This window comes from Arthrobacter sp. TS-15 (assembly GCF_006964045.1).
GTDB lineage: Bacteria > Actinomycetota > Actinomycetes > Actinomycetales > Micrococcaceae > Arthrobacter.
On sequence record NZ_SDXQ01000017.1, the window covers coordinates 1 to 57,671 of the forward strand.

At 63.5% G+C, this 57,671-nt stretch carries 47 protein-coding genes (1 of these 47 running past the window's edge); 21 read left to right on the forward strand and 26 right to left on the reverse strand.

Features of this window, described 5'->3' with window-relative positions:
* Window positions 1–150: 150 nt before the first annotated feature.
* Window positions 151–1,179 carry a patatin-like phospholipase family protein gene (locus EU811_RS06550; RefSeq protein ID WP_142937680.1) on the reverse strand — a complete coding sequence of 343 codons (1,029 nt, stop codon included), beginning with the start codon at window positions 1,177–1,179 and terminating at the stop codon, window positions 151–153.
* 200 nt (window positions 1,180–1,379) lie between these two features.
* Here EU811_RS06550 and EU811_RS06555 point away from each other — a divergent pair, with 200 nt between their 5' ends.
* The 5 genes from EU811_RS06555 to EU811_RS06575 all read left to right on the forward strand — a co-directional run bounded on the left by EU811_RS06555 (window position 1,380) and on the right by EU811_RS06575 (window position 7,853).
* Window positions 1,380–1,943: a GNAT family N-acetyltransferase gene (locus EU811_RS06555; RefSeq protein ID WP_142937681.1), complete on the forward strand. Its 564-nt coding sequence runs from the start codon at window positions 1,380–1,382 to the stop codon at window positions 1,941–1,943.
* A 229-nt stretch (window positions 1,944–2,172) separates the two neighbouring features.
* Entirely contained in the window at window positions 2,173–2,460 is a 288-nt protein-coding gene (locus tag EU811_RS06560) for an HU family DNA-binding protein (protein ID WP_011776355.1), read from the forward strand.
* Window positions 2,461–2,584: 124 nt separating this feature from the next.
* Window positions 2,585–4,876: a cytochrome c oxidase assembly protein gene (locus EU811_RS06565; RefSeq protein WP_446698041.1), complete on the forward strand. Its 2,292-nt coding sequence runs from the start codon at window positions 2,585–2,587 to the stop codon at window positions 4,874–4,876.
* Window positions 4,876–6,849 (forward strand): NHL domain-containing thioredoxin family protein, encoded by a 1,974-nt coding sequence (locus EU811_RS06570; RefSeq protein WP_142937682.1) that lies wholly within the window; start codon window positions 4,876–4,878, stop codon window positions 6,847–6,849. The genes EU811_RS06565 and EU811_RS06570 overlap by 1 nt, the downstream gene beginning before the upstream one ends.
* Window positions 6,850–7,013: 164 nt before the next feature.
* Window positions 7,014–7,853, forward strand: a complete 840-nt coding sequence (locus tag EU811_RS06575) for a type IV toxin-antitoxin system AbiEi family antitoxin domain-containing protein (protein WP_142937683.1) — start codon at window positions 7,014–7,016, stop codon at window positions 7,851–7,853.
* Window positions 7,854–8,012: 159 nt separating this feature from the next.
* Here EU811_RS06575 and EU811_RS06580 read toward each other — a convergent pair whose 3' ends face one another.
* The 4 genes from EU811_RS06580 to EU811_RS06595 all read right to left on the reverse strand — a co-directional run bounded on the left by EU811_RS06580 (window position 8,013) and on the right by EU811_RS06595 (window position 13,431).
* Window positions 8,013–9,041 (reverse strand): hypothetical protein, encoded by a 1,029-nt coding sequence (locus EU811_RS06580; RefSeq protein ID WP_142937684.1) that lies wholly within the window; start codon window positions 9,039–9,041, stop codon window positions 8,013–8,015.
* Between the two features lie 115 nt (window positions 9,042–9,156).
* Window positions 9,157–10,875: a helicase HerA-like domain-containing protein gene (locus EU811_RS06585; protein ID WP_187697091.1), complete on the reverse strand. Its 1,719-nt coding sequence runs from the start codon at window positions 10,873–10,875 to the stop codon at window positions 9,157–9,159.
* A 9-nt stretch (window positions 10,876–10,884) separates the two neighbouring features.
* Window positions 10,885–11,403: a GNAT family N-acetyltransferase gene (locus EU811_RS06590; protein WP_142937686.1), complete on the reverse strand. Its 519-nt coding sequence runs from the start codon at window positions 11,401–11,403 to the stop codon at window positions 10,885–10,887.
* A 57-nt stretch (window positions 11,404–11,460) separates the two neighbouring features.
* Complete coding sequence (locus EU811_RS06595; protein ID WP_142937687.1) at window positions 11,461–13,431, reverse strand: FAD/NAD(P)-binding protein; 1,971 nt, start codon at window positions 13,429–13,431, stop codon at window positions 11,461–11,463.
* Window positions 13,432–13,719: 288 nt separating this feature from the next.
* Between EU811_RS06595 and EU811_RS06600 the strand changes: the two genes are divergently transcribed.
* The 8 genes from EU811_RS06600 to EU811_RS23765 are packed head-to-tail and all read left to right on the forward strand — an operon-like array spanning window position 13,720 to window position 21,147.
* Window positions 13,720–14,685 carry an amino acid ABC transporter permease gene (locus tag EU811_RS06600; RefSeq protein WP_187697092.1) on the forward strand — a complete coding sequence of 322 codons (966 nt, stop codon included), beginning with the start codon at window positions 13,720–13,722 and terminating at the stop codon, window positions 14,683–14,685.
* Window positions 14,682–15,593, forward strand: a complete 912-nt coding sequence (locus EU811_RS06605) for an amino acid ABC transporter ATP-binding protein (protein ID WP_208096874.1) — start codon at window positions 14,682–14,684, stop codon at window positions 15,591–15,593. The genes EU811_RS06600 and EU811_RS06605 overlap by 4 nt, the downstream gene beginning before the upstream one ends.
* A gap of 9 nt (window positions 15,594–15,602) precedes the next feature.
* Window positions 15,603–16,595, forward strand: a complete 993-nt coding sequence (locus tag EU811_RS06610) for an ABC transporter substrate-binding protein (protein ID WP_142937689.1) — start codon at window positions 15,603–15,605, stop codon at window positions 16,593–16,595.
* The gene (locus tag EU811_RS06615; RefSeq protein ID WP_142937690.1) at window positions 16,592–17,758 is read left to right on the forward strand and encodes an LLM class flavin-dependent oxidoreductase; all 1,167 of its coding nucleotides are present in this window, start codon (window positions 16,592–16,594) and stop codon (window positions 17,756–17,758) included. Before EU811_RS06610 ends, EU811_RS06615 begins: the two co-directional genes overlap by 4 nt.
* Window positions 17,742–18,569 carry a DUF1684 domain-containing protein gene (locus EU811_RS06620; RefSeq protein ID WP_142937691.1) on the forward strand — a complete coding sequence of 276 codons (828 nt, stop codon included), beginning with the start codon at window positions 17,742–17,744 and terminating at the stop codon, window positions 18,567–18,569. The genes EU811_RS06615 and EU811_RS06620 overlap by 17 nt, the downstream gene beginning before the upstream one ends.
* Entirely contained in the window at window positions 18,566–19,633 is a 1,068-nt protein-coding gene (locus EU811_RS06625; RefSeq protein ID WP_142937692.1) for an LLM class flavin-dependent oxidoreductase, read from the forward strand. Before EU811_RS06620 ends, EU811_RS06625 begins: the two co-directional genes overlap by 4 nt.
* 9 nt (window positions 19,634–19,642) lie before the next feature.
* The gene (locus tag EU811_RS06630) at window positions 19,643–20,986 is read left to right on the forward strand and encodes an NtaA/DmoA family FMN-dependent monooxygenase (protein ID WP_142937693.1); all 1,344 of its coding nucleotides are present in this window, start codon (window positions 19,643–19,645) and stop codon (window positions 20,984–20,986) included.
* Complete coding sequence (locus EU811_RS23765; RefSeq protein ID WP_165450165.1) at window positions 20,986–21,147, forward strand: hypothetical protein; 162 nt, start codon at window positions 20,986–20,988, stop codon at window positions 21,145–21,147. Before EU811_RS06630 ends, EU811_RS23765 begins: the two co-directional genes overlap by 1 nt.
* Before the next feature lie 14 nt (window positions 21,148–21,161).
* Here EU811_RS23765 and EU811_RS06635 read toward each other — a convergent pair whose 3' ends face one another.
* Together EU811_RS06635 and EU811_RS06640 are read right to left on the reverse strand one after the other, a co-directional pair.
* On the reverse strand, window positions 21,162–22,367 hold the full coding sequence (locus EU811_RS06635; RefSeq protein WP_142937694.1) for an FG-GAP repeat domain-containing protein: 1,206 nt from the start codon (window positions 22,365–22,367) through the stop codon (window positions 21,162–21,164).
* 100 nt (window positions 22,368–22,467) lie between these two features.
* On the reverse strand, window positions 22,468–22,911 hold the full coding sequence (locus EU811_RS06640; RefSeq protein ID WP_165450166.1) for a GNAT family N-acetyltransferase: 444 nt from the start codon (window positions 22,909–22,911) through the stop codon (window positions 22,468–22,470).
* 78 nt (window positions 22,912–22,989) lie between these two features.
* Between EU811_RS06640 and EU811_RS06645 the strand changes: the two genes are divergently transcribed.
* Window positions 22,990–23,919 (forward strand): threonine/serine dehydratase, encoded by a 930-nt coding sequence (locus EU811_RS06645; protein ID WP_142937695.1) that lies wholly within the window; start codon window positions 22,990–22,992, stop codon window positions 23,917–23,919.
* A gap of 97 nt (window positions 23,920–24,016) precedes the next feature.
* Here the strand turns inward: EU811_RS06645 and EU811_RS06650 are convergent, their stop codons facing one another.
* Entirely contained in the window at window positions 24,017–25,009 is a 993-nt protein-coding gene (locus tag EU811_RS06650) for an ABC transporter substrate-binding protein (protein WP_142937696.1), read from the reverse strand.
* 280 nt (window positions 25,010–25,289) lie between these two features.
* Here EU811_RS06650 and EU811_RS06655 point away from each other — a divergent pair, with 280 nt between their 5' ends.
* The gene (locus tag EU811_RS06655; protein WP_142937697.1) at window positions 25,290–26,279 is read left to right on the forward strand and encodes an LLM class flavin-dependent oxidoreductase; all 990 of its coding nucleotides are present in this window, start codon (window positions 25,290–25,292) and stop codon (window positions 26,277–26,279) included.
* Between the two features lie 10 nt (window positions 26,280–26,289).
* Here the strand turns inward: EU811_RS06655 and EU811_RS06660 are convergent, their stop codons facing one another.
* From EU811_RS06660 to EU811_RS06680, 5 genes are all read right to left on the reverse strand, one after another.
* Complete coding sequence (locus tag EU811_RS06660) at window positions 26,290–27,726, reverse strand: amidase (RefSeq protein ID WP_142937698.1); 1,437 nt, start codon at window positions 27,724–27,726, stop codon at window positions 26,290–26,292.
* Complete coding sequence (locus EU811_RS06665; protein ID WP_142937699.1) at window positions 27,723–28,955, reverse strand: M20 family metallo-hydrolase; 1,233 nt, start codon at window positions 28,953–28,955, stop codon at window positions 27,723–27,725. The genes EU811_RS06660 and EU811_RS06665 overlap by 4 nt, the downstream gene beginning before the upstream one ends.
* 44 nt (window positions 28,956–28,999) lie before the next feature.
* Window positions 29,000–30,343: an MFS transporter gene (locus EU811_RS06670; RefSeq protein ID WP_142937700.1), complete on the reverse strand. Its 1,344-nt coding sequence runs from the start codon at window positions 30,341–30,343 to the stop codon at window positions 29,000–29,002.
* Window positions 30,344–30,682: 339 nt separating this feature from the next.
* A complete protein-coding gene (locus tag EU811_RS06675; RefSeq protein WP_142937701.1) occupies window positions 30,683–31,600 on the reverse strand; it encodes a LysR family transcriptional regulator in 918 nt (305 codons plus the stop codon).
* Window positions 31,601–31,629: 29 nt separating this feature from the next.
* On the reverse strand, window positions 31,630–33,270 hold the full coding sequence (locus EU811_RS06680) for a PucR family transcriptional regulator (RefSeq protein WP_142937702.1): 1,641 nt from the start codon (window positions 33,268–33,270) through the stop codon (window positions 31,630–31,632).
* A 113-nt stretch (window positions 33,271–33,383) separates the two neighbouring features.
* On the opposite strand from EU811_RS06680, the gene EU811_RS06685 reads away from it, so the two are divergent.
* From EU811_RS06685 to EU811_RS06695, 3 genes are all read left to right on the forward strand, one after another.
* Window positions 33,384–34,871: a CoA-acylating methylmalonate-semialdehyde dehydrogenase gene (locus tag EU811_RS06685; protein WP_142937704.1), complete on the forward strand. Its 1,488-nt coding sequence runs from the start codon at window positions 33,384–33,386 to the stop codon at window positions 34,869–34,871.
* Between the two features lie 43 nt (window positions 34,872–34,914).
* The gene (locus tag EU811_RS06690; RefSeq protein WP_142937705.1) at window positions 34,915–36,276 is read left to right on the forward strand and encodes an aspartate aminotransferase family protein; all 1,362 of its coding nucleotides are present in this window, start codon (window positions 34,915–34,917) and stop codon (window positions 36,274–36,276) included.
* A 165-nt stretch (window positions 36,277–36,441) separates the two neighbouring features.
* Window positions 36,442–39,078: a trehalase-like domain-containing protein gene (locus EU811_RS06695; protein ID WP_142937706.1), complete on the forward strand. Its 2,637-nt coding sequence runs from the start codon at window positions 36,442–36,444 to the stop codon at window positions 39,076–39,078.
* A gap of 20 nt (window positions 39,079–39,098) precedes the next feature.
* On the opposite strand, the gene EU811_RS06700 is transcribed toward EU811_RS06695, so the two are convergent.
* From EU811_RS06700 to EU811_RS06725, 6 genes are all read right to left on the reverse strand, one after another.
* Complete coding sequence (locus EU811_RS06700) at window positions 39,099–40,025, reverse strand: AEC family transporter (RefSeq protein ID WP_142937708.1); 927 nt, start codon at window positions 40,023–40,025, stop codon at window positions 39,099–39,101.
* 160 nt (window positions 40,026–40,185) lie between these two features.
* Window positions 40,186–40,617 carry an aspartate 1-decarboxylase gene (panD, locus tag EU811_RS06705; protein WP_178995752.1) on the reverse strand — a complete coding sequence of 144 codons (432 nt, stop codon included), beginning with the start codon at window positions 40,615–40,617 and terminating at the stop codon, window positions 40,186–40,188.
* A gap of 155 nt (window positions 40,618–40,772) precedes the next feature.
* Window positions 40,773–42,284: a rhamnulokinase gene (locus EU811_RS06710; RefSeq protein ID WP_142937709.1), complete on the reverse strand. Its 1,512-nt coding sequence runs from the start codon at window positions 42,282–42,284 to the stop codon at window positions 40,773–40,775.
* Between the two features lie 8 nt (window positions 42,285–42,292).
* Window positions 42,293–44,332, reverse strand: coding sequence for a bifunctional aldolase/short-chain dehydrogenase (locus tag EU811_RS06715; protein WP_162520266.1), 2,040 nt, complete (start codon window positions 44,330–44,332; stop codon window positions 42,293–42,295).
* A 2-nt stretch (window positions 44,333–44,334) separates the two neighbouring features.
* A complete protein-coding gene (gene rhaI, locus EU811_RS06720; RefSeq protein WP_142937712.1) occupies window positions 44,335–45,501 on the reverse strand; it encodes an L-rhamnose isomerase in 1,167 nt (388 codons plus the stop codon).
* Complete coding sequence (locus EU811_RS06725) at window positions 45,498–45,905, reverse strand: L-rhamnose mutarotase (protein ID WP_142937714.1); 408 nt, start codon at window positions 45,903–45,905, stop codon at window positions 45,498–45,500. The genes rhaI and EU811_RS06725 overlap by 4 nt, the downstream gene beginning before the upstream one ends.
* A 126-nt stretch (window positions 45,906–46,031) precedes the next feature.
* Here EU811_RS06725 and EU811_RS06730 point away from each other — a divergent pair, with 126 nt between their 5' ends.
* The gene (locus tag EU811_RS06730; protein ID WP_142937715.1) at window positions 46,032–47,042 is read left to right on the forward strand and encodes a LacI family DNA-binding transcriptional regulator; all 1,011 of its coding nucleotides are present in this window, start codon (window positions 46,032–46,034) and stop codon (window positions 47,040–47,042) included.
* Window positions 47,043–47,153: 111 nt separating this feature from the next.
* Here EU811_RS06730 and EU811_RS06735 read toward each other — a convergent pair whose 3' ends face one another.
* From EU811_RS06735 to xylA, 7 genes are all read right to left on the reverse strand, one after another.
* Entirely contained in the window at window positions 47,154–48,065 is a 912-nt protein-coding gene (locus EU811_RS06735; protein ID WP_142937716.1) for an aldose 1-epimerase family protein, read from the reverse strand.
* Window positions 48,062–49,597, reverse strand: coding sequence for an L-arabinose isomerase (gene araA, locus EU811_RS06740; RefSeq protein WP_142937717.1), 1,536 nt, complete (start codon window positions 49,595–49,597; stop codon window positions 48,062–48,064). Before araA ends, EU811_RS06735 begins: the two co-directional genes overlap by 4 nt.
* A 72-nt stretch (window positions 49,598–49,669) precedes the next feature.
* The gene (locus EU811_RS06745; protein ID WP_142937718.1) at window positions 49,670–50,377 is read right to left on the reverse strand and encodes an L-ribulose-5-phosphate 4-epimerase; all 708 of its coding nucleotides are present in this window, start codon (window positions 50,375–50,377) and stop codon (window positions 49,670–49,672) included.
* Window positions 50,374–52,104 carry a ribulokinase gene (araB, locus tag EU811_RS06750; protein WP_142937719.1) on the reverse strand — a complete coding sequence of 577 codons (1,731 nt, stop codon included), beginning with the start codon at window positions 52,102–52,104 and terminating at the stop codon, window positions 50,374–50,376. Before araB ends, EU811_RS06745 begins: the two co-directional genes overlap by 4 nt.
* A gap of 227 nt (window positions 52,105–52,331) precedes the next feature.
* A complete protein-coding gene (locus EU811_RS06755) occupies window positions 52,332–53,315 on the reverse strand; it encodes a LacI family DNA-binding transcriptional regulator (protein WP_142937769.1) in 984 nt (327 codons plus the stop codon).
* Between the two features lie 67 nt (window positions 53,316–53,382).
* Window positions 53,383–54,813: a xylulokinase gene (locus tag EU811_RS06760; protein WP_142937720.1), complete on the reverse strand. Its 1,431-nt coding sequence runs from the start codon at window positions 54,811–54,813 to the stop codon at window positions 53,383–53,385.
* Between the two features lie 90 nt (window positions 54,814–54,903).
* Window positions 54,904–56,091, reverse strand: a complete 1,188-nt coding sequence (gene xylA, locus EU811_RS06765) for a xylose isomerase (RefSeq protein ID WP_142937721.1) — start codon at window positions 56,089–56,091, stop codon at window positions 54,904–54,906.
* 82 nt (window positions 56,092–56,173) lie between these two features.
* Between xylA and EU811_RS06770 the strand changes: the two genes are divergently transcribed.
* Together EU811_RS06770 and EU811_RS06775 are read left to right on the forward strand one after the other, a co-directional pair.
* The gene (locus EU811_RS06770) at window positions 56,174–57,442 is read left to right on the forward strand and encodes an ROK family transcriptional regulator (RefSeq protein ID WP_142937722.1); all 1,269 of its coding nucleotides are present in this window, start codon (window positions 56,174–56,176) and stop codon (window positions 57,440–57,442) included.
* Window positions 57,443–57,552: 110 nt separating this feature from the next.
* On the forward strand, window positions 57,553–57,671 hold the 5' end (the start) of the coding sequence (locus EU811_RS06775) for a YihY/virulence factor BrkB family protein (protein WP_142937723.1). The gene runs 961 nt beyond the window's last position; 119 of the gene's 1,080 nt are visible here — the first part of the coding sequence; its start codon is at window positions 57,553–57,555; the stop codon falls past the right edge of the window.

The window sequence follows — 57,671 nt, forward strand, 5'->3', positions numbered from 1 at the left end:
GACACCGCCGGACAACCATTCACGGAGGAGCCCCGACCACACGGTCGGGGCTCCCCGCATTTAACAACCAAGCCACCCACGAACACGGCCGGGAACGCAGCCGCGACTGACGGTTGAAGAACCCCCAGTCGCGGCTGACATACCGACGGGTTAGCGCCAGAATGCGCTGAGCGGGCCGGCCAAGGCTTTGCCCTGATCGAAGCCGGCCTGGGCAGCTGCCTGCCGGAGCGAGAGATCCATCGCGTTGACGCCGAACAGGTGCTCAGCCCCGCTGTCAGGGAAGAGCGTTTCAACCCGGCTGCCGCTGCGGCGGAGTTCATCTACTTGTGCGGATAAGTGCATGCCCCATTCCAGGGGAGTCCGTGTCCTCCCTCCAAAGGGTGACAGCACCAGCACACGGCTGTATCCGGCCCCGAGGTCGGCGTTATCGGCATTGGACCGGTAACCGCCGTCGATATAGCGCTTGCTGCCGATGCCATAAGCGAACCCACTGGCACAGCTGGCGGCCACAGCGTCAACCAACTCCACTCCGCTATGGCGGTCGAACACCACGGGTTCCCCGGTGCGGGCGTCAACGGCCGTGAGGAGCATTAATCGTTCCGGCCATTCCTGATGGGGTAGTCGGGCAGCAACGGTTTGGCGCCAGCGTGCACTGGGGCCTTCCATCGCTTCGGCCATGTCCAGAGCCGCGGCACCCATGCGGCGTCTCATATCGGCCATGTCCGTGGAGTCCTCCAGGATTTTGGCGGTTCGTTCCATATGGTCGGTCACAGCCCGAGCTCCGTTCCTCCCGCCGGCGTGCTTGGCAGGCGCGGATTCGGCGCCAGGGATCACTCCGGGCACCGCCGCGGGCTTCGGCGGGGCCGCGGCAAGGACGGCATCAAAGAGCTCGGGTGGAGTTGCCCCCACCAACTGGGCCGCCGCCGTCGAACCGGCCGACGTGCCAACGGTGAGGTCCGGAGCGGTTACGTCCAAGCCGGCGTCGAAAAGTCCAGCGACGACGCCGATAAGCCATGCGTTGCCTGTGGACCCGCCGCCACCGAGGATCAGCGCCCGCTCTCCGGCGGGCACTCTTTGTGAGGCGTCAATAGCCGGGTGAGGCTGGTGAAACACCAGCTGATCGGAATTCTGCCGATAGGACGGTGCAGGGACGTTTAAAGAAGAAGGAGTTGTGTTCATGGGAGGCGCCTTTCGCGAATTGCCTGTTCGGCGCTCCCAGTGGCGACTAACTCAGTCGCGGGATCATGGACAGGGGAGCGCCCAGTGTGGATACTGCGTTCATGGGTCTCACCTCCTGTCGAAAAGCACGATCACGGGAAAGCTATCACGCCGCTGAATCGTGCGCAATCGCCGCGGGCGACCACCGGTAGAGTCCAGGGATGAGTCTCACGCGAAACCTGGACATTGCATCAGCGGGCGGAGACGCCGCTCAGTTCCTCCTGCGTCCGCTGGAAATTTCTGACGCGTCCTCCCTGGCCGCTGCCTACCGGCGGAACCGTGAGCACCTGGCACCCTGGGAACCAGCCCGGGATGACGAGTTCTTCAGTACCGCGGGTCAGACGGCGGTATTAAAGGGCAAGCTGGACCTCTATGAACAAGGCACGGAGGTGCCTTGGGTTTTGACCGCTGGACAGAAAATATTGGGGATGATCACCCTCTCCGGTATTGTCCGCGGGCCCTTCTTGAATGCCAACCTCGGCTACTGGGTGGATGAGTTGTGCACCGGCAAGGGCGTAGCGTCCGGTGCGGTAGCCGCCGTCGTGAGTATGGCTGCTGACGAACTCGGCCTCCATCGCATTCAGGCCGCTACGCTGGCCCACAACGCAGCCTCCCAAGCGGTGCTGAAACGGTCCGGCTTCGAGCGAATTGGGGTGGCACCGTCCTACCTCCAAATCGCCGGTGAGTGGCAGGACCATGTGTTGTTCCAACGCATTTTGTTCTAGTTGCGGAGGCCAGCGGAGTGCCTGCTTGCGCCTGACGCCAAAGCCGTAGGGTACGCCAAGGGCGTAAAGCACCCCTAAAAACCCCGAAATTCCGGTGATTTTGGTCAAAAAGGCGCGGAAACACGCGGAATTTGCTGGCCATGCCAGCCCAAGCTGGTAAGTTTTCGAACAGTGGCTTGCTCGCATTCCGCTTGAAAGCTCAAAAACGTATGAGTCCAGGAGGACGTAAATGGCTAAGAACCGTAGTGAACTCGTTGCAGAGGTAGCAGGCAAGGCTGGCACCAGCCAGGCAGCAGTCAACTCCGTGCTCGATGCACTGTTCGAAGTTTTCGAGACTTCTGTCGCCGCTGGCGAAAAGATCACCATCCCGGGCTGGCTCGCAGTTGAGCGCACCGACCGTGCAGCTCGCACCGGCCGCAACCCGCAGACCGGCGAAACCATCCAGATCGCAGCCGGCCACAGCGTCAAGCTGACCGCTGGCTCCAAGCTGAAGGCAGCTGTCGCCAAGAAGAAGTAATTACTCTTCGGCGAAAGCCTTGAAGGGACGGCAACCGCGAGGTTGCCGTCCCTTCTGCTTTGAGTTAATCCACATAGCGCCTTCCCGATTCGCAGCCCGGCGGCAGGTAGCGGACAATGGATAAGTGCCATCAGCAAGAAGCTCCGCTACTGCCCCTTCGCCTGTTCCCAAACCGGGAGAGCGGGGAGGCACTGCTGCCGCGGGCATTTCCTTGCCGTGGCAACTGGCCGGTCTGGCGGTGCTGTTCCTGGCACTCGCAGCGGCCCTCATCTTCTCCGGCGCCTCAGCTGCGCGGCAGGTTTCCGATCCCGGTGAATTGGTCCGGTGGGGCCTCCCCATCGCAAAAGCCGTCCACAACGTGTCAGTAGCAACGGTAGTTGGCGGCCTGATCTTTGCTGTGGGCATCCTGCCCAAAAACCTTGGAGGCCCGCGGTCCCGTGAAAAGGACCTTGACGCCCCCGAACATCCGGCCTTCGCACGGGCCTTGGCCGTTGCGGCGGCAGCAGGCGCAGCCTGGACATTATCCGCAGTGGCGGTCCTCGTCCTGACGTACGCAGATGTCGCAGGACAGGGCCTCTCCGGTGATGCGGAGTTCACCCGTTCGCTGGTCTACTTCATGACGGACATTGAAACCGGCAAGGCCTGGCTCGCAGTCACCATCATCGCTGCCGTGGTCACCACTGCACTGTTCGGTGTGAGGTCCCTGACGGGCCTGGCGTTCACGCTCCTGTTGGCCCTGATCGGCCTGATTCCTACTGCCCTGATCGGGCACTCCTCCAGTTCCAGCGACCATGAGGGGGCCATCAACTCCCTGGGCCTCCACCTGGTGGGTGTGTCCACCTGGGTTGGCGGCATCATCATGCTGGCGGTCCTCTCCGGCATTCTCACGGGTTCCCGGAGCAAGGGAACGCCGGACATCACCGAGCAAACCCTGCGCCGCTTCTCATCGCTGGCCGGTTTTGCTTTTGTCCTGGTGTTCGCCTCCGGTGTCATCAACGCAGCCATACGCGTGACAAACCCCGCCGACCTTTTCGGCTCCGCCTATGGCCAGCTCATTATCGCCAAGTCCCTAGCCACCCTGGTGCTGGGTGGTATCGGCTTCATGCACCGCCAGTGGGTTATCCCGCAGCTTGGGAAGAGCGGTTCCCTGTCCGCCCGCCGGGTGCTGTGGCAGCTGGTTTTGGTGGAGTTGCTGGTGATGGGCGCGACGTCGGGACTCGCCGTTGCGCTCGGACGCTCAGCGCCGCCGCAGCCCACCACCTACGCACCCGACGCTTCGCCGTCGTTCATCCTTTCCGGCTACGAGCTCCCACCTGAGCTCACACCGGAACGCTGGTTGACTGAGTGGCGCTTCGACTGGCTGTGGGTGGGCGTCGCCCTGTTCGGTGCCGTTTCCTACATCCTTGGCATCGTCAAGGTGCGTAAGCGTGGCGACAAGTGGTCCTGGTTCCGGACGGTGAACTGGCTCATCGGGCTGGTGGTGCTCATGTACATCACGTCCGGTCCGCCCGCCGTTTACGGACGCGTGCTGTTCTCTGCCCACATGGTGGATCACATGGCCCTCACCATGGTGGCTCCCATCTTCCTGGTCCTGGGTTCCCCTGTAACTCTTGCCTTGCGGGCCTTGCCGGCCCGGGGTGAAGGAGCTCACGGGTCACGCGGCCTGCGCGAATGGTTGCTGTTGTTTGTGCACTCAAAGTTCTCGCAAGTGGTGACGCACCCACTGTTCGCTGCCGCCAACTTCGCGGGCTCGATCGTCCTGTTCTACTACTCTGACCTGTTCAGCCTTGCGATGCGTGAGCACGTGGGACATGAGCTCATGAATGTGCACTTCCTGCTGACCGGCTACATTTTTGTGCTGACCATGATCGGGAGCGATCCTCTTCCTCGTCGTGCCCCGTACCCCATGCGCCTGCTTCTCCTTCTGGCCACCATGGGCTTCCACGCATTCTTCGGTGTGGCCATTATGGGTGGCACCGGGCTGCTGGCCGCCGATTACTTTGGAAACCTAGGCAGGGCTTGGGGCCCGTCGGCCATTGGGGACCAGCAAATCGGTGGCGCAGTGGCCTGGGGCATCGGGGAAGTGCCCACCTTGCTGGTGGCAATTGGCGTCGCTGTGATGTGGTCCCGTTCGGACGAGCGGGAGACCCGGAGGGTGGATCGGGCGGCCGACAGGAATAACGACGCCGATCTCAGTGCTTACAACGATATGTTTGCCCGGCTCGCTGATCGCGATGCCAAGATGACTACTCGAACTACCCAGGCAGCCAGGACGCCCCAGGCAGACAGGACCCCGCAGGTGTCCATGGAGGCCCAAGAATCCACGCCGGCGCGGTCGGAACGCGGCAACGCCGAACACGCCACCACAGACTCTGCCGGGCAGACCGAACCGAATACCAAGCTGGAAGGACGCTGATGAGCGAAACCGTACGTACCCAACACCGGGTCCGGGCCTCCGAACTGGAGGGCCGCGGCTGGCTCAACACGGGCGGGAAATCGCTGGACCTCGAGTCCTTGCGCGGCAAGATCGTGCTGCTGGATTTCTGGACCTTCTGCTGCATCAACTGCCTGCACGTGCTGGACGAACTGCGCCCCCTTGAGGAAAAGTACTCGGACGTCCTGGTGACGGTCGGTGTGCATTCGCCCAAGTTCGAACACGAAGCGGATCCCGTCGCACTGGCATCCGCCGTTGAACGCTACGAAATTCACCACCCGGTTCTGGATGACCCCGAGCTGGCAACGTGGAAGGCCTACACCGCTCGCGCATGGCCCACACTTGTGGTCATTGACCCCGAGGGCTACATCGTGGCCCACCTCTCCGGTGAGGGTCACGCAGGCGGCCTCGCTGTTCTCCTGGAGGAACTCGTAGCCGAGCACGAGGCCAAGGGGACCCTCCACCGCGGTAACGGTCCCTACGTGGCCCCGGAGCCGACGTCGGGCACTTTGCGCTTCCCCGGAAAGGCGACTCAGCTCGCCAACGGCAACTACCTCGTGGTGGACTCCGGCCACCACCGGCTGGTGGAACTACGCCCCGATCTTGAAACCGTGGAGCGCATCATTGGCTCCGGCACCAAAGGATTCCTGGACGGGCAATCGGAGATCGCACAGTTCAACGAACCCCAGGGCGTGACCGTCCTGCCGTCGGAGCTGGCGTGGAAGCTCGGCTACGACGCAGTGGTTGCGGACACTGTCAACCATCGCCTGCGTGGCGTCACGTTGAGCTCAGGCTACGTGCAGACCCTCGCCGGCAACGGTGTTCAGCGGCTGCTCGACGCCGGTCCCGCGCGAGTGACGGACACCGGTGCCGGAACGTGGTCTGAACACCACGACGGCGGCCCTGCTGACTTCGCTGCCGACGCAATCGATGTTGGGGCGTTGGGCTTGGGCGCCGAGGTCTCACTGTCCTCACCGTGGGACGTGGTTTGGAGCGAAAAGCTGCAGCGCGTAGTCATCGCCATGGCGGGAACTCACCAGATCTTCGCCTTCGACCCCCTGGCCAACGAGGTTTCCATCCTCGCCGGTTCCGGGCTTGAAGGCCTGCTTGACGGCAAAGCGGAGGAAGCCTGGTTCGCCCAGTCGTCCGGTTTGGCCATTGATGGTGACGACAACATCTGGGTTGCCGACTCGGAGACGTCGTCCTTGCGCCGCCTGGTGGTGGGTGATTCCGGTGTGACCGTGGAAACCGCCGTAGGCAAGGGCCTGTTCGACTTCGGGTTCCGCGACGGCGGTGCCGATGATGCACGTCTGCAGCACCCGCTGGGCGTGACTGTCCTACCGGACAATTCCGTGGCCATCGCAGACACCTACAACGGTGCCGTGCGTCGCTACGATCCCGCCACCAAGTCCGTTTCCACCTTGGCGAGGGGCCTAGCGGAGCCGAGCGACGTCGTCGTGGTCCAGGTGGAAGGCAGCGATCCTCTCCTTGTTGTAGTGGAGTCAAACAAGCACCAACTGGTCCTTGTTCCCATTCCCAAGGAAGCCCTGCAGGTAGATGAGGGAGCATCGCAAACGCACCGTCCCAAGAGCCCGGTGACCCCCGGTAACCTTGAGCTCGCGGTACGTTTCAAGGCTCCCACCGGCCAGAAGCTGGACGACCGCTGGGGCGACCCCACGCAGCTGAAGATTTCCTCTACCCCGCCTGAACTGCTGGTCTCCGGCGGTGGGACCTCGGTGGGCTTGCTGCGAACCTTGGAACTTTCTGCCGATGTTCCTGAGGGCATCCTTCACATCACGGCCCGCGCGGCTGCATGCGATGGTCCCGAGACTGAGGACGGCGAAATTCCGGACCACGCTGCCTGCCACCTCTACCAGCAGGACTGGGGCATTCCCGTGGTGCTGCAGGCCGACGGTGAATCCGAACTGGTGCTGGACCTGCGCGGCATGGACTAAGCGGTACCCATCGAGAATGGCCCAGGTTTGACCTCTCAGGAGGTTGCCCGGGCCATTCTTATGCCGTCGGACCGTCCAAAACTGGGTCGCTCCGGAGCCTCGGACTATCCACATAGCCGGATTCGGCCCTGCCGGCCCCTTAGCTGGAGCTGCAGGCTGGAGGGATGGAACCCGAGGAAGCCTTGCGACGATTGGGTGGCGCTGCCATGACCCGGCAGGTGCAGGCTCAGGGCGCCAGCGAAGCGGCGATTCGATCCGCTGTGCGGAAGGGAAGCGTTCAGCGCGTCGAACGTGGAGTGTTGAGTCTTCCGGGCGCAGATACGGCATTGGTTGCCGCAGTCAAAGCGAGGTCGCTGCTCACCTGTGCTTCAGCTGCGAGCCGCTATGGCCTATGGTTGCTGCACGAACCCGCTGAGCCCCATTACTGGCAAAGCAACGGCCGGCGCACGGCTAAGTGCATCAGCCACCGCCTGTCCCTGTCTCAACCTAGACCTAACGAGCCGTACGTCGCTCTGCCGGATGTTCTTCTGCACGCACTTCTCTGTCTGCCACCGTTGGAATCGCTGGTGATGGTAGAGAGCGCCTATATCCGCGGCGACATCGGGCTCGGGTATCTGCGACGCCATCTACTGGGCAACCGGGGTGGTCAAGCCCGTGGAGTTCTGGCCAGAGTGGACCGGGGTGCAGGGTCCTTGTTGGAAACCCTGGCACGGGTGCTTTTCCGTGATGCAGGCATCCGCACCGAGACGCAGGTCTGGATCGACGGCGTAGGAACCGTGGACTTTCTTCTTGAAGGCTTCCTCATAGTTGAACTCGATGGCATTGCTTTCCATCTGGAGCCACGTCAGTTCAAGAAAGACCGCCGGCGGGATAACGAAGCAACCAGGCAAGGAATGCTGGTGCTGAGGTTCTTCTATGACGATGTGGTGTACGCGCCGGAGAAGATGCTCCGGCATGTGCGCGAAGTTCTTCTTCGTGGGCCAGCTCGGTTGTGGTCGAAGTAGCCCATTTCTGGGCGCTCTCATGCCTCGGTGGGCAGTGATTGCGGGACCTAGGGGGTAGAAATTGGGCCATTCCGGCGAGGCCAGCCCGGCGGCGAGGCCAGCCCGGGGCAAGGCCAGCCCGGCGGGACCGGACCCAGAGAAGGAGAGGGCGCCGAAGACTCAGAAGGTCAGCATGGGTGTGACCGTCACAGTGTCTGCGCCCACATCCAATTGGGTGGTGAAGCTGAAATCGTGCTCCACGTTGAGGTCGTTGACGAACCCGGTGAAGAGGTTGATCTCCCGGGCGGTCAGTGTGGCCTTGCCGTTGAGGGGAGCCACCACCCATTTTCCACCGAACGGCTCAATGGTGATCTTGGGGTACTCGGTGATGGCCCACTTGATGGTTCCGTCCACCACACGGGCATTGCTGGCGTGGTAGAACGGGCAATCGGGTTGCAGTCGCTGCTGCTCGGTGGCTTGGGCGGCACAGGTGTCCAGGAACTCCCGGACCTTACCCGCGACGGCCTCATTCATGGCCTTGGTGGAACGGGTCTGCAGGTTCAGGGGCGCCTGGCCGCCGTCGCGTGTTGTGACAAGGGCCGAGGCTGCCGGGGCTTCGAAATAGGTGCCGTTCAGGCTTGCCTCGTACTTGCCGGGGAAGAACACGGCAAAGTTGTTGCGCCCGTTGGGCATGTTCACGGGTACGCCGTTGAGGGTGGCCTCGCTGGCGTTGACCACGGTGACTTCTATGGTGGGAAGCGTGGTGGGAACGAAGGCCCACTTAGCGAAGAACAGCCACTGGGTCCCGGTGCGTTCCATCAGGAATTCCGTGTGAAGCCGGCTTCCGTCAAGGGTGTAGTCCACTGGCACAGCGACGCGGTTGCTGCCCCGGGTTTCAGGGTTTCCAACCTTGATATCGGACATCTTGGAGGCGGCCGTTTGGAGCGCTGTACCGTCCAGCATGGCGGGGTTCGCGCTGGGGACTTTGGCACGGAGCAAGCCGAGCGCTGCTTCTCCTTCGCCGTGCTGCAAAGCTGCTAAATACTCCTTGACGGGCTGTTGCGGACTGGCAACAGAGGAGCTCACCAGGTTGATGCACACTATGGCTCCGGCGGCAGCAAGCATCAGACCGAGCAGCCATCCGGCTGCGGTCTTGACCAATGCTTGACTCAACTGCACGCCCTTTACGTTACCTGCCGCGGCAGCCAACGCCGTGCAGGAAGGCCTCGGAACGACTTATATCCACCGTCTGGAGAAGGCTCGACGCCGGGTGGCAGCTGGCGTTGCAGCCGCCCGGCGTCGTGGTTCCGGCCGTCAAACAGGACTAGCGGCGACGCCGCGAGGAGGTGCCGAAGACCCCGCGCATGAGGTCGCGGCCAAGCTGCGTCCCCATGGATCGGACCATGCTCTTGAGTCCACCACCTAAGGCTCCACCGAGGGCGCCGGCGATGTCACCGAACATACCGTCCTGCTGTGAGGACTGTGGTGCCGGAGCGGGAGGAGCCGGCGGTGCGGGGAAAGGCTCAGGCGACGAGGACCGTGAGCTGGGACGGCCCAGGATTTCCTCTTCGATCCGGCGCGCTTCGGCGTCGATGTCCGCCTGCGAGGCCCCAGAACCCCCCGAATCTCCCGAACCCCCCGAGGAGGGCACTGGCGGCAAACCCGGCGCGGCATCCCCGGTAGCGGCCGCGGCCTTGCCATTGAGCTTCTCGTAAGCGGAGAGGTTGTCCACAGCGGTGCCGTATTTCCCCAGCAAGGGAGATGCGGCCACGGTGCTCTTGATAAGTTCGTCAGTGCTGGGACCCATCACGGATTCCGGAGCGCGGAGCCGGGTCAGGGCCACGGGGGTGGGTGCGCCTTTTTCGTTCATGACGGTGATGACGGCCTCGCCGATGCCTGCGGAGGTGAGTGTCTCTTCGAGGTCGTAGTCGCTGACCGGGAACGTGGAGACGGTGGCCTTCAATGCCTTTGCATCCTCGGGTGTGAAGGCGCGGAGGGCGTGCTGGACGCGGTTTGCCAGCTGGCCTAGGACGTCCGCAGGAACATCCTTGGGTGTTTGGGTGACGAAGAAGATGCCCACCCCCTTGGAACGGATGAGCCGAACGGTAGTGGTGATGGCTTCAAGGAAGGCCTTGGATGCACCGTTGAACAGCAGGTGCGCTTCATCCAGAAAGAAGACCAGCTTGGGCTTGTCCAGGTCGCCGGCCTCGGGCAGGTCTTCGAAGAGGTCGGCGAGGAGCCACATGAGGAAGGTGGAGAAGAGCAGTGGCTTGGTCTGCAAGGTGGGCAGTTCAAGGCAGCTGATCACACCGCGGCCGTCCGGTGCAGTGCGGAGGAGCTCTGCGGTGTCGAACTCCGGCTCCCCGAAGAACTTCTCCATGCCTTGCGCTTCCAAACCCACCAGTTCGCGAAGGATCACACCGGCCGTGGCCTTCGACAGCCCGCCTAGGTTTGCGAGTTCGGCTTTCCCCTCATCCGAGGTGAGGAACTGGATGACGGCCCGGAGGTCCTTGAGGTCCACCAGTTCCAGGTTGTTCTTGTCCGCAAAGTGGAAGATCAGCTGGAGGCTGGATTCCTGAGTGTCGTTGAGGTCCATGATGCGGGAAAGCAGGATGGGCCCGAACGACGTTATGGTGGCGCGGACTGGAATGCCGTAACCATCCCCACCGAGCGAGAGGAACTCAACCGGAAAGTTCTTCGCAGACCATTCCTGCCCCAGCGCAGACGTACGGGCGGTCAACTTCTCACTGCCCGTTGCCGGCGTGGCCAATCCTGACAGATCACCTTTGATGTCCGCGAGGAAAACCGGAACGCCCGCCGTGGACAATTGCTCGGCAATCATGTGCAGCGTGACCGTCTTGCCGGTGCCCGTGGCGCCGGCCACCAGCCCGTGCCGGTTCATCATGGCGAGCGGGAGCCGGACCTGGGCTTCCTTGTGGATTTCACCGTCCACGATCGCGGCGCCCAGCTCGATCGTGGCACCTTCCAGGGTGTACCCCTGTTGGATGGTGGCGAGTTTTTCGGCAGTCGTTTTGTTGGCCATGCGGATAGCTTAGCCCTGCACGGCAAGATCCTTGCTGAACGCCAAATGCTTGATTTCCTCGGGGTCTGCTGCAAGATCGAACAGTGCTTTGTAGCCGGTGGCGAGGTAGAGGTTTTTGGCCTCCGGCTGTCGCGGCCCGGTGGTGAGGTAGAGCTTTCGGTAGCCCCGGCGTCGAGCCTCATTTTCCAGTTCGGTCAGCACCAGCCGTGCCAAACCGCGACGGCGATGGGCTGAGTGCGTCCAGATCCGTTTCAGTTCCGCTGTGTGGGAGTCGTAGCGGCGGAACGCGCCGCCAGCCACGGACTCGCCGTTTTCCTGAATGATGATCAGGGCGCCGTGCGGGGCGGCGAACTCTTCTGCCGGGTAGCGGTTCAGTTCCTCGGCCGCTCCTTCGCTGCTGAACAGGTCCCCGTAGCGGGTGTTGTATTCGACGGCGAGCTCGTCCAGGAGCGGGCGTACCCGGGGGTCGCGCATGGGCAGGCTGAGGACGGTCAGGCCTGACGTCGGCAGGGTGGGCGTGGTGGTCATGTCAGGCCTTTCGTAGGTGGATCCCAAGCAGGTGGCAATTACGGTCGTTCTGAGGGCTCAGAACGACGTTAACTGCGACTCAGTTGGGTGAGTGGTGGCGGCAACTGTGGAGAGGATGCGGCGTGCCAGGGCATCATTTTCCCTGAACGGTGCCGCGTTGGTGTTGGGACGGGCAAACGCCCCCGCACCCCAACCGGACGTCCACGGTCCCACCGCGAACAAACCCTCCTGTGGAGTTCCAACAGGGGACAGGACCTGGTGATTCCCGGAGACCAGGAGCTTGCCGGTGGAGTGGGCGCCCTCTGAGGTGAGGAGCCTTTGCTCGGTACCCCATCCGGAGTGGTGCAGGTCAGCCAAGGCGGGATTCGCTGAACGTTCCACGGACGCGGAAGGCAGCCGAGCCTCAATGTATGCAGAGGCATCCACCACCACGGGCGACTGGAACGTCCCGGCAACGAACCTGCCAACGGAATCGTCGGCGCGGACCCACATGCCGGGGCCCAGGAACTTCAAGAGCCCGGCCCTGTGCAGTGCGAGCATTTCGCGGAGCCGGTGCGCGGGCGGGCCCGAGTCCACGAAACTGAAGAAGCCGTGCCACCAACCGTGGATGGTCTGCTGGGAGCGCGCGTTGAGCCGGTCTTGCGGAACCAAACGCCCCAAGTCCATGTACACGTACAACAGCGCCGTGAACAGTGCGAGGGTTTCGGAGTGATCCGGGCTGGTCCTGAGGTTCAGGTCGTTCTGGATGTAGCCGGCCACGGAGCGCTGGACGGTTTCATGATCGGCGAAAGCGCAGCCGCTCAGGGGGTGGTCCAGCTTTTCGAGGTCCAGGCGCAACGCAGGATCCGGTATGGAGAAGGCCGCCAGTTCTTCCCGGGCAGCGCTGTACCAGTCAACGGCGTCGATGCGCGACTCAAAGTCGGCCCACGTTCCCAGCACCCGCGAAGGGTAGCCGGTGAAGAGCTCGCGGTAGTAGGCATAGCCGGCATCCTTGGCGATCAGTGGCCACAGGTGTGTTCGGAAATCGAGTTCCTGGTGCGTGGCCAACAGGGCGTCAATGGCCTCGGCGGTGAAGTACCGGGGACGGGATACCGGCTCACCCCGCAGAGCGGAGGAGATCTTGGAATGGTACGGCACACCGCGTCGTGACCCCGCCCAGACCCGCGGCTCAGCGCCGGAAGGCACATAGTCCAGTTCGCCGTCGGGCCTTTCTTCAAAGCGGCCGCCACGGCCCTCAAACAACAGCACCAGCAGGTCCACGAATGCGAGTCCCATGCCGGAGACGATCACGTCCTGCCCGGCTTCAATCGTGGAGTAGTCCACGTCCGTGGTGTACGACGGCGGCGCATGGAACCCGCCGTGCCGGGCAGCGAACTCGCTGTGGCGGGCAGATTCGGGATCAGTCAGGGAATCGGTGTGGCCCAGCGCGTAAACCACGACGTCGGCAACCACCTCGTCGCCGGAAGCCAGCCGCACACGGTGCGCACCGTCGCGGTGCGCACCGTCGTGGTGCGGGCCGGAAGCAGCCTGGCCGTCCGAGAAGCGCTCGACGCCGGTGGCTGTGCTGCGGTGAACGGTCACCGTGACCTCGGGGCCAAGATTGCTCACGGCCCGGCGGAAGAACCACTCAAGGTACTTGCTCTGCAGTTGCCGGGTAGGAAAGGACGAAGGGGTTAGCGAGCGGAGCTGGTCCAGCAGGTGCGACTCCAGCGCCGGAACATCGCGGATGGTGCCATCCAGCACGCCTGCCGCCCAGGTGGAAAGCCCGGGCCCGTCAACGGAAGGCCCATCGCAGACCACCGAGGCATCGGTGAACATGGTGACATCCGCAGCCGTGGAGTTCAGCAGCAGCCCGGGATCCTGGTCATAGCGCCAGATCCTCCCGGAACCCGGTTCATGGGGGTCGATCACATGGATGTGCAGGGGACGGTCGAACAGTTCGGGACGGTTTGCAGCTAGCCGTTCCAGGACACCGGCAGTGCGTGGGCCGCCGCCGATGAAGGCGATGGCGGGTACTCGTGACGGCATGGGATCTCCTGAAAAACAGTGGTTGGTGATGCCCAATCTAAGGACGAAGCAGGCTGCGGGTCGAGGCGCCGGTAACCGCCGTTCACCACACGTCACGCAGCGTTATGGCGCGCAAAATCAGGACGCATATGGCGCTTCATGACGAGGATTGTGACGCTGTGCGAACCCCGGCGAAGCCGCGCGAAGTCCAGTGAAGAAGTGCAAATTCCCGCCTTGCTGCCGGGTTTCGCGCGGCCCTAGATTGGCAGCCATCCGATAGACAACAACCGATCTGAAATGAGGTGGCGCATGAGTGCAATCGCACCGCCTGCCACGGCGGAAACTGCACCGCCCACCCCGGATTACTCCGACTACCAGCTGGTACCGGCCCGGCATCCCTGGCGTTGGGTGGGCACCGTGCTGGTGGCTGCCGGCGTCGCAGCCATCGCGTGGTCGCTGGTCACCAACCCGCGCTGGGAGTGGGGGGTGGTGGCCGAATGGTTCACCGCGCAGTCCGTGGTCAATGGACTGATCGAAACCCTCAAGCTCACGGCCATTTCCGGCGTCCTGGGTTTCGTCCTCGGATTCATTCTGGCCCTCATGCGCTTGTCCGCCTCACCGCTGCTGGTCTCGGTGTCATGGACGTTCTCCTGGATTTTCCGCTCCACTCCACTGCTGGTCCAGCTCCTGCTCTGGTACAACCTTGGCTACCTCTACGAGAAGATCAGCCTGGGCATCCCGTTCACGGACGTCCGCTTCTTCGAGGCCCAGACCACCACGCTCATCAGCCAGTTCGCCGCGGCCGTCCTGGGACTCACGCTGAACCAGGCGGCCTACTCTGCCGAAATCATCCGCGGCGGCATCCTTTCCGTGGACCAGGGCCAGCTGGAAGCTGCCTCAGCCTTGGGCATCCCGGCGTGGAAGCGTTCCACCAGGATCGTGCTTCCCCAGGCGATGCGCGCCATCTTGCCCAACGCGTTCAACGAGATCATCGGCCTGGTGAAGGGCACCTCGATCGTTTACGTACTGGCCTACTCGGAGCTCTTCTACACGGTGCAGGTCATCTATAACCGGACCCAGCAAGTGCTTCCGCTGCTGCTGGTGGCCACGCTCTGGTACGTGGTGATCACCTCGGTGCTGAGCGTTTTCCAGTACTACATCGAACGCCACTTCTCCAAGGGCGCCCTGCGGACCCTTCCGCTCACTCCCTTGCAGAAGGCCCGTAAGTTCTTCACCACCCACGTTGCTGCCTCTCCCACGAAGGATGCCCGATGAGCATTATTGCTGCACGCAAAGAATCCGCAACGGCGGCAAAGGTCGCAGAGGAAAAGCAGGCTGCCGCTTCGGCCGCTTCTGCTGAAGGCACGACGGCGGCCCAGCCCGCCACGGTGAACAGGGCAGCAACCCGTGGGCAGGTGGACATCACGAATGTCCGGAAGTCCTTTGGCGCCACCGAGGTCCTCAAGGGTGTTTCCTTGTCCGTCCCGCCGGGTGGTGTGGCCGTGATTGTTGGCCCGTCAGGCTCCGGCAAGTCCACCCTGCTGCGCACCATCAACCACTTGGAAAAAGTCGACGGCGGTTACATCACCATCGACGGCGAACTGGTGGGCTACGAGGTCCGCGGCAACAAGCTCCACGAGCTGCGTGAAAAGGACATCCTCAAGCAGCGCACCCACATTGGCATGGTGTTCCAGAGTTTCAACCTGTTTCCGCACCTCACGGCGCTGGAGAACGTGATCGAGGCGCCGATTGTGGCCCAGAAGCGTTCCAAGGCCGAGGCCCGGAAGCGCGGCTTGGAACTCCTGGACCGCGTGGGTCTGAAGGATCGCGCTGATGCGTACCCCCGCCAGCTTTCCGGCGGCCAGCAGCAGCGAGTCGCGATTGCCCGGGCTCTTGCATTGGACCCCAAGATTCTCCTGTTTGATGAGCCCACGTCCGCGCTGGACCCTGAGCTCGTCAACGAGGTTCTGGACGTTATCCGCGAACTCGCCAAGTCCGGCACCACGCTGATTGTGGTGACCCATGAGATGGGTTTCGCCCGGGATGTGGCGGACACCGTGGTGTTCATGGACCAGGGCCAGATTGTGGAGTCCGGCACACCGCAGGACATCTTCGCCAACCCCCGCGAGGAACGCACCCGCAGCTTCTTCTCCAAAGTCATCGAACCAGCTTTCAACATCTAGGACACCCCTATGCTTCGCACCACCAGCTCCACCAAGAAACACAAGATCCTGGCACTCGCTGTACTTCCCGCCGTCGTGCTTCCCGTGCTGGCCGGGTGCTCCGATCCTGGAGCGTCGGCAGCCCAGCCGGAGTCCGAAGCTGCCAAGAACGGGATTGTTTACAATACGTCCGTGGATCAGAACCGGATCCGCGGCGAGAAAGACGCGGCCGCAGCCGCCACTGTTCCTGCGGCCATCGCCAAGGACGGCAAGCTGACGGTAGCCACCACCGCGGGTTCCATCCCGCTGTCCTTCCATGCCACGGACGACAAGACTCCGATCGGCGTTGAGGTGGACATTGCCCAACTTGTGGCGGACAAGCTCGGGCTGGAACTGGACCTTCAAGTGACGTCCTGGGAGAACTGGCCGCTCAAGACACAGTCCGGTGATTTTGAAGCCGTTTTCTCCAACGTGGGCATCAACGCAGCTCGAGTGAAGCTGTTTGATTTCTCCACCTACCGGGCGGCGTACATGGGCTTCGAAGCGAAGAAGAGCTCCACGTACGACATCAAGGGCTCGGATGACATTTCCGGACTGAAGATCTCCGTGGGCTCCGGCACCAACCAGGAGAAGATCCTGTTGGCCTGGAACAAGGAGCTCGAAGCCAAGGGCAAGGCACCGGCCACCTTGCAGTACTACTCCTCCGACGCCGACACCATCCTGGCGCTGTCCTCGGGCCGCACCGACCTGAACCTGGCACCGTACCCGTCGGTGACCTACCGCGAGAACACCCGTGATGACCTCAAAGTTGTGGGCAAGGTCAACGCCGGCTGGCCCGCGGAAACACTCGTTGCCGCCACCACCCTCAAGGGCAACGGTCTGGCTCCGGCCATCACGGACGCCCTGAACTCCACCGTCAAGGACGGCTCCTACGGCAAGGTCCTGGAGCGCTGGGGCCTCTCCGAGGAAGCCATCCCCGAATCCAAGACAGTCACCGAAGCTACTTTTGGTACGGGCAAATGAAGTTCCAAGTCCTGGACATCATTCCCCACCTGAAGAACCCGGTGACGGGGGAGATCGTCTCAACCGCTGACCGCTTGAACCAGGTTGTTGAGTCGGCGAAACGGGCCGAGGAACTGGGTTTCGACAGTTTCTCCGTGGGGGAACGCCACGCCGGTGAGTTTGTCTCGTCCTCCCCGACGACGGTCCTCGCCGCGATCGCCGCCGTCACCAACCGCATCCGCCTCCAAACGGGCGTCACAGTGCTCTCCGTACTGGACCCCGTACGTGTGGCGGAGGACTATGCCACCATCGACCAATTGAGCCGTGGCCGCTTGGAACTGGTGATCGGCAAAGGCAACGAGGTACTTCAATACCCGCTTTTCGGCCTGTCCCTGGACGATCAGTGGGACCTGCTCGCTGAAAAGTACGCGCTGCTGCGCACGCTGTGGCGCAAGGAAAGCGTCACCTGGTCCGGCCGCTTCAGGCCCGCGCTCACCGAGCCAACGACGACGACGCCACGCCCCTTCGCGGGGTCGCCCCGGATTTGGCACGGCTCGGCTACAACCCTGACGTCCGCTGCGCTCGCCGCCAAGTGGGGAGACCCGTTGTTCACGGCCAACGCGATCCAGCCCCGCGAGAACTACAAGGTCCTGATCGACCACTACCGCGAAGAGTACGAGCGTCACGGCCATGATCCCCGGCACCAGTACCTTGGCTCGGGGAGCGGCGCCGGCGGTGTCTTCATCGCGGACACCACGCAGGAAGCCATCCGCCAGTACGGCCCGGTCTATGAAGGACTCACCGCCAGCCGTAACGTCCCCGGCAACAACTCACCCTTCCGCGACATCCAGCACGCCGTGGCAGAGGGGCCCGCCCTGGTAGGCAGCCCGGAGCAGGTCATCGACAAGATCCTCAGCTACCACTCGTTGTACGCCCACGATCTCCAGTCGATCTCCTTGCCCACTACACTGCCCTTCGAGCAGCAGCTGGAGATCCTGGAACGTTTCGCCCTGGAGGTCATCCCGGCCGTCCGTGCCGCGGCACCCACCACGCTGTGGGAAGCCGGGGATCCTTTCGCGGGCCGACCCGAATTTGCCGGGGCCACCGAACCCGACGCCGCAGCAGCAGTCACCGCAGACCACGCCTTCAACAGGACGGACAACGCCCATGTCTTTGCACACTGATACAGCACTCGAATCCTTCGGCGAGGAATGGCAGGAGTGGCACGCCGCCCACGAACGCCAGCGCGCCCACCCGCACGGCTTCCTCGCCGTCACGCACCTGCACTGGCTCGGCAGCGAGGCGACCCGCCTGGAAGGCGCGCCGGGAACCTGGAGTGTGGAGTCCGACGTCGTGCGCGTTGTCCTGGAACCTGGCGAAAGCCTGCAGCTGGACGGCGTGGAACTCAACGCCGGAGAGCCGCTGGAATTCGGTCCCATCGAGGAACGCGGCGGGATCAACCTGGTCTCCGGCGGCACCGTGATTGAGGTGGCCAAGCGGGGCGGCGAGTACATCGTCCGGCCGCGAAACCCGGACAATCAACTCTTGCAGGACTACCAGGGGACGCCCGCCTACACACCCAACGCGGCGTTTGCCGTGGCTGGAACTTTTGTCCCGTTTGAAGCGCCGCGCGCCACCACGGTGGGTGCCGCCGTCGAAGGTATCCAGCACGTCTACGAAGCCCCGGGCGAGATCCGTTTCAAGCTGGCCGGCGAGGAATTGGCGCTGACGGCATTCAACGGGCACGCACCGGGCTCGTTGTCCGTGCTGTTCACCGACCAGACCTCCGGCAAAACCACCTACGCAGCCAACCGCTCGCTGTCCGTGGTTCCCGCCCCTGATGGCTCCGTGCAGCTCGACTTCAACCGGGCCGTGAACCTGCCGTGCGCCTACACAGACCTCGCCACCTGCCCTTTGCCGCCAGCTGAAAACCGGCTCCCGGTGGCGATCGAAGCCGGCGAAAAGATCCCCTACGAACGTCAGGACCAGAAGTGAGTACCTTCGAAGAACGCAAGGCCGGGTTCCTGGCCATTGAACTCGACGGCGCCGGGTACCAGAACCTCGCCACCGCCGTCCTCGCAGCCGAGTCCGCTGGTTTCCATGCGGCAACCTTCAAGGACACGCCGGAAGCCGGACGGACCAACGCCCTGCAGCGCGCCGCCTTTGCCGGGCCGGTCACCCGGACCATCGCTGTGGTCCCTGAGGTGGACACCGTCTACACGGAGCCTTTCCACGTTTCTACGCAACTGGCCAGCCTGGACTACGTGTCCGGCGGCCGGGCTGGCTGGATCGCTACCGCAGCGGTGTCACCCGAGGCCGCAGCCGCCGTCGGACGTTCGTTTGTTGAGGGCGACGCGCTGGCGCAAGAGGCTGCCGCGTCCATCGAGGTGAGCCGCCGTTTGTGGGATTCCTGGGAGGATGACGCCGTGATCCGCGACGTCGCCACCGGGCGGTACATCGACGTGGACAAGCTGCACTACGCGGAGTTCGAAACGCCCGCTGACTTTGCCGGCACCGCCTATTCGGTGAAGGGACCATCCATCATTCCAAGGCCCCTCCAAGGGCAGCTGCCGGTGCTCGCCGCGGCGTCGCTGGTGGGCGAGGGCCTGGTTCCGGTAGACGCCGTGGACGCCGTGCTCGTTTCCGCTCCGACCCCGGAGCTGCTGGCTGCCGAGGTCCGCGACGCGAGGGCCCGGCTTGGTTCTTCGGTGGCGATTATTGCCGAGCTCGACGTCCTTCTTGACTCGCGTGGACAGGCTGCGGCTTCCCGCGTCGTGACGTCCCACGACAGCGGCATCGCGCGGTTTGTCGGCACGGCAGCGGTCCTCACCGAGCTCCTCGCCCCACTGCTCCAGGAAGCCGACGGCGTTCGGCTCCATCCGGCCGTCCTTGACGTGGAGCTGGAGGAACTGTCCAGGCTGGTCCTCCCGGAGCTGCGTCGCCGCGGCTTGTTGCGGGCACCGATCCAGGACGGCACCTTCCGCGACGTCCTCGGACTGGCTCCGGCAGAGAACCGCTATTCGACCACTGCCGCGGCTCCTGTTGCCGCCGGAAAGTAGGGGAACACCATGACACGCGACATTTTCCAGCCAAGCGGGCAGATCCAGTTCGGGATCTTCTTCCAAGGCGTCAACTCCGGGACCATCTGGAAGGCGCCCCAAGCGGGTTCGCAGACGGACTTCGAATCCTTCCGCCACATCGCCCAAACTGCCGAGCGCGGTAAGTTTGCCGCCTTCTTCCTGGGCGAAGGGCTGCGCCTGCGCGAACACCTCGGCCGCCCCCATGCCCTCGATGTGGTGGGCCGGCCTGACGCTCAGACCATGCTTGCCGCGCTCGCGGCAGTGACCAAGAACATCGGCCTTGTGGCGACGCAGAACACCACGTACAACGACCCCGCTGACCTGGCACACCGCTTGCAGTCCTTGGACCTGATCTCCGGGGGCCGGGCCGCGTGGAACATCGTCACCACGGACAATGCTTGGACCGGTGCGAACTTCCGCCGCGGTGGCTATCTGGACCACGCCGACCGCTACAAGCATGCCGAAGCGTTCGTGGAGACCGCCAAGAGGATCTGGGACTCGTGGGAAACCCCCACCGGACCCGCCCGGCCAGTCCTTCACGAAGGCCAGCACTACACCGTTGATGTGACCCCGCGCCTGCCGCGCAGCGCCCAGTACCGCCCCGTGCTCTTCCAAGCCGGCGATTCCCCGGACGGGCGTGACTTCGCAGCCCGCCAAGCCGACGTGATCTTCTCCGCCCACCCCAAGTTCGATGACGCCGTGGAGTTCCGCCGGGACATCGTGGCACGTTCCATCGCCGCGGGCCGCGGTGCCAACGCCGTGCAGATCATGCCGGCCAGTGAATTCATCCTGGGTGCCACCGATCAGGAAGCACAGGAGAAGAAGGCATGGGTACGGAGCCTGCAGATCGGACCGCAGCAGGCCATCGCCTACCTGGAACAGTTCTGGGGGCGGGAGCTCTCCTCCTACGACCCCGACGGCCCACTTCCCGAGATTGACCCCGTGGTGGAGGAAACCTCTGAGACGCGCGGCAGCGGCTTCCACGGCGCCAAGGCCCGTCAGCTTGCGGATCAGTGGAGGGCCGAGGCGAAAGACAAGGGCCTGTCCATCCGCCAGTTCGTGAGTTCCAAGACGGCACGCATCGACTCCACGTTTACCGGTTCCTACAGCTCCGTGGCCGATCACCTGGCCGAGTATGCCCGGGTTGGGGCGGTGGATGGCTTCAACATCTCACCATGGCTCATTCCCACAGGCTTGGACGAGATCGTGAACCACTTGGTGCCAGAACTCCAGGAACGCGGCGTCTACCCCACGGAATACCGCGGCACCACGCTCCGGGAGAACCTGGGCCTGGAGACGCCGGTGCGGTCCGAAGAGCCGGCGCACGCCTGATGAAGGCTGAACACCTGCTGAATAACGTGCTGCGGCGGCTCGGCTTCCAGCCGCGCCCCGGAGCAACAGCGCCCGACGACGGCGGCGTGAGTGCCGCCGTCGTCGACGTTTCGCGCGGGACAGTCAGCTTGCAACTGACGGTGGGCAGCCAGCCGCTGTAGTTTCTCCTCAGGATCTAAAGGAGTTCGCGGAACACGTTCCATCCGTTTCCGATAGGCCCGTAAGGGCCGTAGAGGCCTGTAGTGGCGGCGCCGGTGGAGTACGTGACGAGGTCGCCGTTGCCGTTGATGGCGACAAGATTGTTGTACTTCTGATGAGCGAAACTGCCCAGGCCCGCCACATCCAGGAACTCATTCCAGCCACCACCCATGAAGGCCTGGGCGCCCCAGCCGCCCTGGCCGTTGGCTGAGTAGAGCTGGAGGCCGCCGTTGATGTCCCGGCCGAAGACCTCCACGGTGCCGTCACCGTTCATGTCGCCACCGGGGATGATCTTGTTCATGACCTGCCAGCCCCAACCCACCTTGGACGGGGTGAGCCACCCACCGTTGCCGTCGCCGGGGTAGAGGAACAGCTCGCCGGCCGGGTTTCTTGCCAGGACGTCGTTGAACCCGTCGCCAGTGAAATCCCCGGGACCCACGATTGAGTCGAAAATGTTCCACCCTGCACCAACCTGACGGGTGGGGAGCCAGCCGCCGTTGCCGTCGCCGGGATACAGGAACAACTGACCTGACGCGTTCCGCGCCAGGAGGTCGTTGAACCCGTCGCCGTCAAAATCTCCGGGGGAGAAGACGATGTTGAACATGTTCCAGCCGGCACCCACCTGCCGGGGTTCATCCCAGGAGCCGAAGTAGGCCGGGCAAGGGCCCTCGCACATGCCTTTGTAATAGGTGTACGTGCGCGGATACAGGACCAGCCTGCCGTCATGGGTGCGGGCAAGGGGTTCAAAATTGCCGCGCCCAGTCCAGCCCATGGCGCGGCTGGAAGCCTTGATGGGTGTGGTCTCGGCGCTGACTTGCGTTCCAGTGGGGCAGCCTTGTTCACCAGGAGTGAGCGGGTAGACCCTCAAGGAGATGCGGCTGCCCTGGTCTTCAGGGAGGACACGCAGAGTTTCACCCTGACGCTCCGCCGGGAGTGGTTCGCCGTCCCTTAACCACTCCAAGGTGATGGCATCACCGGAGCCATCCGGGTTCCGGCAGCCCCAGTAGTCGTAGTTGTACTGCCGCCTCATCTCGGAGCCCACATACGGGACGCCGTCGATGAACGGCGTCGGCTGTGATGCCGCAGTGGCCGGACCAGCGGCGACTAGCCCTGAGCCCAGTAGTCCCATTGCGAGTGCGGTGGTGGCGGCGCTCTTGAATAGGCGCGCCTTAAAGATCCCCATGTTTCCCCCCGGAAAGTATCGCGTGGTAGCCGCGTGGTGTGTGCTGAGGGTACCGCACTTCCGACCACCGAGTCAGGGGGTGGTGGTTAGGGGGTGGCGGTCACGGCTTGGCGGGCGCCACCATGAAGACATCAACGGGGTCCTCGGATTCCAGCACGAAGCCGTGGCGTTCATACAGGCGACGGGCCGGGCTTCCCTGCAACACGTCCAGACGAAACGGGCGCTCGTCCACCGTTGCCGACATCACGTGGCGAAGCACGGCACCGCCCAGCCCTTTGCCCTGATGCGCCGGAGCCACATAGAAATGTTCAATCCACCGGCTGTCCGGCTCGGGGCGGATAGCGATCACGCCCGCGTCAACGCCGTCCGAATGGATGATGTACGTGTGCTCGGGCTGGAAGCCTTTCAGAAAGCGCTCGCGGACCCTCACTGGATCAAAGCGCTGCAGCCGTTCGAGATCCGGGCGCATCACCACAGCGCGCAGTTCGGCAATCCAGGAAGCGTCGGTGGCAACGGTGGGGCGGAGGACGAAGTCAACGGACATGGGTTCAAGCCTATGCCCGGCAGGTCGGCGCCCGCCCACACAAACCATAGGATGACATGGACGAAAGGTGCAGCCAGGATGGTCACACGTGAAGAGGTAGAAGCAGCGTACTCACGGACGGCAGGTTGGGTTCGCCATACTCCGCTGGCTGAGAGCGGCGACCAAGAGGCCTATCAGCTGTGGTTCAAATGCGAGTACATGCAGCACACTGGATCCTTCAAGGCACGCGGCGCCTTCAACAGGCTCCTCACGGCGCAGGAAAGCGGCGAGCTTAACCCGGAGGTGGGCATCGTGGTGGCGTCCGGTGGCAATGCCGGCTTGGCCAATGCCTACGCCGCGGCCAGGATGGGGGTCCCGGCGACTGTGTTCGTCCCGGAGTCTGCTCCGGCAAACAAGGTGCACAAGCTCTACGCGATTGGTGCCACTGTGGTCCAGGGCGGCGCGGAGTATGCGGATGCTTATGCCGCTGCGATCCGTTACGCGGAGGAAAAGGGCGCGGTCTACTGCCACGCTTATGATCAGCCCGAGATCGTAGCCGGCGCCGGTGGTGTTGGGCTTGAGCTTCTGGATGAACTGCCCGACGTCGACACCATCCTTGTTGCTGTAGGCGGCGGCGGGTTAATGGGTGGCGTTGCTGCGGCCGCCGAGGGCAGGGCGCAGGTGGTGGGCGTCGAACCCGAAACAGTCCCCACTCTGCACACCGCGTTGGCCCAAGGTGAGCCGGTGGATGTGTCCGTGTCCGGAATCGCTGCGGACTCCCTTGGTGCCCGGCGGATTGGCGAAATCGGCTTTGGAGTGGCCCGGCGTACCGGGGTCCGGAGCGTATTGGTCACGGACGAGGACATTATCCAAGAACGCCGTGCCCTGTGGGAGAAGCATCGCATCGTGGTGGAGCACGGTGCAGCAGCGGCCTACGCGGCGTTGCTCTCAGGCGCCTACGTACCGCGGGCGGGCGAAACCGTTGCAGTGATCCTCTGCGGAGCCAACACCGATCCCGCCCACTTCTAACCGCACCCAACTGAGTAACAGCAGCACACAAAGAATCCCCGCCGGTTGATGTCCGGCGGGGATTCGTCGTCGGCAGGTGGCCCTGCCATAGCGGTTCCTACTTCTTGGGCAGGCCTGCCGGGTTCAGCTCGGACGCAGGAATCGCCTCGGATGAGAGGCCCCAACGGTCCAGGATCTTCGCGTAGCTTCCGTCCTTGATGAGGGTGTTCAGTGCAGCCTGGGCAGCCACCGCAAGGCCGTTGCCCTTCTGGGTGGTGAAAGCAATTTCAGCCTTCAGCGGCCAGCCGCCTTCCAACGTGCCCACTTCCTTGGTCTTGCCGTCCTTCGCAGCTTTGTAGGCCGCGGATGCGTTGGGTCCGAACGTCAGGTCCGCACGGCCCGACTGAAGGGCGAGCTGGGAGGCGGAGTCGTCGTCGTAATACTGGAACTCAACCGGCTTCAAGCCGTTCTTCTTGTTCTCCTCGTCCCAGCGCACCAGGATTGCTTCCTGGTTGGTGCCCGAGCCAACGATGATGCGCTTGCCGGCCACGTCCTTGGCTTCCTTGATGGTGGAGATGTCCGAGTCGGTCTTGGCGTAGAAGCCCAGGAGGTCGTTACGGTACGTGGCGAAGTCGAACTTCTCCTTGCGCGCCTCGGTGACCGTGACATTGGATAGGACTGCCTCGTACTTGCCGGACTCGACACCCAGCGGCCAGTCTGCCCACGCCACCGGGAGCACTTCGACCTGCAGGCCCAGGCTCTCGCCCACCGCGTAGGCAATGTCCACTTCGCTGCCGATGAGGGTCTTGTTGTCCGTGGCGAACGTGCTCAGCGGGGGAGTGCCGCCGGTGGTCACCACGGTCAGCTTGCCGTCGGCCTTGATGGCGTCGGGAACCAGGGCGGCCGCGGCGGAGTCCACCGTCACCTTGATGCGGTCCTGCTGCGGGGTCAGGTTGAACTCTTTGGTGGAGGAGTTGGAAGAAACGTTCGACGCCGGAGCTGACGCCCCGGTTGCGGCGGTCGCCCCAGGATCGGAGCAGGCAGCCAGCCCCAGTAACGCCGTAGCGGCCAGCGCCGCGGTGGCCCCGGTCTTGAGAGCAAAGCGTGCCATGTGTTTCTCCTTGGGTTTCCCTGATCATCACGATAGGGAGGTCTGATGCGTACTTGTGGCTGCAACTATCCGGCAGCTTCCAGTAGCGGGTCAAAGCGTTCTGAAACGCTGGGATACAGGGGTTCACGGCAGTTAATCGGGCGTCGAAATGGGTCACAAAACACGGGCCAGGGCACCGCGCGACGCAACTCACAGAAATAAGCCGGGGGTCGTCGTCGTTGTCAATAGAGTGCCCGGCAATCAACCGTGCGGGCACCACAACGTACCGAAAGGCTTTCCTGTGACTGTTCCTCTTTCCATCCTCGACCTGGCAACCATCGGGAAGGGCCAGACGGTGGCGGAGAGCTTGGCGGGCAGTGTTGCCATGGCGCAGAAAGCCGAAGAGGTTGGGTACCGCCGTGTTTGGTACGCCGAGCACCACAACATGTCTGCGATTGCCTCCTCCGCTACCAGCGTGCTGATCGCTCACGTCGCCGCCCACACCAACACCATCCGCCTCGGGGCCGGTGGTGTGATGCTGCCCAACCACTCGCCGCTGACCATCGCTGAGCAGTTCGGCACGCTGGAAACACTGCACCCGGGGCGAATCGACCTCGGACTGGGCCGTGCCCCCGGCAGCGACCAGAACACCATGCGCGCGTTGCGTAGGGACCATACTTCCTCGGACCGCTTCCCGCAGGACGTGTTGGAACTGCAGGGCTACCTCACCGGTCCCACCCGCATTCAAGGTGTTGAAGCGACGCCGGGCAAGGGCACCAACGTGCCGCTGTACATCCTGGGATCCTCGCTGTTCGGCGCCCAGCTGGCAGCCCAGTTGGGTCTTCCGTACGCGTTCGCTTCACACTTTGCCCCCGCCGCGCTTCAGGACGCTGTTGCCGTTTACCGCCGCGAATTCAAGCCCTCGGATCAGTTGTCCGAGCCGTACGTGATCGCCGGCGTGAACGTTACTGCCGCGGACTCCAACGCCGAGGCACAGGCCATCCACCTCGCTGTGAAGCGCGCCCGCGTCTCACTGTTCTTCGGTGGCGGCCGCGAGTTCACCGACGACGAAGCTGACATGGTGCTTGATTCCCCGCAAGGCCAGCACATTGCCCAAATGATGAAGTTCTCCGCTGTGGGAACCAAAGATGTGGTGCGTGACTACCTCGACGAGTTTGCGGCATTCGCTGATGCTGATGAACTGATCGTGGCCCACCAGAGCATCGGCACCGAAGAGCGCCTGCGGTCGGTGGAACTTGTGGCTGAGGTCGCGGGGCTAGTGGCCGCGTAGGCTGACTCCGCTAGCCCACATGCCCCGCGAATTCGGGAGCCACGGGATGGCGACCAGCCCACGGAAGTGTGGATTCCACGGCCGCCCCGAGGTGGAAAACGGTGGCGTCATCAAATGGGTGTCCCACAATCTGCACTCCTGTGGGAATACCGCAGTCAGCCATTCCACTGGGAATGGCCAGGACCGGGCAACGGTTGGCGATATTGAACGGTGCCGTCATGTGTGCCTGCCAATAATGGCTGAGGTGCTGGCCGTTGACGTCGATTCCGTTGAGATAGTGGGCGTCTGCGTCCAAAGCCGGAGTAGCCGACGCAGGACACAGCAGCGCATCGAACCCGGTCATGGCCTCTGCCAGCTGTCCCTGCAGGAGGGTTTCGGCCCTGAGCCCGTCCACAAAACGGTTTTCTTCGGCGGCCGCGCGGGCATCAGCCATAAAACGCCTGGTGTAAGCGGCGAGCTGGGGCTCAGTCCCGGCCGTGTCGTCCTCCATGGCGGGACCCAGCAGGTATCCGAAATGCGTGAACATGGTTTTGCTGATCTTCTGGACGGTCCACGGGAGGGTGATCTCTTCCACCACGGCCCCCGCCGCCGTGAGGGCTTGCGCCACTCGCCGCGTGTTGGCCTCAACATCGGGAGCTACGGGGTAATCGCCCAAGCGTATGCACAGCGCAACCCGTAAACCGGCCACAAATGCAGGATCGGGAGTTATGGACGCCGCATCCGCCACAGTGGTGTGATCGCCGGGGTGTCGCCCGGACATGATATTCGCCAGCAACGCGGTATCTGCCACGGTACGTGCCATGGGCCCATCGCCGCGGTAGTGGTCCGCTGACAGAGGGGCTAATCCCGGGATCCTTCCGTAGGGAGCCTTATAGCCCACGGTTCCTGTGAACGACGCCGGCAGCCGGGTTGATCCCGCAATGTCTGATGCCGTGGCCAGGGGTGCGAAGCCTGCAGCCAATGCCGCACCGGAACCTCCCGAAGACCCGCCGGGGGAGAACCGCAGATTCCAGGGGTTTCGGGTGACACCCCAGAGCGGGCTGTGCGTCACCGTGGCGCAGCTCAATTCCGGGGTGGTGGTCCGGGCATGAATGATTCCGCCGGCGCGTTGAATTCTCTCGATCACAGGATGGTCCGCCGCTGCAATGGTGTCCCTCCGCGCCACCAGGCCTTGGGAGAGTGTGCGCCCTTGAATCCCGTGCTTTTCTTTTGCAGCCACCGGCAACCCCAGAAGGGGAGTGATATCGCGTCCGCGGGCGTACCGCGTGGCGGCTTTTTGCGCAGCCGGCAGAGCGTCGTCGAAGAGCGTCTCCGTCAACGCATTGATGCCGCCGTTCACTTCCTCGATGCGGCTGATCAGCGATTGCAGGAGCTCCACAGGCGAGAGCTCACGGCGTCGGAACAAGCCCAGGGCAGTACTGGCGTCCAAGTAGTGCAATTCGGTCATGCCAGTTCTCCCTGCACCAGAGCCCGGGTAACACCCGTCAGCATCTCCACGCCGGTCACCATATCCTCGTCCGTGGTGAACTCGCGCTCGCAATGGGATACGCCGTCCACACTAGGTACAAACAGCATCACCGAGGGAACAGCAGTGTTCATGGCCACGGAATCATGCCCGGCCATGGTCTGGATGCGGCGGGAAGACAGCCCAAGGTTGGCAGCGACCTTGGCGGAGAGCTCCAGTCCAGCTTCCGGAAACCGGCGGATGGGGCGGATATCGAAGTCTTTGACGTTGACCTTGATGTCATGCTCAGCGGCCAGCTCCTGGATATCTGCCAGTAACTTGGCCCGGGCCGACTTCACGATGTCCGGTTCACCGGATCTCAGGTCCGCCACCAAGTGCACACGACGTGCCACGACGATTGGCGAGTTGGGCTCCAGCGTCAGTTGGCCCACGGAGGAGACCAGGGCCTCTTCTGCGAATTCCTCGGTGACTTGATGGACCATCAGGATGATTTTCGATGCAGCTACCAGCGCATCGTGGCGGTCTGCCATGGCCGTTGCACCGGTGTGGGACTGTTCGCCCAGCACTTCAATATCCAACTTCTGCGTGTACCAGCTGCTATCAACGAGCCCGATGCTGATCCCTTCCCGCTCCAGGATCCGGCCCTGCTCGATGTGGATTTCTGCGTACCCCGCCGCTTTCGGTCCCGTATCTGTGCCGAGGTAGCCGATGCCTTCCAAGGCTTCACGGACTGAGACGCCTTGGAGATCTTTCACGGACAGCATCTCTTCGCGGTCAAACAGCCCCGTGAAAACAGAGCTTCCCATGACCGAAGGTGCGAACCTGCCGCCTTCCTCGTTGAACCAGTTGACCACGGCCAGGTTGAAGCGGGGCGCGTCGCCGGTGGTCTTGACGTCCAGGTCGATGGCCCGGGCAGCATGCAGAGCGGCAATGACGCCATAGGCGCCGTCAAACCGCCCACCCAGGGGTTGGCTGTCCAGGTGGGAACCGATCAGGATGAAGGGCGCCCCGGGCGTCCACTCAACCAGCCCGAACATATTGCCGATGCCGTCTACCTGAAGCTGCCATCCGGCGTCGTGAATCCACTGCCCAAACCAGGCGCGGGTTTCGGCATCTTCCGGCGTTGCGGCCTGGCGGTCTACGCCGTTGTTGGCTGTGGCACCGATGGTGGCCACGTGGTGGAAGTCCTGAAGAAAAGCTGAGGAAGTCATGGAGGTCCTTAGGGTGCTGTGGAATGCGGTGGGTGCGGTGTGCGTCAGCCCATTCGGCCGCGGGTCTCGGGCACCTTGGTGAAGAGGATCAGGAGAAGCACGACGGCGGCAGCTGCCGCCATGTAGAGGCCCGGCGCGTGCGGTACTCCAGTAGCGCCTACCAAAGCCGTGCCGATGAGTGGAGCGGTGCCGCCGAAGATCGCATAGGCGCCGTTATAACTAACCGCGGCCGAGGTGAAGCGTGTTTTTGTGGTGAAGATCTCGACGAAGAACGTGTAGCAGCCGCCGCCGTAGATGCACAGTGCCACCACGAAGATGGACTGGCCGAGCAATGCCAGGGGCAGGCTGCCGCTGGTGACCAGCATGAAGCTCGGTATGGACAGCAAAGCCAAGGCAGCGGAACCAGCAATCAACATTGGCTTGCGGCCGAAACGATCCCCGATTCGTCCGCCGATCGGCAGGAGTACGGCATACAGTGCCAGTGCTGCGGCGTTGACCATCAGCGACTGCTCGCGGCTGAGCTTTCCTGTGGTCTGGACATATGAAACGAAGTAGGCAGAGAGGAAGTAGAATCCCATGGCTGTCAGGCCCATGACGAAGATGACCTGCACCATGCGGAGCTTGTTTTCGCGGAAAGCCTCGCGGATGGGGCTGAATTCCTTGGTCTGACCGGATTGTGCCTCTTTGAAGACATCGCTTTCTTCGGTACGGCTGCGAATCCACACTCCAAACAAGGCAAGGGGGAGGGCCAGCAGGAACGGAAGGCGCCATCCCCATTCCATGAATGCTGAGTTGGGCATGGACTGGCTGAGGATCAGGATCATGGAACCTGCCACCACAGAGGGCAGCGCTGTTGCCGCGATGGTGATGTTGAGCCAGAAGCCACGTTTGCTCACGGGCGCGTGTTCGAACACGAAGGACGGGGCGCCAACAGATTCGCCACCCGCGGAGAATCCTTGGATAAGCCGGCAGAGCACCAGGAGGGCCGGTGCCCAAGCTCCGATTTGAGCGTAGGTGGGGAGCAGTCCCATGAGGGCAGTGGCTCCGCCGATCGCTATGAGGGTGATGGTGAGGACGCGCCGCCGACCGATCCGATCACCCAGTGCACCGAAGAACAGGCCGCCGAGGGGGCGGACCACGAAAGCCACGCCGAACGTCGCGAACGTAGCGAGCATGGCTGTCAGCGGGTTGCTGCCCGGGAAGAAGAGTTGGGAGAACACCACAGCTGTGAGGCCGTAGAGGGTGAAGTCGTAGAATTCGATGAACTGACCGACGCTGCCGCCTGCCAGAACACGCTTCTGCATGGTTGTGGACTTGTCACTGGTGGAGGGCGCCGAGGCCGCTGGATCTTTGGCCGATTCGTGTGCGGCGAGCTTGTTGAGGGTCATGACTGCCACGCTAGGTTGCTCAGGTTTCCTGTTGCCGATTCAGTGTTTCGGCTATGGGAAATGATGTGGGCGATTATTGCCTGGTTATTGCTGACGGGGCCATGCGGGGAAACCGCGCGGACATTTTCGACGCTGTTCTGCACCATCGAATCTCCTCTGATCAGGATGGCAAACCGGGGTCCGGCCAGGGCGACTTTCCTGCAGTGGCGGGGACCTGGGGGTCTTCCGCGCTGATGTCGATGCCGGACTTGTTCAACCATCGGTGACCCGCGTCACATCTGTCCAATTGATTGTTTTTGATTCTGCGATCGATTTATTTGATAGAAGCTGGAGCGAAACCTAGTCGCGGGCAGCTCCGTACAAGGTCAGGCAGGTCTCTTCGAAAGCGAGGACGCGCTTGGTGGCCTGGACACCCTCCGGCCTGACCAGCATCACCTCGATCGGGGGGAAAGCGTCCGTCAATGCCAACGGGACCACCTTGCCGCCCGAGTAGGTCACGTCGCTGTGCAGGCGCTGGTTGAGGATGGCATAGCCGTGACCCTTGGCAACAAACGAGCGGACCGTCTCGTAGCCGGCAAATCGATGGCGGACGTTCTGGACTACCCCTGCTGTGGCATACAACTGCTCGTAGTACTCCCGGCTGTGCGGGAGGTCCAACACCACGGAAGGCTCGCCGTCGAGCTGTTTCAGGGCAATTTCGCGTTCCGGGCGCCCCGCCGCCGGATGACCCTGGTGGACCAGGATGTGCGGCGGAACCCGCTCCACCACCTTGTAGGCGAACCCCTTGCCAAGACCCAGCCCGTAAGTGAGGGCAACATCGCAGCGGCCATCCATCAGCGCGTCCTGCAACGTGGCCAGGTCCGCCTCCAGAATGGAAACTTCGACGCCGGGATGCCGGGTTTCGAAGGTCTGCAGGATGGCGGGAAGACGGAAAGGCGCCAAGGGGGCAAAAACGCCCACTTTCAACTCACCTACCAGCGTGGTGGAAAGTCCCCGCGCCGACTCATACAGCGAATCTGCCTGCTCCAGGAAGGACTTGATGTCCTGGGCGAATTGGCGGCCGCTCTGCGTCAACCGCAAACCGCGGGACTTGTGGCGCACGAACAACTGCGTAGCCAGGCTTGCTTCCAGCTGAGCCATGGCAGCCGACAGGGCAGACTGCGTCACCATGAGCCGCTGGGCGGCAGCTGTCATGTTCTCGAGTTCGGCCACCACGGCGAAGTACCGAAGTTGCGTCAGGGTGAAGGGCTTGGCCATCTGTCCATGGTGCCATCAACAGCGAGACGTCACTGCCCCCGGATGAGGTGTGCCAGGAGCGCCACGTGCAGTGAGGTCCGCGATTCCGCGTCCTCCAAATCCACCCCCAGCAGATCCTCGAGTTTCCTGAGCCTGGCGTAAAGAGTGGGCCGGCTCAGGTAGCCACTGCGTGCCATGGCGGCCTTGTTGCCACCGGATCCGAGGTACCGTCCCAGCAGGTCCAGGTATTCGCCTTTGCCTTCGGCGTCCGCTTGGAGGACGGCGGACAACTCCGACTCCACGAATTGCTGAACGCGGGGATCCTTGCGCAAGAGAGCCAGCAGCCCGCGGAGGCGCACGTCGGTAGCCCGGAAGTAGGGCTTGCCCGTATCCCGGAGCGTGGCGGCGCTTTCGGCCACATGCGCTGCTTCGTCGATGCCCGCTGCGGCCTCCAAGAGCGTTGGCTGCAGACGGCCAACTCCGATGATCCAGCCGGGGGGTGTGTCGTCAGCCGGGCCGGCGGCTGCCTCCGCGAGGATGTGGAGCGTCGGTTCCTCCTGCTGCCGGGCGGGGAGGGAAAGGATCATTCCTACTGAACCGGACTGGATGCTTGCCGCCAACGCTGTGCCGGCGCTGGACTTCAATGCTTTGGCCAGCCTCTCCAAGAGTTCGCGCTCGTCCTGCTGGCCGGCGAAGGGGTCGCCGGAAAGGATGGGCGAACCCCATGCTGTGAGGGCAGTCCTGAATACGAGCGGCACATAGTAGGAGGATCGCTTCAACCCCAAGGAACCGGCGCGTGCCAATGCTTCTGCTTCGCTGAGCCCACGGGGTTGGCGGAGTGCGTTCAGGAGTCCGGCTTGCGCATGGTGGCTGAGCTCGCGCTGATCGCGTTCCGCCAATCGGTTGATGGCCAGGGTCTGGGCCGCCCGTTCCAGAACCATGATGGCCATGTCCTGATCAGCGTCCAAATCGGCGGGTGGCATAGGCACTACCAACCTGCCCCACACTTGTTGCCGTACTCCCACTGCCGCCTGGAGCCACTGTTCCGGTCCGGATCGTGCGGTGTGGGCAGGGAAGGGGGTGGTCCGGGATCGCCGCTCCCAGTCGTTCAGAAGATCCGTGGTGGATACGCGCTGCCCGGCATAGGCAAGAACCAGGTGTGAGAGGTCCTCCAGCACTACCGATGCACCGATCATGGAGGCCGCTTGCTCCACCACACGTTGGGTGTCGGCACTTTCCAAGCTCAGCACGGTGAAGGCCTCATGGACGTCGCGGGCACGTTCCACACGCTCCAGTTGTTCAGCCACGATCATCCTGTGCACAATCTCCGTGACCTGGACAAAGCGCACCCGATGCTCCACCACAACCACGGGCATGGAGGCGGAGCGGGCCGCTTTCTCCAGGGCCCTGCGGCTGCGGGGGCGCTGGCCAATGAGTTCCACAATCAGTCCGGCCGCTCCGGCGGCCTCCAGCGAAGAGATGAACGACGCCGACTCTTCCGGGGACTTCTCCAACTCCAGTCCTGTGGTCAGCACCAATTCCCCGCCGGACAGCAGGCCGCCGACGTCGAGAATTTCGCTGACGTGCACCCAGCGAACGGGCGCCTCCAAGCGGTCAGTACCGCCAAGAACGGTGGGTACGGCGGCCCGCAACACGGGAAGCTCAAGGACGGCGCGAACAGTGGGCAGCATTTACACAGTGTAAGGCTCTCAAGGAATTCTCTTACACATAGGCCCTACTGCGGCTGCTGAACGCCGGACAGACTGAATCCAGCCTTCACATCACCCCGCACCAAGGAGAACTCTTGAACACCATCGAGCACTGGATCAACGGCAGCTACGTCCCGGCCGGAGACCGCACCGCTCCCGTTACCAACCCGGCCACGGGTAAGGTCACCGGGCAGGTTGCCCTGGCCAGCGTGGAGGACGGAAACACCGCAGTCGCCGCCGCCAAAGCGGCCTTCCCGGCGTGGCGCGATACCTCCCTGGCCCGCCGAACCCAGGTTCTTTTCGCTTTCCGTGAGCTCCTCAACTCCCGCAAGGACGAGCTCGCCGCGATCATCACCTCCGAGCATGGCAAGGTCCTGGACGACGCCCTGGGCGAAGTAAGCCGCGGCCAGGAAGTGGTGGAGTTCGCCTGCGGTATTCCGCACCTGCTCAAGGGCAGCTACACCGAAAACGCCTCCACCAAGGTGGACATCCACTCCATCCGGCAAGCGCTGGGTCCCGTGGCAATCATCAGCCCGTTCAACTTCCCGGCAATGGTCCCCATGTGGTTCTTCCCCATCGCCATCGCGGCAGGCAACACCGTGATCATCAAGCCCAGCGAGAAGGACCCCACGGCCGTCAACTGGGTGGCCGAGCTCTGGAAGGAAGCCGGCCTTCCCGACGGCGTCTTCAACGTCCTTCACGGTGACAAAGTAGCGGTGGATACCCTGCTGACACACCCCGACGTCAAGGCCGTTTCCTTTGTGGGATCCACCCCGATTGCCAAGTACGTCTACGAGACCGCCACCGCCCACGGCAAGCGGGTCCAAGCCTTGGGCGGCGCGAAGAACCACATGATTGTCCTGCCCGACGCCGATCTTGACCTCGCCGCCGACGCCGCCGTCAACGCCGGGTTCGGTTCGGCCGGTGAACGGTGCATGGCTGTCTCGGCGCTGCTGGCCGTCGGCGACATCGCTGATGCTTTGGTGGATAAAATCGCTGACCGTGCCCGCTCGCTGCGCACCGGCGATGGACTGCGAGGTTGCGATATGGGCCCGCTGGTGACCTCCCAGCACAGGGACAAGGTGTCCGGATACGTCGACGCCGGTGAAGCGGCAGGTGCCACGCTCGTCGTCGACGGTCGCAGCGTAGTTCCCGACTCCGAAGGCGACGGCTTCTTCGTAGGCCCCACCCTGTTCGATCACGTCACCACGGACATGTCCATCTACCAGGAAGAGATCTTCGGCCCGGTGCTCTCAGTGGTGCGGGTGGACAGCTACGACGACGCCCTGGCCACCATCAACGCCAACCCGTACGGCAACGGCACCGCGATTTTCACGAACGACGGCGGTGCCGCCCGCCGCTTCGAAAATGAGGTTGAGGTGGGAATGGTTGGCATCAACGTCCCCGTCCCGGTGCCCATGGCCTACTACTCGTTTGGCGGATGGAAGAACTCCCTGTTCGGAGACACCCACGCCCACGGTTCTGAAGGAGTGGGCTTCTTCACCCGGGGCAAAGCCGTCACCACCCGCTGGCTGGATCCCAGCCACGGCGGGATCAACCTCGGTTTCCCGCAAAACTCCTAAGCGTTCCCCCGAACTACTCAGAGACGACGTCAGGAAAACCATCATGACCGCCATTCTTGAACCGCAGCAGACGGATCGTGAGGCAGCCCAGCGCGCCTACGAGTTGGACCGCAAACACGTCTTCCACTCCTGGTCCGCACAGGACACCCTGGATCCCATGGTCATCACAGCCGCAGAGGGCTCACACGTTTGGGACGGTGAGGGCAACAAGTACCTGGACTTCTCTTCCCAGCTGGTCAACACCAACATCGGGCACCAGCACCCTGCCGTCGTCGCAGCAATCGCCGCACAGGCAGCCAAGCTGTGCACTATTGCTCCCAGCTACGTCAACGACGCCCGATCCGAAGCCGCACGGTTGATCGCCGAGCGAACCCCGGGGGAGCTGGACAGGATCTTCTTCACCAACGGCGGAGCGGACGCCAACGAGCACGCCGTCCGGATGGCCCGCTTGCACACGGGCCGCCACAAGGTCCTCTCCGCCTACCGCTCGTACCATGGCGGAACGCACTTAGCCGTTAACATCACCGGAGACCCACGGCGGTGGGCCAGCGACAACGGCTCCACGGGCACCATCCACTTCTTCCCGCCATACCTCTACCGCACGGCATTCCACTCCACCACCGAGGCAGAAGAAGCCCAGCGCGCCTTGGAGCACCTGGAACAGCTGATCGAGTTCGAAGGCCCCTCCAGCATCGCGGCCATCATGTTGGAGAGCATCCCCGGAACGGCGGGGATCTACGTTCCTCCGGCCGGATACATGCAGGGTGTGCGGGAACTGTGCACCAAGCACGGAATAGTCCTCATCGCCGACGAGGTCATGGCCGGCTTCGGACGCACCGGCAAGTGGTTCGCCGTCGAGCATTTTGACGTTGTCCCGGACCTCATCACCTTCGCGAAAGGAGTGAACTCCGGCTACGTACCGCTTGGTGGCGTTGCCATCAGCCCGGAAATCGCAGCCACTTTCGGTACACGCGCCTATCCCGGCGGGCTGACCTACTCAGGCCACCCCCTGGCTACCGCGGCCGCAGTGGCCACCATCAACGCCATGGAACGCGAAGGCATGGTGCAGCACGCGGCAAACCTGGGCACCGACGTGATCGGCCCGGCGCTCGCCGGATTCGCCCAACGCCACCGCTCCGTGGGCGAAGTGCGGGGCCGGGGTGTTTTCTGGGCCATCGAGCTGGTCAAGGACCGCGCCACCCGCGAACCACTGGCTCCTTATGGTTCTTCCAGCCCCGAAATGAACCAACTCGTGGCGGCCTGCAAGTCACGCGGTCTCATCCCCTTCGCCAACTTCAACCGCATCCACGTGGTTCCGCCCTGCAACATCAGTGCTGAGGATGCCCGTGCGGGTCTGGCGATCCTGGACGACGTCCTGGACATCGCGGACACGTTCGCGGAGTAGCCGTGCTGCAACAGTCCCGTTTCCCGAGCCGGTGGTGGCGTTCGGGGAGCGGGACCTGCCGGGGGATAAATCCAAGGAAAAACTTTACGCATTTGCAACTTACTAGGTAGTCAAGCGAAACCGGAAGGGCGGAAACTGTAGCTATCCGCCCCGGAAGGATCCGCCATGCCTACGCACCTGAACCAAGCAGTAGCCGACTCGGCGCTGCTCATGAAGTCTCTCCCGCTTGGCCTCCTCCGTACCGTTCTCCAATCTGACGCGGAGAATGGCATCACGCCGCAGCTTTTTGCAGAACTCAGGGAACTCGCCCGCGTCCCAGGCCTGCTGGTGGCGTGCAACTACGGTGGAACACTTTGCTCCGCCGAGGGGGTTTCCACCGAAACGCTGCCGTTGGATAGCGCGGCGGTGGCGCTCCGTGCGCTCGCAGCCTTGCCCAATACTCACACGGCCATCATTTCCGGACGCTCCTTGCGGGATCTTGCAGCGGTTTCGCGGCTTCCGGCCGAGGTTCATCTGGTGGGTTCCCACGGTGTGGAGTTCGACATGGGCTACGCCTACACCCTTTCGCTGGCCACGGAACAGTTGCTCCAACACGTGGCTACGGCGCTGACCGAGGCGGTGGGCTTTGAGAAGGGCATCAGCATTGTCCGCAAGCCCGTGGGGGTAGCGGTGCATACCCGGCCGGCCACACCCGAGGTAGTGGACAGGGTGGTTTTCCTTTCGCAGAAGATCGCCATCGAGTTCGGGCTCTACTTCATCATCGACGGCTCCGTCCTGGACCTCACCGTGGAAGAGCCGGCCAAAGGCCAGGCGCTTGAGCAGCTACGTGCACGGCTCGGGGTAAGTGCCGCGCTGTACGCCGGTGACGCCGAGAGCGACGAAAAAGCAATCGCCACCCTGCGCGGACCGGACCTCGGCCTTCATGTGGGTTCCGGGGATACGACGGCGGCGCACACCATCGCTGACCCGGAAGCCTTTGCGCGCGTACTGGCGTTGCTGTTCGAACTCAGACGGGCATGGCTGTTTGGCGAAGATGCGGTGGGGCTGGAACGGCATTCCATGATCGGCAACGGGAGCTCCACAGCATTGCTGACCCCGGACGCCAAAGTCTGCTGGATGAGTCACCCCCTTCCGGATTCCGGATCCATATTTGCCCACATTCTTGGCGGTGAACCCGCCGGTCACTTCAGCATAGAACCGGTGAAGCCATCGCAGGTGCTGGCTCAGCGGTATGTGGATAACACCATGATCGTGGAGACGCGCTGGGCTGACGTGACGGTGACCGACTACTTGGAACCTGCACCCGAAGGGATCACCAGCCTGGTGCGGGTGCTCTCCGGGACGGGCTCTGCGCGCGTGGTGTTCGCGCCCAGGCCGGACTACGCCAACGCGCCGTTCAGCATGGAGGTCCGGGGCGACGAGGTCCATATCATGGGTACTTCGGATCCGATCATCCTCTCCGCACCCGGGGTTTCGTTCCGGATTACCAGCGACGGCAAATACGCCACGGCCACCGCAGAGGTTCCACTCAACCAGGGCCCCGTGGTGTTGAACCTTCGCTGCGGTGACACCGAGCCGCCACCCGCGGACCCGGGCGGCGAACCAAACCGGCGCACCGCCGTCGGGCAGTCCTCCCGTGACTGGATCAAGGCACTGCAGCTGCCCACCATCAAAACATCATTGGTGCGCCGCTCCGCGTTGGTGCTGAAGTCGCTTGTTCATGAGCCCACCGGCGCCGTGTTGGCCGCGCCCACCACCTCCTTGCCTGAGGGTATCGGCGGGACTCGAAACTGGGATTACCGCTACTGCTGGCTGCGTGACGGGTCCATGACCGTGAATTCCCTGGTGTCGTTGGGCTCCACGCAGGAGGCCGACGGGTTCCTTGCCTGGCTGGACCGCATCCTTCAAAATGCGCCGGGGCCCGAGTGGCTGCACCCTCTGTACTCGGTGACGGGTGCGCCGCTCTCCACGGAGGCAATTGTGGAAAGCCTGCCCGGCTATGCGGGGTCACGACCGGTGCGCATCGGCAACGCGGCGGACCACCAGGTGCAGCTGGATGTGTTCGGGCCCATCGCCGATCTGATCCACGATCTTGCTGAACGCCGCGGGTTCCTGCCCGAACAACACTGGTTCCTGATGGAGCAGATGGCCCATGCGGTGCTGGCCCGCTGGCATGAACCTGACCACGGGATTTGGGAAGCACGACGGGCCCCCAGGCATCACGTCTACACCAAAGTGATGTGCTGGGTGACGCTGGACAGGGCCCTCCGGGCCGCCGCCCTGCATGGGCGCTTGCCTCATGCGGACTGGGCCGTCACTGCCGCAACCATCCGGGAGGAAGTCCTTCGCGAGGGCTGGGATGAGTCCGCAGCTTCTTACACTGTGGCCTACGACAGCCCTGACCTGGATGCCGCGGTCCTGCACATCGGGCTCTCGGGCCTGCTGGATGTCCAGGACCAGCGCTTCCTGGATACCGTCACGGCGGTTGAACGCGAGTTGCGCGTGGGACCCACCGTTTTCCGATACAGGTACGACGACGGGCTGCCGGGTTTGGAGGGTGGCTTCCACATTTGCACCACTTGGCTGATCGAGGCGTACCTGGCTGTTGGCCGCTTGGATGATGCCTTGGAGTTGTTCAATCAGTTGGTGGCACTGTTCGGACCCACTGGCCTGTTGCCGGAGGAGTACGATCCCGGCACGGAAACACATCTGGGCAACCATCCTCAGGCTTACTCGCATCTGGGCTTCATCCGCTGCGCCCAGCTCTTGGACTACTACCTGGCCAGCGCGGACGTGGAGTAACCCTCGCTTGGGCGGCACAGCTAAGTGAGCAGCAGCGCCACGGCGATCATGGCCGGCACAGCCACGATGGTGGTGATCAGCACGGTGTCCTTGGCCACGGTGATTCCCGCTTGGTAGCGGTTGGCTGCAACGAACACATTTTGGGCCGTGGGCAGGGCCGAAGTGACCACCACGGCAAACAACGCGTGACCATCCATGCCCAACGCGAAGCGCGCGAACAAGTAGGCGATCAGGGGATGGACAACCAGCTTGAATCCGCTGGCCAACAAGGTATCCAACCTCCGGCCTGCGGCTTTTTGCAGTGGCTTGGACCCGTTCAAGCTCATGCCGAAAGACATCAGCATGGCCGGAATCGCTGCGCCGCCAATGAGGTGGATGGGCTCCAAAATCAGTGTGGGGACCTGGAATCCAGTGCCCGCCACCAGAAGCCCCAGCGCTGAGCCCACGATCATGGGGTTCTTCACGATCATCAGCAGGAAACGCACGGGAGTGGTGCGGTGCGAGCTGGTGCTGGCGTCCAGGGCCATCAGGTACATCGGCGTGAAGAACGCCAGCTGGAAGATCAACAGGGGAGCCACATAGCTGGCGTCACCCAGCACGAACACGGCGATGGGGATGCCCAGGTTGGCCGAGTTGGCCAGGGACGCGCTCATGGAGGACATGAGGGCTTCCGGCATGGTTCGTTTGAGCCAGAACTTCACCATCAGGAAGAACAGCAGGCCCGTCACCACAGCGCCCACGGCAGTTACCAGCAACGGGGCGGCGAAGACGTCATGCAGTTTGGCTTTGCTCAAGGTCTCGAACAGGAGCGCCGGACTCGCCACGAAGAAGGTCAGCGAGCTTAGGACGGACCGGGCGTTCTCACCCAGGATGTTCCGGCGTCCAACGAACATGCCCACCAGGATGATGGCCCACACCACGAAGAACCCGGAAAGGACGCCGATCATGGCGCTGTGCGGGCGGTGGTTTGCTGGGTCACGGTTCCCAGCCTAGCCAGAACCGCCGTTCGAGTAAGCGTTTTCTGCCGAGAGTTCCGTCATACGGACTCACAACGCACTCGACGTCGGCCCTCCGGTGAGTGCCGACGTCGAGCGTTGCTGTAGAGACTTAGCTGAGGTGCGCCGCGTTACTGAGTGCGTGCGGCGGGCGCATGAGCCCGGGAGTATGGCCCTCTGCGGGATCGTTGCCGAGCTGCAGGATCTTGTTGTCCTTGCCCACGTGGACAACCCTGGGCTCGTATGTCCGGGCTTCTTCCGTGGTCATCTCGGCGTAGGTGATGAGGATGACGGTATCGCCAACGTGGACCATATGGGCGGCCGCCCCGTTGATCCCGATCACGCCGGAACCGCGCTCGCCGGCAATGGTGTACGTCTCCAGCCGGGCGCCGTTGGTGACGTCCACAATGGAGACGAGCTCGCCGGGAAGGATGTCGGCCGCGTCCAGGAGGTCCAGGTCGACAGTGACGGAACCGACGTAGTGGAGGTCGGCGTGGGTCACCGTCGCGCGGTGGATCTTGGACTTGAACATTGTGCGGATCATAATGCGATCAGTTTACCGCGGCACCCTCATCCGGCGCTGTGACGTACCAGACGTTCGGCCGATGGCGGTGTGGCTTCCTGACCTTGATTGAACGATGGATGGCCGCAAAGCAACCCCTGCGGGTTGTTTCGCGGCCATCCTCTTGCCAATGAGGGTCAGAAGGCCACGCCGCTGACCTCAGGGGCCGGCTCGTAGCGCGCCAGCTCCGTTCCGGCGGCAGCCAGCTTACGCAGCTGGTCCAGTCCGCCATCCACCACACCGGCAGCACGCGCCTGCACCAGCACGTTGCCCAGCGCGGTGGCTTCGACAGGTCCTGAAACCACAGGCTTTCCGGTGGCATTCGCGGTGAGCTGGCACAGAAGCCGGTTCTGCGAACCGCCGCCCACAATGTGCACCACGTCCACGCTGCGGCCGGTGAGCCGTTCGGCGTCGGCCAGTGTGCGAGCGTAGCCGGCCGCGAGGCTGTCCATGATGCAACGCACGACGGCGGCAGGACGGTCTGCGAGCAGCGCACCTGTGTTGCGCACGGCTGCGCGGATGCGGTCCGGCATGTTGTCCGGGGCGGTGAAGGCGGGGTCGTCGGCGTTGATCTGTGGGCCGCCCTCAGGCAGCGCCGCAGCTGAGTCCAACAATGCCGGCAGTGATTGGCTGAACCCCTGCGCAGCCCAAGCCCTCTGACATTCGCTGAGCAGCCACAGGCCGCCTACGTTTCGCAGGTACCGGATGGTGCCGTCCACGCCGCGTTCGTTGGTGAAGTTGGCCTTGCGGCTTGTTTCAGTCAGCACAGGCTTGTTCAGTTCCACTCCTACCAGCGACCATGTGCCGGAGGAGATGTAAGCGAAGTCCTGTTCCCGGGCGGGAACGGCTGCGACGGCCGAGGCTGTGTCGTGCGAGCCGACAGCCACCACTGTGGTGTCAGCGGGCAGGCCGGTCCGCTCCAGGATCCCCGGGAGCAGTGTGCCCACAGTTTCTCCGGGCTGGACCAGTGGAGGGAAGACGTTCCGGGGCAGGCCCAGCGCGTCCAGGAATTCTGTTGCCCACTCACCTTTCACGGCATCGAAGAGTCCCGTGGTGGACGCGTTGGTGGCCTCGGTCCTGCGCTCACCTGTCAGCAGGAAAGCGATCAGGTCCGGGATCAGCAGAGCCTGCAGCCCTTCCAAATGCGGTTCGGCAGCGAGCTGGTAGATCGTGTTGAACTGCAGATATTGCAAGCCGGTGGTGGCGTACAGCTTTTCCGGCGGAACGGCTGCATGCACCCGCTGCACCGTGGCCCGGCTGCGCTCGTCCCGGTAGCTGAACGGAACCGAGGTGAGTTCACCGGCGTCGTTCACCAATCCGTAGTCCACAGCCCAGGTGTCGATGCCGATGCTGGTGATGTGCTCGCCGTTCGTGGCCGCCACGCAAGCGGCGGCCGTCAGTCCCTTGAGTACCTCTGCGAAGAGGGCGTCGAAGTCCCAGTGGAGGCCGCCGTCGAGCTCTACGACGCCGTTGGGGAAGCGGTGGATCGTCTCAAGGGAGACGCCTGTGGAGGGGGAGACGCGGCCCAGCATGACGCGGCCCGAGGAGGCTCCGATGTCGATGGCGGCGAACACTGTGTTGGGGGCTGTGGGAGCGGACACCGCCCCGGCGTGTGCCGGGGCGGTGTTCACGGTGGTTCCGTGGGTCACTGTTGGTCCTAGCGGAGGAAGGCTGCTGCCACGCCGGCGTCCACGGGGATGTGGAGGCCGGTGGTGTGGGAGAGCTCGTTGCTGGTGAGCACGGACGCGGCGTTGGCGACGTGTTCCGGGAGGACTTCGCGCTTAAGGAGCGTGCGCTGGGCGTAGTACTTGCCCAGTTCCTGCTCGTCCACGCCGTACACGGCTGCTCGCTTGGCGCCCCAGCCGCCGGCGAAGATGCCGGAGCCGCGGACTACGCCGTCGGGGTTGATGCCGTTGACCCGGACGCCGTACTCGCCCAATTCGGCGGCAAGGAGACGGACCTGGTGGGCCTGGTCTGCCTTGGTGGCGGAGTAGGCGATGTTGTTGGGGCCGGCGAACACGGAGTTCTTGGAGGAGATGTAGATGATGTCTCCGCCCAGGCCCTGCTCGATCATGACCTTGGCCGCGGCCTTGGACACCAGGAACGAGCCCTTGGCCATGACGTTGTGCTGCAGGTCCCAGTCCTTCTCCGTGGTCTCCAGCAGCGGCTTCGAAATAGACAGGCCGGCGTTGTTGACTACCAGGTCCAGGCCACCGAACGCGAGCACGGCTTCCTGGATGGCAGCAGCGATCTGGGCTTCGTCGGTCACGTCGGCCTGGACGCCGATGGCGACGTCGGAACCGCCCAGTTCCTCGGCGACCTTTTGCGCGTTCTCAAGGTTGAGGTCGGCAATCACGACGCACGCGCCGTCGGACGCCAGACGGGTGGCGATCGCCTTGCCAATGCCCGACGCCGCTCCGGTCACCAGCGCGATGCGGGTGGCGTGGGACTTGGGCTTGGGCATGCGGGCGAGCTTGGCTTCTTCCAAGGCCCAGTACTCGATGCGGAATTTCTCGGATTCCTCGATCGGGGCGTAGGTGGAGATGGCCTCGGCGCCGCGCATCACGTTGATGGCGTTGATGTAGAACTCGCCGGCCACGCGTGCGGTCTGCTTGTCCTTGCCGAAGGAGTACATGCCCACGCCGGGGACCAGCACGATTGCCGGGTCCGCACCGCGGAGGGCCGGGCTGTTTTCGTCAGCGTGCCGGTCGTAGTAGGCCTGGTAGTCCTCGCGGTACGCGGCGTGCAGTTCCTTGAGGCGGTTGGTTGACTCCTCGATGGTGGCGCCGGCCGGCAGGTCCAGGACCAGCGGTTTGACCTTGGTGCGTAGGAAGTGGTCCGGGCAGGAGGTGCCCAGCGCGCCGAGGCGCGGGTGCTCTGCGGACTCAAGGAATTCAAGCACGACGGCGTCATCACTGAAGTGCCCCAGCTGCGGCTTGTCCGTGGAAGCCAAGCCGCGGATCACGGGAGCGAGGGCGGCTGCCTTGGCCCTGCGCTCGGTCTCCGGCAGGGCGCCGTAGCCGGGGAGCTTGGCGCCGAAGGGTTCGGTCTTGCCATTGTCCTTGATGTAGTTCTCGGCCTGGTCAATGATCCAGAGCGAGTTGGCCTCTGCTTCTTCGCTGGTGGCGCCCCAGGCGGTGATGCCGTGGCCGCCCAGGATGGTTCCGATGGCCTGCGGGTTGGCTTCCTTGATCGCCGCGATGTCCAGGCCGAGCTGGAATCCGGGGCGGCGCCAGGGAACCCACACCACTTTGTCGCCGAAGACCTTGGAGGTCAGGGCTTCGCCGTCCACCGCCGTCGCGATGGCAATCCCCGAGTCAGGGTGCAGGTGGTCAACGTGCGCAGCGTCCACGAGCCCGTGCATGGCCGTATCAATGGACGGCGCAGCGCCGCCCTTTCCGTGCAGGCAGTAATCGAACGCGGCCACCATTTCGTCTTCACGCTCGACGCCGGGGTAAACGGACTTGAGCGCCTGCAGTCGGTCCAGCCGGAGTACTGCGAGGTTCTCAGCCTTCAAAGTGCCGAGGTCGCCGCCGGAGCCTTTGACCCACAGGAGCTCAACGTCCTGGCCGGTGACAGGATCCTTCTCGGTGCCCTTGGCGGAGGTGTTGCCGCCGGCGAAGTTGGTGTTCCGTTTGTCCGCGCCGAGTCGGTTGGAACGGGAAATCAGTTCTTCAACAGTGGTGTTGGTAGTCATGCTTAGGCGCCCCATCCGGCTTGCTGGCCGCCTGCGCGGTCCTCGTTGATCTTCTTCTGGTATCCGCTGGCCTTGTACGCGGCCATCGGATCGGCGGGCAGGCCGCGGGATTCGCGCCACTCGGCCAGGACCGGGCGGACATCGGTGTAGAAGGCATCGTTGAAGATGCCGTTGGCGGCCAGGACATCCCCGGCACGCTGTGCTTCGGAGAGTGCTGCGGTGTCCACGAGCAGGGCGCGGGCGGTCATTTCCTGGACGTTCAGGACCGAGCGGATCTGGCCCGGGATCTTCTCTTCGAGGTTGTGGCACTGGTCCAGCATCAGCGCGACACCGGAGTCCTTGCCGAAGCCGCCGCCGCGGATGACCTCGTGCATGATGCGGAACAGCTGGAACGGATCAGCCGCGCCCACAATCAGGTCATCATCGGCGTAGAAACGGGAGTTGAAGTCGAACGAACCCAGCTTGCCCAGGCGCAGGAGCTGCATGACGATGAACTCGATGTTGGTACCCGGGGCGTGGTGCCCGGTGTCCAGGCAGACGAACGCCTTCTCGCCCAGGGCAAGGGTCTGCGCGTAGGAGGTTCCCCAGTCCGGAACATCGGTGTGGTAGAAAGCGGGCTCGAAGAACTTGTACTCCAGGACCAGGCGCTGCTCGTCACCGAGGCCCGCGTAGATCTCTTGGAGGGACTCGGCCAGGCGGTCCTGGCGGCCGCGGATATCGTCCTGGCCCGGGTAGTTGGTGCCGTCAGCCAGCCAGATCTTCAGGTCCCTGGACCCGGTGGCGTGCATGATCTCGATGCACTCCAGGTGGTGATCGATGGCCCGGCGACGCACGGACTCGTTGGAGGACGTCAAGGAGCCGAACTTGTACTCGTCATCCTGGAAGGTGTTGGAGTTGATGGTACCCAGCCCGACGCCCAACCCTGCAGCGTATTCACGCAGCGCTGCGTAGTCATCAACCTTGTCCCAGGGAATGTGCAGCGCCACAGTAGGAGCGAGCCCCGTGAGTTCGTGAACCTTGGCGGCGTCGGCGATCTTTTCCTGAACGGTGCGCGGTGTACCCGGGGTGCCGAAGACCTTGAACCGGGTCCCGGAATTCCCATAGGCCCAGGACGGCACTTCAATGGCCAGTTCCCCTAGACGGCCCAGGGCCGATTCTGTGGTGTTCATGCTTGTTCCTTTTGGTACTCGTGGGCGGGGTCTTTATCTATATGTGTGACGCCGGCGGCGGCTGTGACGTCGTCCGCCGCGGCAAGCTGGTCTTCAAGGTTGAAAACTTCTTCAATGACTTCGAAGCCCTGGTCTGGAGGGAGGTCACTGTTGGCGAACAAGGTTGCCATCTCGGCCTGCCAGCGGGCGTTAACCTCAGTGATTGCCATGCGGGCCTGCGCTTCTGCGTAGTCTTCGCATTCCAGGTAGCCGATCAATTGGCCATCCGGAGCGAGGAACAGGGAGTAGTTGTTCCACCCTGCGTTTTTCAGTGCGGACAGCATCTCCGGCCATACGGCGGCGTGGCGCTGCTTGTACTCGGCCATCAGTTCCGGCTGGACTGAAGAGCGGAAACAAACCCTCATGTTCGGATCTCCAGGGTTACTCGTCTTTGAATCGTTTCATTTGTTACGATTCAAATTACCCTCGTAAACGGGAGGGTGTCAAGGCGTTTCCAACACATTGACGTCAGCCAGCGGAGATCGGAAAGCATGTCCCAGACAGCCAGCATCAAAGACGTTGCCACTCACGCCCAGGTAGCAGTGGGAACTGTTTCCAATGTGCTGAACTATCCGGACAGGGTTTCGCAGAGGACCAAGGAACGTGTCCTCAAATCCATTGCTGAACTCGGCTTCGTCCGCAACGACGCCGCCCGTCAGCTCCGCGCCGGCCAAAGCCGCACCATTGGCCTGATCGTGTTGGACGTTGGAAACCCCTTCTTCTCCTCAGTGGCTCGCGCGGCGGAAGATGCTGCGGCGGCCCTGGGCAGTGTAGTGCTGGTGGGGGACAGCGGTCAGGACTCCTCCCGCGAAGCGCACTACATGGACCTTTTCCAAGAGCAACGCGTCCAAGGCCTGCTGATTTCTCCGGTAGGAGATGTGGGGGAGCGGATCGATACCCTCCGCGAACGCGGCGTGCCCACTGTTCTGGTGGACGAACTCGCGGACACCGATCGCTGCAGCTCGGTCTCCGTGGATGACCAAGAAGGTGGCTACTTGGCCGCCAAGCACCTGCTGGACCAGGGCCGCCGTCGTTTAGCTTTTGTTGGTACGCCGTCCATACGACAGGTGGCCAGCCGACTCAAGGGCGCGCAGCGTGCCGTCAGCGAAGTGGCGGATGCCAGCATTGAAGTGCTCGACTCCGCCGGACAGACCGTTCTTGCGGGCCGACAAGTAGGCAATAGCCTGGTGGAGCGCTCGCCGGAAAAGCGTCCCGAAGCCGTGTTCTGCTCCAACGACCTCCTGGCACTCGGCGTCATGCAATCGTTGACCATGCTGCGGACCGTCCGGATACCCGAGGACATCGCGCTCATTGGCTATGACGACATCGATTTCGCCATTTCCGCAGTGGTCCCACTGTCTTCCATCCGCCAGCCCACTGAGGCGCTGGGCCGGACCGCGATCGAGCTGCTCGCGGAAGAACAGGAGAGCGGCGGGACCAAACACCGATCCGTAGTGTTCACCCCCGAGCTGGTGGTCCGCCAAAGCACTGCCGGCGCTTAGCTGCGCTCCTGCCCAGTTAGTCCCCGAAAAGCCCGGATTCCCGCGAGCAGTTTCGCGGAAAGCCGGGCTTGTGCCCCCCCCCGTTGCCTCGGCTAACTGGGCAGGAACGCGCTACAGGGTGTAGATGCTCCACGACGCCCTGTGCTCGGCCCCGGGTTCCAGTCGGATCAGGTCTGTTCCGCTGTTGAAGGCATCCGGCGGACACGTCATGGGCTCCACGGCAAGGCCGATTCGCCCAGGGATCGGTGACGGCTTGTCTGCCGTATGGATCTGCAGCCAAGGGCAGCTTTCGTCCCAGGACATCCCGACGCCGGACCCTCCGACGCCGGTGCCCGCCGGGTCGCGGACGGACAGCCGCGCCAGCCCGCCGTCGAACGTTATGTCCGTAAAGGCGTGGTCGATTTCGGTGGTGCCGATGGCGCGCGGGGAACGGAAGTCGAAAGCGTGCCCCTCCACGCCCACCACCTCAACGGGCAGCAGCCTGTCCGGGGTGACTTCCAAGAATGAATCCGCAGCGAACTCAAGCACCCACTCATCCAGGGGCGACGAGCCGGCCACCAGGTACGGGTGCGGGCACACGCCGTAGGGAGCTGCGATGTCAGCGGCGTTCCGGGCAGTCACCGTGGTGCGCAATCCGTCAGCGTCCAGCACGAACCGAGCCGACAGCTCCAGCACGAACGGGTAGCCCGCGGTGGGACCCACCGTGCACGTCAAGGTGAGTGAGCCGGCGTCGGACTCTTTCAGGGTCCAATCGAGCGGGAACGCCAGGCCGTGCAAGGCAGTACCCCGCTCCGGTTCGTTCATCGGCACCTGGTAATCGACGCCGTCGAACGTGTATTTGCCGTCTGCGATCCTGTTAGGCCACGGCGCGGCAATGACGCCGCGGTAATCCGGGATTGGGCCACCCTCCGGAAACGGGACAACCAGATCCCGGTCCTCAAACTGAAGAACGCGCAGTGCGGCCGCCCGGGCGGTCACAACTGCCGTGTAACCGCCAGCGCTCAGCGTGAATTCAGTGCTCACAGGCCGCCGGCCAGCTTGTAGTACGCGGCGTTCCAGTTGAGTTCCTTTTTGAACTGTTTGATGGTGGTGTCCTCATCAATGGTGAGAAGTTCGGTTTTGGCGATTTCGGCGAAGTCCTCGAATACTTCGAGGCCCACCTGTGTGGACAATACCGTGTGGTGCGCGGCGCCGGCGGTGAGCCACGCGGCGGCCGATGTGGCGAAGTTGGGCTTCGGTTCCCAGAGCGCGCGGGCTACGGGCAGGTTGGGCAGCGGCTGGTCAAGGTCGACGACGTCAACCACGTTCGCCACCAGGCGGAACCGATCGCGCATATCGGACAGCGCTACGACGATGCCGGGGCCGGCGTCGGTGTCAAACACCATGCGGACGGGGTCTTCCTTGCCGCCAATTCCCAGCGGATGGATCTCCACCCGCGGCTTTGTGGCCGTCAGCGAGGGACAGACTTCCAGCATGTGGGCACCCAGGATCTTCTCCGAGCCGGGCTCCAAGTGGTAGGTGTAGTCCTCCATGAGCGACGCGCCACCGGGCAGGTCGCCGCCCATCACCTTGGCCGCGCGGACCAGGATGGCGGTCTTCCAGTCACCTTCGGCACCGAAGCCGTAGCCGTCGGCCATAAGCCGCTGGACCGCCATACCGGGGAGTTGGCGCAGTTCCCCCAAATCCTCGAAGGACGTGGTGAACGCTGCCGATCCGTTGGCTTCAAGGAAACTGCGGAGCCCCAGCTCGATCTTGGCGCTGTAGCGCAGCGACTCGTGGCGGGCAGCGCCCTTTTTTAGTTCGTCGGCCACCTCGTAAAGTCGCTCATACTCGGCAACCAGGGCGTCGACGTCGGACTCTGCAGTTGCGTGGACAGCGTCAGCGAGCTCGTTGACGGACCAGGTGTTGACCGAGACGCCGAAGCGAAGCTCGGCTTCTGTCTTGTCACCTTCTGTGACGGCGACGTTACGCATGTTGTCACCAAAACGGGTCAGCTTCAAGGTTCGCACGGCGGCCCATCCGGCCGAGGCGCGCTGCCACGCACCCACCTGGCGGGCCACCTCAGGGTTGCTGACATGCCCGACGACGGTCTTCCGCGGCACGCCGAGGCGCGACTGGATGTACCCAAATTCGCGGTCGCCGTGGGCAGCCTGGTTGAGGTTCATGAAGTCGAAATCGATGTCAGCCCAGGGCAGGTCGCGGTTGGCCTGGGTGTGCAGGTGCAGCAGCGGTTTGCGGAGCAGGTCCAGGCCCTGGATCCACATCTTGGCGGGGCTGAACGTGTGCATCCAAGCGGTCACGCCAATGACGGAATCGTCTGAGTTGGCTTCCAATGCGGTGCGGCGGATGGCATCGGAATCGGTGAGGACCGGCTTCCACACGAGCTTGACGGGAACATCGCTGTTGGCGTTGAGGGCGTTGGCAATCTCCTGCGACTGCGCTGCCACCTGCTTGAGGACGTCCTCGCCGTAGAGGTGCTGGCTACCGGTGAGGAACCAGACCTCGTACTGGCCCAGGGACGTACTGTTGGCGGAAGTGTTGTTGGCGCTGGGCATTTAGTGGCTCCTGAGGTGCTTTTGAGTTTCGAGTGGCTTGGGTGGTCCGCAGTGGCGGCCGGGTTGTCCGCTTTAGCGGCCGTAAACGTTCTGGTATCGGTTGTAGAGGGAGTCGATCTTGTCCTGATCAATGGGCAACGGCTCGCCCAGCTGGCGGGAGATGTGGACCGTCCTGGCCACTTCCTCGCACATCACTGCTGCCTTGACTGCATCGCGGGCGGACTTGCCGATAGTGAAGGGACCGTGGTTCTGCATGAGCACCGCGGGGGAGCTGGAGTTCTTCAGAGTCTCCACGATTCCCTGGCCAATGGAGTCGTCGCCGATCAGCGCGAACGGTCCCACCGGAATCGATCCGCCGAATTCGTCGCCCATCATGGTCAGTACGCAGGGGATTGCCTCACCGCGTGCAGCCCAGGCCGTGGCATAGGTGGAGTGCGTGTGGACCACGCCGCCTACCTCAGGCATGTGCCGGTAGACGTACGCGTGCGCGGCGGTATCGGAGGACGGGGAGAGGTCCGGGTTGCCCCAATCCACGGTCCCCGCGCTGCCGGTGTTCATTCCCCGCACAGGTGTGCCATAAAGGTCGGTGACCACCATGAGCTCGGGTGCGAGGTCATCGTAGGAAACGCCCGACGGTTTGATCACCATGAGATCGTGCCCGGGGATGCGGCCCGAGACGTTGCCAGCGGTCCATACCACCAGTTCGTAGCGGGTCAGTTCGGCGTGCAGATCGCAGACTTCCTTGCGGACTTTGGCAATGGACTCCAAGAGCGTGCTCATGCCGAGGCTCCTTCCAGGGCGGCGGGCTGGTCGGCGTGTTGTCCGGAGCCTTGGATTGCCGCGCGCTGGATGGCCTTGAGGCGGTGCATGACGTTGTTGGTGCCGCGGCCGAAGTAATCGTGCAGAGCCTTGTATTCCTGGAAAAGGACCTCGTAGGCGGCAACGTTTTCCGGGATGGGGGTGTAGACCGCGCCAGGAGCGGCAGCCATGGACGCTGCGGCGTCGAGGATGTCCTTGTATTTCCCTGCGGCCACGGCGGCGTGGATTGCCGAGCCCAGCGCAGGACCCTGCTCCGATCCGATGGTGGAGAGCTGCAGGCCGGTGATGTCGGCGTACACCTGCATCAGGAACTTGTTCTTCAGGAGCCCGCCGGCCACGATGAACTCCTTGACCGGGACGCCGGAATCGCGGAACGCGTCCACAATGGTGCGTGTGCCGAAGGCTGTGGCTTCCAGGAGTGCCCGGTAGGTGTCCTCCGGTTTGGTGGCCAAGGTCTGGCCTACCACTACGCCGGAAAGTTCATGGTCCACCAGCACTGAGCGGTTGCCCGAGTGCCAGTCCAAGGCGATCAGTCCATGCTCGCCGATTGCCTGCTTTTCCGCGAGTTCGGTGAGGTATTCGTGGATGCCCAGGCCCTTGTCCTTGGCGGCTTGGTGGTATTCCGGCGGGACGCCGTTCTTGGTGAACCAACCGAAGATGTCGCCTACGCCGGACTGGCCTGCTTCGTAACCCCAGAGGCCATCCACAATGCCGCCGTCCACTACTCCGCACATGCCCGGGACTTCGCGGAGAACGTCGCCATTCATGACGTGGCAGGTGGAGGTGCCCATGATCGCGACGAGCTGCCCTGGTTCAACGGCGTTTGCGGCGGGTGCGCTGACGTGGGCATCAACATTTCCCACAGCCACTGCGATTCCCGCAGGAAGCCCGGTCCAGGCCGCTGCTTCTTCCGTGAGGTAGCCGGCGGCATCTCCCAAGCGGCCGATGGTGTGTTCAAGCTTTTGGGACACAAAGTCTTTGAAGTCCGGGTTAAGCGCAGCCAGGAAGTCCCGGGAGGGGTACTTTCCGTCCTGGTAGATGCCCTTGTACCCGGCGGTGCAGGCGTTGCGGACGTAGCTGCCGCAGAGCTGCCAAACGATCCAGTCGGCGGCCTCAACCCAGTGGTCCATGGCGCCGTAGACTTCCGGATCTTCCTCGAGGAGCTGCAGCCCCTTGGCGAACTCCCATTCGGAGGAGATCAGGCCGCCGTAGCGGGGAAGCCATGATTCGCGCCGTTCTTCGGCGAGCTGGTTGATGCGGTCGGCCTGTGGCTGGGCTGCGTGGTGGCGCCACAGTTTGACGAAGGCGTGCGGGCGATCCGCGAAGCGTTCCAGTTCGTTCAGCGGCGTGCCGTCCGCCGTCGTCGGAACCATGGTGCAAGCGGTGAAGTCGGTGGCGATGCCCACCACATTTTCCGGGTTGATTCCGGCGTCGGCGACGGCGGACGGGACAGCGTTGCGCAGGACGTCGCGGTAGTCGTTGGGTACTTGGAGGGCCCAGTCGGCAGGGAGTCGCTGTCCGCTGCCGGGGAGTGTTTCCGACACGACAGCGTGCGGGTATTCAAAGACGCCGCTGCCGATCTCGGCGCCGTCAGAAACGCGCACCACGACGGCGCGGCCGGACAGGGTTCCATAGTCCACGCCAATGACGAACTGCTCGTCCAGCGGGAGGTTTTCAGAGGTATTCATGGGGTCTCCATCCGGCTGGCCTGGGCCTCATTGCCGGGGGTAGGGGTGGAAAACTGAAGAAGGTCTGATGCAATTGTTAGCGCTCACAACTTTGATGTCAAGAGCGGGCCGCGCGGAATGGGTCCTTCTGAAGAAGTCAGTGGCTGGCGCACCCAAGTACGTAGCAGCTGAGCACGTTTAGAGTCCTCAAAACGTGCTCAGCTGCTATTTAGTTGGGAGGGGGATGCCTAGCTGGCTGCTTGGGCCGTGGTGGATCGGACCACCAGCCGCGGCGCCACCGTGGCAGGCGTGCCCGTGGCGCCGCTCTCCAGCCGATCCAACAGCAAGCCAATGCATCGCCGGCCGAGCTCCTCGAAATCCTGCGCCACGGTGGTCAGTGGAGGTATGAAATATGCCGACTCCGGTTGGTCGTCAAAGCCCACTACGCTGATGTCCTCCGGCACCCGGACGCCTACTTCATTGAATGCCCGGAGAACGCCAAGAGCCATCTGGTCATTGGCCACAAAGAGAGCCGTCACGGATCGATCCGCGGCGATCTTCAAGCCTTCCCGGTACCCGCACTCAGCGCTCCAGTCGCCCTCGATAAGGGTCTCCGCCTCGATCCCGGCCACGCCCAGCGCATCCCGCCAACCCTCGATCCGGGCAGCGGCATCAATCCAATCAGCAGGCCCGGACAAGTGGCCGATCTGAGTGTGGCCGAGGTCCAAAAGGTGCTGGACCGCGAGCCGTGCCCCCTGCTTCTGATCGACCGTGGCGCCGCTGAGGTGTTCGTCGCCCACTGACCCCACGGCCACCAGCGGAACCTGGGCGGTGACATCGCGGAGGACGTCGAACGTACCCGGGTGGGGAACAGTGACCACGATGCCATCTACGCCTTGGTCCATGAAGTGGGCAATAGCGTCCTTGATGGTCTCCGGGGTGACTTCCCGCAAACCGGCGACGCTCACAAAATAGCCCGCATCCCGGGCGGCTTGCTGCACACCAAGGAGGGTGTGAGACGGCCCGTACTGTGCCATTTCGCTGCCGAGCACGCCAATGGTCTGGGAACGCCGCGTCACCAGGCTGCGAGCAGCCGTGTTTCGTCGGTAGCCCAGCTCGGTGATTGCCTGTTCCACGCGCTCGCGGGTCTTGGAACTCACGTTGGGGTGGTTGTTCAGAACGCGCGACACGGTTTGATGCGAGACGCCTGCCACGCGGGCCACATCCTCCATGACAGGAGGTCGCTGATGTGCAGATTGTTCAATGCTCACCCTGTCACGATAGAGCACCGGTGTGGGATCAGCCTTTCGCGGCCCCCGCGGCGTAAAGCCGGTACCGGGCCAGGAACCCAGGAACTCCGGAAGCACTCTGCGGTGTCAGCTCCCGCCCTTCAAGCTTCCAGCCCGGGAGCTGACCGGTGAGAACGCCTGCGGCCTGCCTGGCAGCGCCATCGGCCACGTACTCGCCGGGCCTTGGGACGAAGACAGGCAAGCCGAAAGTTGAGGCTGCAATCTGTTGGACGGCGTCTGATTGCGCTCCGCCGCCAATCAGAATGATGCGCTGGGCAGAGACACTCTGCGCCTGCAGAGCAGCCAGCCCGTCGGCCAAGGAACACAGCACACCCTCAATGGCTGCCCGGGCCATGTTGGCTGGAGTGTAGTTGGAGACGGTGATGCCGTGGAGCGATCCCGTGGCATCGGGCAGGTTGGGTGTCCGCTCCCCGTCGAAGTACGGGACGAGGGTCAGCCCGTCGGCGCCTTCCGGAGCTGACAGGGCCAGGTTGCCGAGTTCCGTTAGGGTCACTCCCAGAAGTGCAGCTGTCGCGTCGAAGATCCGGGTCGCATTGAGCGTGCAGGCCAGCGGAAGGTAGTTGCCGGTCGCATCCGCGAAGCTTGCCACGAGTCCGCTGGCATCATGAGAGGGAACATCTGATACCGCGAACACCGTCCCCGATGTTCCGATCGAAATGACAACGTCCCCGACGGCGGCGTTGACGCCCAGCCCTGCTGCGGCGTTGTCTCCCGCACCCGGGCCGATCAACGCGCCCGTGGGAGTCTTGCCCGCCGCTTCCAAAGGCCCGACGACGGTTGGCAGCACCGGGACGTGGCCCAGCGTGCGTTCCAGGACTGCGGGTAAGTACTCCCCAGTGGTTGCCGAAAAGTAGCCTGTGCCGGAGGCGTCGGAACGGTCGGTGCGGAGGAGCTCCAACGATGCCGGGCCGGTTCCGGGTCCGTGACCCGCCAAACGCCAAGACAGCCAATCATGCGGAAGGCACACCGCAGCCGTACGTTGGGCATTGGCGGGTTCGTTCCCTGCGAGCCAGCGAAGCTTGGTGGCGGTCAGGGATGCTACGGGAACTGTGCCTGTGGTGGATGCCCAATATGCTGCCCCGGCGGCGGCATCGCCACCACCGGCCTCAAGGATTAATTCCTCTGCGTCGGGCGCCGAACGGGTATCGTTCCACAGCAAGGCCGGTCGGACGACGTTGCCGTAGTCGTCCAAGCACACCATGCCGTGCTGTTGTCCACCGATGGAGACGGCATCGACGTCGTCAAGGCCGCCTGCCTGGCTGATCGCGTCCTGCAGGGCTGTCCACCAGTGATCCGGGTGGACTTCGGTGCCGTCAGGGTGGGAGGCCCTGCCCTGGCGCACCAAGGTACCGGTGACGGAGTCCCGGATGATCACTTTGCAGGACTGGGTTGAGCTATCGATCCCGGCTACGAGAGGCATGCGTTAATCCTTTTGGGGTCCGCCGCCAAGCCGTTCCGTGAGTGAATTCCGGAACGACCTGGCGGCGGGATATCAGTGTGGTGGTCTGATTTAGCGGGCGCCGAGCAGGTGCTCGATGGCCAGCTGGTTGAGGCGGACGAAAGCGAACGAGCGTTCGGCGGCCTTGTCGGCGTCGAACGTTTCGAAGGCGCTGGCGTCAGCGAGCAGGTCCGCCGTGGTTTCGCCGGCGTTCAACGTCGGCTCACCCAGCTCGAACACGCCCGACGTAGCAAGTGCCTCCTGAACGTCTGGATCAGCGCGGAAGGCCAAAGCGCGTTCCTTCAGCAAGAGGTACATGGACATGTTGGACTTGGCCGATTCCCACACGCCGTCGTAGCCGTCGGTACGTGAGGGCTTGTAATCAAAGTGGCGGGGGCCATCGTATTTTGGTCCGCCGTTGGGGAAGCCGTTCTCCAGCAGGTCCACCGTGAAGAAGGCGCTGGTGAGGTCGCCGTGGCCGAAAACGAGGTCTTGGTCGTACTTGATGCCGCGTTGGCCATTGAGGTCAATGTGGAAGAGCTTGCCCGCCCACAGGGCCTGGGCGATGCCGTGGGTGAAGTTCAGCCCGGCCATCTGTTCGTGACCGGTCTCCGGGTTGAGGCCCACGATGTCGCCATGCTCGAGCTGCGCGATGAACGCCAGGCCGTGGCCGACCGTGGGGAGGAAGATGTCGCCGCGGGGTTCGTTCGGCTTGGGCTCGAGCGCGATCCGGAGGCCGTAGCCCTTTTCCTTGATGTACCCGGCTGCGGTGTCCACGCCTTCCTTCATGCGGTCCAGCGCTGCGGAGAGGTCCTTGGAGCCGTCGTATTCGCTGCCTTCACGGCCGCCCCACATCACGAAAGTCTCTGCGCCAAGCTCTGCGGCGAGGTCAATGTTCCGGAGGATCTTGCTGAGGGCAAAGCGGCGGATGGAGCGATCGTTCGACGTGAAACCGCCGTCCTTAAATACCGGGTGGCTGAAGAGGTTGGTGGTCACCATAGGCGTCTTCAGCCCGGTCTCTGCCAAGGCTGCCTTGAAGTTCTTCAGAATGAGGTCGCGCTCGGAGGCGGTGGCGTCAAAGGGGATCAGATCATTGTCGTGGAAAGTGATGCCGTAAGCGCCCAGCTCGCTGAGTTTATGCACGGCTTCCACAGGGTCCAGTGCCGGACGGGTGGCCACGCCGAAGGGATCGGCGCCGGTCCATCCGACAGTCCAGAGGCCAAAGGTGAAGCGGTCCTGCGGGGTGGGCTGCGGGGTCATATTTGCTCCTTTGCAAAGCACTGGGGAAGAACTTGAAGAAGTGCATTCCAATTAGTTTTCAATCTGAACTATATGGGGGATAATGGATCATGGTCAATGGAAGCCGGAAAAAAGTTCTTTGAATCTGCAGGGAGGTCCCACGCCAGTGAATGAAGCAGCCGCGCCCGGGCGTGTAGGGGACGTCCGCCGTCGAAATCTTTCGCTCGTCTTGGACTCCATCGCCCGAACCGGGGACGCCAAACCCAGCCGCGCACAGCTCGCGGCCGGAACCGGACTCACTAAAGCCGCCGTATCCAGTCTTGTTGCCGACCTCGTGGAATCCGGGCTGGTTTCCGAGGTGGGTCTCTATCGTGACGGCGAGCGGGGTCGGCCGGGGCAGGGGCTCGAACTCAGCTCGCGCCGCGGCGTGGTGGGAATGGAAATCAACGTTGACTACCTGGCTGTTGGGCTGGTGGACCTTGGCGGAAACCTTCGGTTCCACTCAACCGTGGAGTCGCGGAACCGCGGTCTGGCTCCGGCCAAGGTTATGGAACGCCTTGGCCTCTTGGCGGCTGAGGTGAAAGCCGAGGCCGCCGCCGCCAACATCGCCATCCTGGGTGGTGGCCTCGCGGTCCCGGGGCTGGTGGATGAGCAGCGCAACCTTGTCCTTTCCGCGCCCAACCTGCACTGGGAGCAAGAGGAGCTGAATCCCCGGGCCCTGCTGGAGGGCGCCCCGCTGGGTGTCAGGTTGTCCAACGAGGCCAACAGTGCTGCTCTCGGTGAGCTTTGGTATGGCACTGGCCAGCCGGACTTCCTCTATGTTTCCGGCGAAGTCGGCGTGGGCGGTGGCGTGATCATCGGCTCCGAGCTTTACACCGGGCCGGGCGGCTCTGCGGGCGAGCTCGGCCACATCGTAGTCCACCCGGATGGGCCGGGCTGCTCCTGCGGGGGCACGGGATGCCTGGAAACGTTCGCTGGCCAGGAAGCCATTTTTGAGGCCGCCGGAACTCCGCAAGGTGCGCTGGGCGAGCGCACGGAACTGCTTCTAGCGGCCTTGGCTGCCCAGGAACCGCAGGCCACTCAGGCAGTTCACGACGCCGGGAGGTACTTGGGCGTTGCGCTCGCCTCTTCTGCCCGCTTGATGGACATTGAGGCCGTAGTCCTTGGTGGGCACTTCGCCGTGCTTGCGGAGTGGCTCAGGCCGGCGCTGCTCACAAGTTTGGAGCGATACGCGCCAGGCCTACTGGCTCCGGGCAACCTCACAGTTTCCACCCTTGAGCACTCCGGGACGCTCCTCGGCGCTGCCGGCCAAGTGATCCGGTCCGTGATTGAATCGCCGTTTGAGTTCCTGCTGGCGAGCAAACTGGCGTAGCACGCCTTGTGGGGATTAACTGGCGTGGGCGCTTCCCTAGCATTCATCAGCATGCTTACTATTGATGGGTCAGCTGTTCGCGAATAACCAACCCCACGGACGAGTGCCCCATGACTACACAAGACTCAGCCCACACCAGCACGGCCAAGGCGCAGACCGCTCCTTCTCCGGAAGATTCGCGTAAGCCCGACAGCCCGAATGACCTCGCCAAGCCCACGTGGATGTACAT

What these genes read in the sequence shown, in the direction of transcription:
- EU811_RS06570 (WP_142937682.1), top strand. Translation starts at nt 4,876, where the DNA reads ATGAGCGAAACCGTACGTACCCAACACCGGGTCCGGGCCTCCGAACTG.
- EU811_RS06755 (WP_142937769.1), bottom strand. Translation starts at nt 53,315, where the DNA reads ATGGAGGATGTGGCCCGCGTGGCAGGCGTCTCGCATCAAACCGTGTCG.
- EU811_RS06680 (WP_142937702.1), bottom strand. Translation starts at nt 33,270, where the DNA reads ATGCTGCCCACTGTTCGCGCCGTCCTTGAGCTTCCCGTGTTGCGGGCC.
- araB (WP_142937719.1), bottom strand. Translation starts at nt 52,104, where the DNA reads ATGAATACCTCTGAAAACCTCCCGCTGGACGAGCAGTTCGTCATTGGC.
- EU811_RS06640 (WP_165450166.1), bottom strand. Translation starts at nt 22,911, where the DNA reads ATGTCCGTTGACTTCGTCCTCCGCCCCACCGTTGCCACCGACGCTTCC.
- araA (WP_142937717.1), bottom strand. Translation starts at nt 49,597, where the DNA reads ATGCCCAGCGCCAACAACACTTCCGCCAACAGTACGTCCCTGGGCCAG.
- EU811_RS06615 (WP_142937690.1), top strand. Translation starts at nt 16,592, where the DNA reads ATGAAGTTCCAAGTCCTGGACATCATTCCCCACCTGAAGAACCCGGTG.
- EU811_RS06555 (WP_142937681.1), top strand. Translation starts at nt 1,380, where the DNA reads ATGAGTCTCACGCGAAACCTGGACATTGCATCAGCGGGCGGAGACGCC.
- EU811_RS06665 (WP_142937699.1), bottom strand. Translation starts at nt 28,955, where the DNA reads ATGACTTCCTCAGCTTTTCTTCAGGACTTCCACCACGTGGCCACCATC.
- EU811_RS06645 (WP_142937695.1), top strand. Translation starts at nt 22,990, where the DNA reads ATGGTCACACGTGAAGAGGTAGAAGCAGCGTACTCACGGACGGCAGGT.
- EU811_RS06700 (WP_142937708.1), bottom strand. Translation starts at nt 40,025, where the DNA reads ATGATCGGCGTCCTTTCCGGGTTCTTCGTGGTGTGGGCCATCATCCTG.
- EU811_RS06675 (WP_142937701.1), bottom strand. Translation starts at nt 31,600, where the DNA reads ATGGCCAAGCCCTTCACCCTGACGCAACTTCGGTACTTCGCCGTGGTG.
- EU811_RS06745 (WP_142937718.1), bottom strand. Translation starts at nt 50,377, where the DNA reads ATGAGCACGCTCTTGGAGTCCATTGCCAAAGTCCGCAAGGAAGTCTGC.
- EU811_RS06660 (WP_142937698.1), bottom strand. Translation starts at nt 27,726, where the DNA reads ATGACCGAATTGCACTACTTGGACGCCAGTACTGCCCTGGGCTTGTTC.
- EU811_RS06695 (WP_142937706.1), top strand. Translation starts at nt 36,442, where the DNA reads ATGCCTACGCACCTGAACCAAGCAGTAGCCGACTCGGCGCTGCTCATG.
- EU811_RS06760 (WP_142937720.1), bottom strand. Translation starts at nt 54,813, where the DNA reads ATGCCTCTCGTAGCCGGGATCGATAGCTCAACCCAGTCCTGCAAAGTG.
- EU811_RS06620 (WP_142937691.1), top strand. Translation starts at nt 17,742, where the DNA reads ATGTCTTTGCACACTGATACAGCACTCGAATCCTTCGGCGAGGAATGG.
- EU811_RS06630 (WP_142937693.1), top strand. Translation starts at nt 19,643, where the DNA reads ATGACACGCGACATTTTCCAGCCAAGCGGGCAGATCCAGTTCGGGATC.
- EU811_RS06635 (WP_142937694.1), bottom strand. Translation starts at nt 22,367, where the DNA reads ATGGGGATCTTTAAGGCGCGCCTATTCAAGAGCGCCGCCACCACCGCA.
- EU811_RS06690 (WP_142937705.1), top strand. Translation starts at nt 34,915, where the DNA reads ATGACCGCCATTCTTGAACCGCAGCAGACGGATCGTGAGGCAGCCCAG.
- EU811_RS06670 (WP_142937700.1), bottom strand. Translation starts at nt 30,343, where the DNA reads ATGACCCTCAACAAGCTCGCCGCACACGAATCGGCCAAAGATCCAGCG.
- EU811_RS06770 (WP_142937722.1), top strand. Translation starts at nt 56,174, where the DNA reads ATGGATCATGGTCAATGGAAGCCGGAAAAAAGTTCTTTGAATCTGCAG.
- EU811_RS06650 (WP_142937696.1), bottom strand. Translation starts at nt 25,009, where the DNA reads ATGGCACGCTTTGCTCTCAAGACCGGGGCCACCGCGGCGCTGGCCGCT.
- panD (WP_178995752.1), bottom strand. Translation starts at nt 40,617, where the DNA reads ATGATCCGCACAATGTTCAAGTCCAAGATCCACCGCGCGACGGTGACC.
- EU811_RS06610 (WP_142937689.1), top strand. Translation starts at nt 15,603, where the DNA reads ATGCTTCGCACCACCAGCTCCACCAAGAAACACAAGATCCTGGCACTC.
- EU811_RS06560 (WP_011776355.1), top strand. Translation starts at nt 2,173, where the DNA reads ATGGCTAAGAACCGTAGTGAACTCGTTGCAGAGGTAGCAGGCAAGGCT.
- EU811_RS06595 (WP_142937687.1), bottom strand. Translation starts at nt 13,431, where the DNA reads ATGCCGTCACGAGTACCCGCCATCGCCTTCATCGGCGGCGGCCCACGC.
- EU811_RS06600 (WP_187697092.1), top strand. Translation starts at nt 13,720, where the DNA reads ATGAGTGCAATCGCACCGCCTGCCACGGCGGAAACTGCACCGCCCACC.
- EU811_RS23765 (WP_165450165.1), top strand. Translation starts at nt 20,986, where the DNA reads ATGAAGGCTGAACACCTGCTGAATAACGTGCTGCGGCGGCTCGGCTTC.
- EU811_RS06575 (WP_142937683.1), top strand. Translation starts at nt 7,014, where the DNA reads ATGGAACCCGAGGAAGCCTTGCGACGATTGGGTGGCGCTGCCATGACC.
- EU811_RS06550 (WP_142937680.1), bottom strand. Translation starts at nt 1,179, where the DNA reads ATGAACACAACTCCTTCTTCTTTAAACGTCCCTGCACCGTCCTATCGG.
- EU811_RS06725 (WP_142937714.1), bottom strand. Translation starts at nt 45,905, where the DNA reads ATGAGGGTTTGTTTCCGCTCTTCAGTCCAGCCGGAACTGATGGCCGAG.
- xylA (WP_142937721.1), bottom strand. Translation starts at nt 56,091, where the DNA reads ATGACCCCGCAGCCCACCCCGCAGGACCGCTTCACCTTTGGCCTCTGG.
- EU811_RS06585 (WP_187697091.1), bottom strand. Translation starts at nt 10,875, where the DNA reads ATGGCCAACAAAACGACTGCCGAAAAACTCGCCACCATCCAACAGGGG.
- EU811_RS06605 (WP_208096874.1), top strand. Translation starts at nt 14,682, where the DNA reads ATGAGCATTATTGCTGCACGCAAAGAATCCGCAACGGCGGCAAAGGTC.
- EU811_RS06590 (WP_142937686.1), bottom strand. Translation starts at nt 11,403, where the DNA reads ATGACCACCACGCCCACCCTGCCGACGTCAGGCCTGACCGTCCTCAGC.
- EU811_RS06715 (WP_162520266.1), bottom strand. Translation starts at nt 44,332, where the DNA reads ATGACTACCAACACCACTGTTGAAGAACTGATTTCCCGTTCCAACCGA.
- rhaI (WP_142937712.1), bottom strand. Translation starts at nt 45,501, where the DNA reads ATGAACACCACAGAATCGGCCCTGGGCCGTCTAGGGGAACTGGCCATT.
- EU811_RS06730 (WP_142937715.1), top strand. Translation starts at nt 46,032, where the DNA reads ATGTCCCAGACAGCCAGCATCAAAGACGTTGCCACTCACGCCCAGGTA.